Annotated in this window: 52 protein-coding genes, 1 pseudogene and 1 riboswitch; of the genes and pseudogenes, 29 read left to right on the top strand and 24 right to left on the bottom strand. The window is 71.7% G+C overall.

The genetic code is table 11. The annotated features are described in order from the left end of the window. The first annotated feature begins 128 nt into the window (after positions 1-128). From ABZ172_RS09555 to ABZ172_RS09535, 5 genes are all read left to right on the top strand, one after another. Positions 129-815, top strand: a complete 687-nt coding sequence (locus ABZ172_RS09555; protein WP_356881943.1) for a spermidine synthase — start codon at positions 129-131, stop codon at positions 813-815. Between the two features lie 232 nt (positions 816-1,047). Continuing rightward, positions 1,048-1,785 (top strand): response regulator transcription factor, encoded by a 738-nt coding sequence (locus ABZ172_RS09550; protein WP_014154105.1) that lies wholly within the window; start codon positions 1,048-1,050, stop codon positions 1,783-1,785. Next, positions 1,782-2,858 carry an ATP-binding protein gene (locus ABZ172_RS09545; RefSeq protein ID WP_356881941.1) on the top strand — a complete coding sequence of 359 codons (1,077 nt, stop codon included), beginning with the start codon at positions 1,782-1,784 and terminating at the stop codon, positions 2,856-2,858. Before ABZ172_RS09550 ends, ABZ172_RS09545 begins: the two co-directional genes overlap by 4 nt. Positions 2,859-3,118: 260 nt before the next feature. Beyond that, positions 3,119-6,913: a multifunctional oxoglutarate decarboxylase/oxoglutarate dehydrogenase thiamine pyrophosphate-binding subunit/dihydrolipoyllysine-residue succinyltransferase subunit gene (locus ABZ172_RS09540; protein WP_356881939.1), complete on the top strand. Its 3,795-nt coding sequence runs from the start codon at positions 3,119-3,121 to the stop codon at positions 6,911-6,913. Between the two features lie 90 nt (positions 6,914-7,003). Next, the gene (locus ABZ172_RS09535) at positions 7,004-7,183 is read left to right on the top strand and encodes a DUF6104 family protein (RefSeq protein ID WP_014048295.1); all 180 of its coding nucleotides are present in this window, start codon (positions 7,004-7,006) and stop codon (positions 7,181-7,183) included. A 40-nt stretch (positions 7,184-7,223) separates the two neighbouring features. Here the strand turns inward: ABZ172_RS09535 and ABZ172_RS09530 are convergent, their stop codons facing one another. Beyond that, the gene (locus ABZ172_RS09530) at positions 7,224-8,069 is read right to left on the bottom strand and encodes a hypothetical protein (RefSeq protein ID WP_356881936.1); all 846 of its coding nucleotides are present in this window, start codon (positions 8,067-8,069) and stop codon (positions 7,224-7,226) included. Positions 8,070-8,238: 169 nt separating this feature from the next. Between ABZ172_RS09530 and ABZ172_RS09525 the strand changes: the two genes are divergently transcribed. Both ABZ172_RS09525 and ABZ172_RS09520 read left to right on the top strand, forming a co-directional pair. After that, a complete protein-coding gene (locus ABZ172_RS09525) occupies positions 8,239-9,096 on the top strand; it encodes a hypothetical protein (protein ID WP_356881933.1) in 858 nt (285 codons plus the stop codon). A gap of 1 nt (position 9,097) precedes the next feature. Further along, positions 9,098-10,075 carry a helix-turn-helix transcriptional regulator gene (locus tag ABZ172_RS09520; RefSeq protein ID WP_356881931.1) on the top strand — a complete coding sequence of 326 codons (978 nt, stop codon included), beginning with the start codon at positions 9,098-9,100 and terminating at the stop codon, positions 10,073-10,075. A 48-nt stretch (positions 10,076-10,123) separates the two neighbouring features. Here the strand turns inward: ABZ172_RS09520 and ABZ172_RS09515 are convergent, their stop codons facing one another. Together ABZ172_RS09515 and ABZ172_RS09510 are read right to left on the bottom strand one after the other, a co-directional pair. Continuing rightward, positions 10,124-11,089 carry a zinc-binding dehydrogenase gene (locus ABZ172_RS09515; protein ID WP_356881929.1) on the bottom strand — a complete coding sequence of 322 codons (966 nt, stop codon included), beginning with the start codon at positions 11,087-11,089 and terminating at the stop codon, positions 10,124-10,126. A gap of 112 nt (positions 11,090-11,201) precedes the next feature. After that, entirely contained in the window at positions 11,202-12,437 is a 1,236-nt protein-coding gene (locus ABZ172_RS09510) for an NADP-dependent malic enzyme (protein WP_356881926.1), read from the bottom strand. A gap of 538 nt (positions 12,438-12,975) precedes the next feature. Between ABZ172_RS09510 and ABZ172_RS09505 the strand changes: the two genes are divergently transcribed. The 4 genes from ABZ172_RS09505 to ABZ172_RS09490 all read left to right on the top strand — a co-directional run bounded on the left by ABZ172_RS09505 (position 12,976) and on the right by ABZ172_RS09490 (position 16,535). Continuing rightward, on the top strand, positions 12,976-13,935 hold the full coding sequence (locus tag ABZ172_RS09505; RefSeq protein WP_356881924.1) for an ABC transporter substrate-binding protein: 960 nt from the start codon (positions 12,976-12,978) through the stop codon (positions 13,933-13,935). A 99-nt stretch (positions 13,936-14,034) separates the two neighbouring features. After that, positions 14,035-14,931: an amino acid ABC transporter permease gene (locus ABZ172_RS09500; RefSeq protein WP_356882161.1), complete on the top strand. Its 897-nt coding sequence runs from the start codon at positions 14,035-14,037 to the stop codon at positions 14,929-14,931. Continuing rightward, positions 14,928-15,689 (top strand): amino acid ABC transporter ATP-binding protein, encoded by a 762-nt coding sequence (locus ABZ172_RS09495; RefSeq protein WP_356881922.1) that lies wholly within the window; start codon positions 14,928-14,930, stop codon positions 15,687-15,689. The genes ABZ172_RS09500 and ABZ172_RS09495 overlap by 4 nt, the downstream gene beginning before the upstream one ends. A 216-nt stretch (positions 15,690-15,905) precedes the next feature. Next, positions 15,906-16,535 carry a CGNR zinc finger domain-containing protein gene (locus ABZ172_RS09490; protein WP_356881920.1) on the top strand — a complete coding sequence of 210 codons (630 nt, stop codon included), beginning with the start codon at positions 15,906-15,908 and terminating at the stop codon, positions 16,533-16,535. Here the strand turns inward: ABZ172_RS09490 and sodX are convergent. Beyond that, a complete protein-coding gene (sodX, locus tag ABZ172_RS09485; RefSeq protein WP_356881918.1) occupies positions 16,439-16,876 on the bottom strand; it encodes a nickel-type superoxide dismutase maturation protease in 438 nt (145 codons plus the stop codon). The genes ABZ172_RS09490 and sodX overlap by 97 nt on opposite strands. A 180-nt stretch (positions 16,877-17,056) precedes the next feature. Between sodX and sodN the strand changes: the two genes are divergently transcribed. Next, positions 17,057-17,452, top strand: a complete 396-nt coding sequence (sodN, locus tag ABZ172_RS09480; RefSeq protein ID WP_014154121.1) for a superoxide dismutase, Ni — start codon at positions 17,057-17,059, stop codon at positions 17,450-17,452. Positions 17,453-17,678: 226 nt separating this feature from the next. On the opposite strand, the gene ABZ172_RS09475 is transcribed toward sodN, so the two are convergent. The 4 genes from ABZ172_RS09475 to ABZ172_RS09460 form a co-directional block, all read right to left on the bottom strand. Further along, the gene (locus tag ABZ172_RS09475; RefSeq protein WP_356881915.1) at positions 17,679-18,560 is read right to left on the bottom strand and encodes an SDR family oxidoreductase; all 882 of its coding nucleotides are present in this window, start codon (positions 18,558-18,560) and stop codon (positions 17,679-17,681) included. Further along, a complete protein-coding gene (locus tag ABZ172_RS09470; protein ID WP_356881913.1) occupies positions 18,557-18,916 on the bottom strand; it encodes a DUF952 domain-containing protein in 360 nt (119 codons plus the stop codon). The genes ABZ172_RS09475 and ABZ172_RS09470 overlap by 4 nt, the downstream gene beginning before the upstream one ends. A 9-nt stretch (positions 18,917-18,925) precedes the next feature. Then, complete coding sequence (locus tag ABZ172_RS09465) at positions 18,926-19,918, bottom strand: NAD-dependent epimerase/dehydratase family protein (RefSeq protein WP_356882159.1); 993 nt, start codon at positions 19,916-19,918, stop codon at positions 18,926-18,928. A gap of 85 nt (positions 19,919-20,003) precedes the next feature. Continuing rightward, on the bottom strand, positions 20,004-20,957 hold the full coding sequence (locus ABZ172_RS09460; RefSeq protein ID WP_356881911.1) for a LysR family transcriptional regulator: 954 nt from the start codon (positions 20,955-20,957) through the stop codon (positions 20,004-20,006). Between the two features lie 275 nt (positions 20,958-21,232). Here ABZ172_RS09460 and snpA point away from each other — a divergent pair, with 275 nt between their 5' ends. After that, complete coding sequence (gene snpA, locus ABZ172_RS09455) at positions 21,233-21,910, top strand: snapalysin (protein ID WP_356881909.1); 678 nt, start codon at positions 21,233-21,235, stop codon at positions 21,908-21,910. A 158-nt stretch (positions 21,911-22,068) separates the two neighbouring features. On the opposite strand, the gene ABZ172_RS09450 is transcribed toward snpA, so the two are convergent. From ABZ172_RS09450 to ABZ172_RS09435, 4 genes are all read right to left on the bottom strand, one after another. Further along, on the bottom strand, positions 22,069-22,737 hold the full coding sequence (locus ABZ172_RS09450; protein ID WP_356881907.1) for a DUF6304 family protein: 669 nt from the start codon (positions 22,735-22,737) through the stop codon (positions 22,069-22,071). A gap of 159 nt (positions 22,738-22,896) precedes the next feature. After that, positions 22,897-23,940, bottom strand: coding sequence for a family 2 encapsulin nanocompartment cargo protein polyprenyl transferase (locus ABZ172_RS09445; protein ID WP_356881905.1), 1,044 nt, complete (start codon positions 23,938-23,940; stop codon positions 22,897-22,899). 97 nt (positions 23,941-24,037) lie between these two features. After that, positions 24,038-25,441: a family 2B encapsulin nanocompartment shell protein gene (locus tag ABZ172_RS09440; RefSeq protein ID WP_356881903.1), complete on the bottom strand. Its 1,404-nt coding sequence runs from the start codon at positions 25,439-25,441 to the stop codon at positions 24,038-24,040. 321 nt (positions 25,442-25,762) lie between these two features. After that, positions 25,763-27,190: an FAD-linked oxidase C-terminal domain-containing protein gene (locus tag ABZ172_RS09435; protein ID WP_356881901.1), complete on the bottom strand. Its 1,428-nt coding sequence runs from the start codon at positions 27,188-27,190 to the stop codon at positions 25,763-25,765. 324 nt (positions 27,191-27,514) lie between these two features. Here ABZ172_RS09435 and ABZ172_RS09430 point away from each other — a divergent pair, with 324 nt between their 5' ends. Together ABZ172_RS09430 and ABZ172_RS09425 are read left to right on the top strand one after the other, a co-directional pair. Next, entirely contained in the window at positions 27,515-28,105 is a 591-nt protein-coding gene (locus ABZ172_RS09430; protein WP_356881899.1) for an N-acetylmuramoyl-L-alanine amidase, read from the top strand. A 65-nt stretch (positions 28,106-28,170) separates the two neighbouring features. After that, the gene (locus tag ABZ172_RS09425) at positions 28,171-29,103 is read left to right on the top strand and encodes a pyridoxal-phosphate dependent enzyme (protein WP_356881897.1); all 933 of its coding nucleotides are present in this window, start codon (positions 28,171-28,173) and stop codon (positions 29,101-29,103) included. Here ABZ172_RS09425 and ABZ172_RS09420 read toward each other — a convergent pair. Continuing rightward, positions 29,073-30,680: a Na+/H+ antiporter gene (locus ABZ172_RS09420; RefSeq protein WP_356881895.1), complete on the bottom strand. Its 1,608-nt coding sequence runs from the start codon at positions 30,678-30,680 to the stop codon at positions 29,073-29,075. The genes ABZ172_RS09425 and ABZ172_RS09420 overlap by 31 nt on opposite strands. A 35-nt stretch (positions 30,681-30,715) precedes the next feature. On the opposite strand from ABZ172_RS09420, the gene ABZ172_RS09415 reads away from it, so the two are divergent. From ABZ172_RS09415 to ABZ172_RS09405, 3 genes are all read left to right on the top strand, one after another. Continuing rightward, the gene (locus ABZ172_RS09415) at positions 30,716-30,976 is read left to right on the top strand and encodes a UBP-type zinc finger domain-containing protein (RefSeq protein WP_356881893.1); all 261 of its coding nucleotides are present in this window, start codon (positions 30,716-30,718) and stop codon (positions 30,974-30,976) included. A 230-nt stretch (positions 30,977-31,206) separates the two neighbouring features. Beyond that, positions 31,207-31,620, top strand: coding sequence for an anti-sigma regulatory factor (locus ABZ172_RS09410; RefSeq protein WP_014154139.1), 414 nt, complete (start codon positions 31,207-31,209; stop codon positions 31,618-31,620). 23 nt (positions 31,621-31,643) lie between these two features. After that, on the top strand, positions 31,644-32,579 hold the full coding sequence (locus tag ABZ172_RS09405) for an RNA polymerase sigma factor SigF (protein WP_356881891.1): 936 nt from the start codon (positions 31,644-31,646) through the stop codon (positions 32,577-32,579). 24 nt (positions 32,580-32,603) lie between these two features. Here ABZ172_RS09405 and ABZ172_RS09400 read toward each other — a convergent pair whose 3' ends face one another. Next, entirely contained in the window at positions 32,604-33,056 is a 453-nt protein-coding gene (locus tag ABZ172_RS09400) for a hypothetical protein (protein WP_356881889.1), read from the bottom strand. Positions 33,057-33,196: 140 nt separating this feature from the next. Between ABZ172_RS09400 and ABZ172_RS09395 the strand changes: the two genes are divergently transcribed. Then, positions 33,197-34,165: a diacylglycerol kinase family protein gene (locus tag ABZ172_RS09395; protein ID WP_356881887.1), complete on the top strand. Its 969-nt coding sequence runs from the start codon at positions 33,197-33,199 to the stop codon at positions 34,163-34,165. A 319-nt stretch (positions 34,166-34,484) separates the two neighbouring features. Next, the gene (locus ABZ172_RS09390) at positions 34,485-34,742 is read left to right on the top strand and encodes a WhiB family transcriptional regulator (protein WP_003953983.1); all 258 of its coding nucleotides are present in this window, start codon (positions 34,485-34,487) and stop codon (positions 34,740-34,742) included. A gap of 174 nt (positions 34,743-34,916) precedes the next feature. On the opposite strand, the gene ABZ172_RS09385 is transcribed toward ABZ172_RS09390, so the two are convergent. Next, positions 34,917-36,383: a PAS domain-containing sensor histidine kinase gene (locus tag ABZ172_RS09385; RefSeq protein ID WP_356882157.1), complete on the bottom strand. Its 1,467-nt coding sequence runs from the start codon at positions 36,381-36,383 to the stop codon at positions 34,917-34,919. Between the two features lie 528 nt (positions 36,384-36,911). Here ABZ172_RS09385 and nagB point away from each other — a divergent pair. Next, positions 36,912-37,697, top strand: a complete 786-nt coding sequence (gene nagB / locus ABZ172_RS09380) for a glucosamine-6-phosphate deaminase (RefSeq protein ID WP_356881885.1) — start codon at positions 36,912-36,914, stop codon at positions 37,695-37,697. Between the two features lie 73 nt (positions 37,698-37,770). Here the strand turns inward: nagB and ABZ172_RS09375 are convergent, their stop codons facing one another. The 4 genes from ABZ172_RS09375 to ABZ172_RS09360 form a co-directional block, all read right to left on the bottom strand. Further along, a complete protein-coding gene (locus ABZ172_RS09375; protein WP_356881883.1) occupies positions 37,771-39,294 on the bottom strand; it encodes a glycoside hydrolase family 3 protein in 1,524 nt (507 codons plus the stop codon). A 9-nt stretch (positions 39,295-39,303) separates the two neighbouring features. After that, positions 39,304-40,176, bottom strand: coding sequence for a carbohydrate ABC transporter permease (locus tag ABZ172_RS09370; RefSeq protein WP_356881881.1), 873 nt, complete (start codon positions 40,174-40,176; stop codon positions 39,304-39,306). Further along, positions 40,173-41,189 carry a sugar ABC transporter permease gene (locus tag ABZ172_RS09365; RefSeq protein WP_356881879.1) on the bottom strand — a complete coding sequence of 339 codons (1,017 nt, stop codon included), beginning with the start codon at positions 41,187-41,189 and terminating at the stop codon, positions 40,173-40,175. The genes ABZ172_RS09370 and ABZ172_RS09365 overlap by 4 nt, the downstream gene beginning before the upstream one ends. Before the next feature lie 126 nt (positions 41,190-41,315). Further along, positions 41,316-42,614 carry a sugar ABC transporter substrate-binding protein gene (locus ABZ172_RS09360; protein ID WP_356881876.1) on the bottom strand — a complete coding sequence of 433 codons (1,299 nt, stop codon included), beginning with the start codon at positions 42,612-42,614 and terminating at the stop codon, positions 41,316-41,318. A 286-nt stretch (positions 42,615-42,900) separates the two neighbouring features. Between ABZ172_RS09360 and ABZ172_RS09355 the strand changes: the two genes are divergently transcribed. The 6 genes from ABZ172_RS09355 to ABZ172_RS09330 all read left to right on the top strand — a co-directional run bounded on the left by ABZ172_RS09355 (position 42,901) and on the right by ABZ172_RS09330 (position 50,146). Next, positions 42,901-43,665, top strand: coding sequence for a GntR family transcriptional regulator (locus ABZ172_RS09355; RefSeq protein WP_356882155.1), 765 nt, complete (start codon positions 42,901-42,903; stop codon positions 43,663-43,665). Between the two features lie 194 nt (positions 43,666-43,859). Further along, complete coding sequence (locus ABZ172_RS09350; RefSeq protein ID WP_356881874.1) at positions 43,860-44,123, top strand: DUF3311 domain-containing protein; 264 nt, start codon at positions 43,860-43,862, stop codon at positions 44,121-44,123. After that, the gene (gene mctP, locus ABZ172_RS09345; protein ID WP_356881872.1) at positions 44,120-45,754 is read left to right on the top strand and encodes a monocarboxylate uptake permease MctP; all 1,635 of its coding nucleotides are present in this window, start codon (positions 44,120-44,122) and stop codon (positions 45,752-45,754) included. Before ABZ172_RS09350 ends, mctP begins: the two co-directional genes overlap by 4 nt. Positions 45,755-45,922: 168 nt before the next feature. Next, positions 45,923-46,423 (top strand): N-acetyltransferase, encoded by a 501-nt coding sequence (locus ABZ172_RS09340; protein ID WP_356881870.1) that lies wholly within the window; start codon positions 45,923-45,925, stop codon positions 46,421-46,423. Positions 46,424-46,500: 77 nt separating this feature from the next. After that, positions 46,501-46,576, top strand: a riboswitch (cobalamin riboswitch). Positions 46,577-46,736: 160 nt separating this feature from the next. Further along, the gene (locus tag ABZ172_RS09335; RefSeq protein WP_356881868.1) at positions 46,737-49,133 is read left to right on the top strand and encodes a ribonucleoside-diphosphate reductase subunit alpha; all 2,397 of its coding nucleotides are present in this window, start codon (positions 46,737-46,739) and stop codon (positions 49,131-49,133) included. After that, the gene (locus ABZ172_RS09330) at positions 49,130-50,146 is read left to right on the top strand and encodes a ribonucleotide-diphosphate reductase subunit beta (RefSeq protein WP_356881866.1); all 1,017 of its coding nucleotides are present in this window, start codon (positions 49,130-49,132) and stop codon (positions 50,144-50,146) included. The genes ABZ172_RS09335 and ABZ172_RS09330 overlap by 4 nt, the downstream gene beginning before the upstream one ends. Here the strand turns inward: ABZ172_RS09330 and ABZ172_RS09325 are convergent. Further along, positions 50,143-50,355 (bottom strand): hypothetical protein, encoded by a 213-nt coding sequence (locus ABZ172_RS09325; RefSeq protein WP_356881864.1) that lies wholly within the window; start codon positions 50,353-50,355, stop codon positions 50,143-50,145. The genes ABZ172_RS09330 and ABZ172_RS09325 overlap by 4 nt on opposite strands. 81 nt (positions 50,356-50,436) lie before the next feature. On the opposite strand from ABZ172_RS09325, the gene ABZ172_RS09320 reads away from it, so the two are divergent. Next, the gene (locus ABZ172_RS09320; protein WP_356881862.1) at positions 50,437-51,411 is read left to right on the top strand and encodes a helix-turn-helix domain-containing protein; all 975 of its coding nucleotides are present in this window, start codon (positions 50,437-50,439) and stop codon (positions 51,409-51,411) included. A gap of 29 nt (positions 51,412-51,440) precedes the next feature. On the opposite strand, the gene ABZ172_RS09315 is transcribed toward ABZ172_RS09320, so the two are convergent. The 4 genes from ABZ172_RS09315 to ABZ172_RS09300 all read right to left on the bottom strand — a co-directional run bounded on the left by ABZ172_RS09315 (position 51,441) and on the right by ABZ172_RS09300 (position 55,442). After that, entirely contained in the window at positions 51,441-52,178 is a 738-nt protein-coding gene (locus tag ABZ172_RS09315) for a D-Ala-D-Ala carboxypeptidase family metallohydrolase (RefSeq protein ID WP_356881860.1), read from the bottom strand. Between the two features lie 182 nt (positions 52,179-52,360). After that, positions 52,361-52,999 carry a peptide deformylase gene (def, locus tag ABZ172_RS09310; RefSeq protein ID WP_356881858.1) on the bottom strand — a complete coding sequence of 213 codons (639 nt, stop codon included), beginning with the start codon at positions 52,997-52,999 and terminating at the stop codon, positions 52,361-52,363. Positions 53,000-53,080: 81 nt separating this feature from the next. Beyond that, on the bottom strand, positions 53,081-54,073 hold the full coding sequence (locus ABZ172_RS09305; protein WP_356881856.1) for a hypothetical protein: 993 nt from the start codon (positions 54,071-54,073) through the stop codon (positions 53,081-53,083). A 91-nt stretch (positions 54,074-54,164) separates the two neighbouring features. Beyond that, on the bottom strand, positions 54,165-55,442 hold the full coding sequence (locus ABZ172_RS09300) for an HD domain-containing protein (protein WP_356882153.1): 1,278 nt from the start codon (positions 55,440-55,442) through the stop codon (positions 54,165-54,167). Between ABZ172_RS09300 and ABZ172_RS09295 the strand changes: the two are divergent. Further along, a pseudogene (locus tag ABZ172_RS09295) lies at positions 55,410-55,504 on the top strand (serine protease); the annotation flags it as partial. The gene ABZ172_RS09300 and the pseudogene ABZ172_RS09295 sit on opposite strands and share 33 nt — an antisense overlap.

Genomic DNA, 55,504 nt, shown 5'->3' with positions numbered 1-55,504 from the left:
GGCGGGGCGGCCCGGGGAGTGACGCCGGGGAAACCGCTGGCGGGCCGGGGGCCCGGCGGGGAAAAATGAGGCGGCCCGAAGGAAGACCGAGACGCGCCCGCCGCCCGCCGGAGACCGGAGACCCGCCCATGCCGCCCGCCGCTGACACTCCCCGCCCCGTCGTCGTCGACCGGCGCGAGGGGCCCTTCGGTGAAGTCGTCCTGCGCGAGCGCGGCGCCGACTTCGAGATCATCGCCAACGGATGCTTCCTGATGGACACGTCCGACGGACGGTCCGAGCGGCTGCTGATCGACGCGGCGCTCGGCGCCCTGCCCGCCGGCCGTCCGGATCTCTCGGTGCTGATCGGCGGGCTGGGCGTCGGTTTCTCGCTGGTCCGGGCGGCCGAGGAGCCGCGCTGGAGCCGGATCGCGGTCGTCGAGCGCGAACAGGCCGTCGTGGACTGGCACTTCGGGGGACCGCTCGGCCGGATCTCGGGAGCGGCACTCACCGATCCGCGGACCGAGATCCTCCGTACGGACCTCGTCGCCCACCTGAGCACGACCACGGAGCGTTACGACGCCCTGTGCCTGGACATCGACAACGGCCCCGACTGGACCGTCACCGAGGACAACGGAAGCCTCTACTCCCCCACCGGTCTCGCGGCCTGCCGGGCCCGCCTGAAGCCCGGCGGAGTGCTCGCCGTATGGTCCGCGCAGCCGTCCGAGCACTTCGCCGAAGCCTTGCGGAATGCCGGATTCCACGCAGTAAGGACCGAAGAAGTAGCCGTTGCCCGAGGTGTGCCGGACGTGGTCCATCTCGCACTCAGGGAGGACTGAACCACTCCCCGGCGCACCCGGCCCGGCTGCCGCACCGACCGTACGCCCCAAGTCCGCCGGTACGTATCCTTTCCGTGGGTAACACCTTCACGACGGACAACACCCTGCGTAGCCGGGAGACCCTCTCTGCCCTTACGCTGCTGACCGTCACAAGGGATCACCCACGACATCCACAAGCGATAACCGTGCCTCCGGGGGAATGGCCTCCGCGAGAACGGGCAGGGGCGGGGCGATGGAACAGACACACACCACCCACAACGGCGTCGCGGCCACCCCGGGGGCACAGCGCCGGGTGCTGGTGGTAGAGGACGACGCCACGATCGTCGACGCCATTTCCGCCCGGCTGCGGGCCGAGGGCTTCCTGGTGCAGACCGCGCTCGACGGTCCGGCGGCCGTGGACGCGGCGGAGGCCTGGCAGCCCGACCTCATGGTGCTCGACATCATGCTTCCCGGCTTCGACGGCCTGGAGGTCTGCCGCCGCGTGCAGGCGCAGCGTCCCGTTCCGGTCCTCATGCTCACCGCGCGCGACGACGAGACGGACATGCTGGTCGGGCTCGGCGTCGGCGCCGACGACTACATGACCAAGCCGTTCTCCATGCGGGAACTGGCGGCGCGGGTGCACGTCCTGCTGCGCCGGGTCGAGCGGGCCGCCCTGGCCGCGGTGACGCCGCGCAGCGGCATCCTGCGCCTCGGCGAGCTGGAGATCGACCACGCGCAGCGCCGCGTCCGGGTGCGCGCGGACGACGTCCACCTCACCCCGACCGAGTTCGACCTGCTGGTCTGCCTGGCCAACACCCCGCGCGCGGTGCTCTCCAGGGAGCAGCTGCTGGCCGAGGTCTGGGACTGGGCCGACGCTTCCGGGACCCGTACGGTCGACAGCCACATCAAGGCGCTGCGCCGGAAGATCGGCGCCGAGCGGATCCGTACCGTGCACGGCGTCGGCTACGCCCTGGAGACCCCCGCGCCATGACGCGGCCCGGCTCCGGACTGCGGCCCTTCTCCATCAAGGCCAAGCTGGGCACGCTCGTGGTGGTCTCCGTGTTCATCACGACCGGGCTCCTCATCGTCGCCCTGCGGACCAGGACCGAGTTCCGGTTCATCACGGTCTTCTCGGTGATCGCCACCCTGCTGATCACCCAGTTCGTGGCGCACGGGCTGACCGCGCCGCTGGACGAAATGCGCGCCGTCGCACGGTCGATCTCGCACGGCGACTACACACGCCGCGTGAGCGGCGCCGGACGGCGTGACGAGCTCGGCGACCTGGCGCAGACGATCAACCGCATGGCGGACGACCTGGAGGCGGAGGACCGGCACCGCAAGGAGCTGGTGGCCAACGTCTCCCATGAGCTGCGCACACCGATCGCGGCGCTCAGAGCCGTCCTGGAGAACGTGGTGGACGGGGTGTCCGCCGCGGATCCGGAGACCATGCGCACCGCGCTCAAGCAGACCGAGCGCCTGGGCCGGCTCGTGGAGACCCTGCTGGACCTCTCCCGGCTGGACAACGGCGTCCTGGCGATCAAGGCGCGGCGCTTCGAGGTCTGGCCGTACCTGTCGGGCGTGCTGAAGGAGGCGAACCTCGCCTCCTCGCAGCGCCGGCTCCCCTCCGGTTCGGGCAACCACTCCCGTACGGACGTCCATCTGCACCTCGACGTGTCGCCGCCGGAGCTGACCGCGCACGCGGACGCGGAACGCCTGCACCAGGTGGTCGCCAACCTCATCGACAACGCGGTGAAGCACAGCCCGCCGCACGGCCGGGTCACGGTGCTGGCACGGCGCGGGGAGCACCCCGAGTCGCTGGAGCTGGAGGTCATCGACGAGGGCCCCGGCATCCCCGAGGCGGAGCGCCACCGCGTCTTCGAGCGCTTCAACCGCGGTCAGGTGCCGTCCCCGCACGGGCCGGGCAGCGACGGCGGCACGGGGCTGGGCCTCGCGATCGCCCGCTGGGCGGTGGATCTGCACGGTGGCCGTATCGGGGTGGCCGAATCCGCCCGCGGATGCCGCATCCAGGTCACCCTTCCGGGGGACGTAAGAACGCGGGCTTGACTCTGCGTTCGAGCCGAGGGGAACGCGTTTCCTCTTCCTCTCGGGGAAGAGATACGGTCCAGGGGGCCGTAGCACCGGTCCCGCGTACCCGAAGGGCAGTGGAACCCTGCTTGTTTCCCGCCATTTCATGCGCCGAAACCCGGCTTCCGATGTGATGTGCACGACGAAGACGGGCCCGGCCTGCACGTTACGGCTCGGGAGGCGTAGCCTTGATTTCCGCTGTCCATCACCTTGTGAAGCGGAAGAGGGCGGTTGCCGCCGTGTCGTCTCAGTCCCCCAGTAACTCGAGCATCTCGACCGATCAAGAAGCGAGCTCCGGGTCCAACCCGGCCGCCGCTTTCGGTCCCAATGAGTGGCTCGTCGACGAGATCTACCAGCAGTACCTCCAGGATCCCAACTCGGTCGACCGTGCCTGGTGGGACTTCTTCGCCGACTACAAGCCGGGTGCGTCCGGCACGGCGGACAAGTCCGTTCCCGCAGCCGCGGGAGCGGTGACCCCGGCCCCGGCCGCCACCGCCGCGAGCACCGTGAACAACAGCGCTCCGGCCCAGGCTCCGGCAGCGCCCCCCGCCGCACCGGCCGCGCCCGCGAAGGCCGCTCCGGCGGCTCCGGCCGCCCCCGCGAAGGCCGCGCCCGCCAAGGCGGCGCCGGCACCCGCGAAGGCGGAGGCACCGGCCGAGGCCCCCGGCGGCCCGGAGTTCGTGACGCTGCGCGGCCCCTCCGCCGCCGTGGCGAAGAACATGAACGCCTCCCTGGAGCTGCCGACGGCCACGTCGGTCCGCGCCGTTCCGGTGAAGCTGCTGTTCGACAACCGCATCGTCATCAACAACCACCTCAAGCGGGCCCGCGGCGGGAAGATCTCCTTCACCCACCTCATCGGGTACGCGATGGTGCAGGCCCTCAAGGCCATGCCGTCGATGAACCACTCCTTCGCGGTGAAGGACGGCAAGCCGACCCTGGTCAAGCCGGAGCACGTCAACCTCGGCCTGGCCATCGACCTGGTGAAGCCGAACGGCGACCGCCAGCTCGTCGTCGCGGCCATCAAGAAGGCCGAGACCCTCAACTTCTTCGAGTTCTGGCAGGCCTACGAGGACATCGTCCGGCGTGCCCGCGTCGGCAAGCTCGGCATGGACGACTTCTCCGGGGTCACCGCCTCGCTGACGAACCCCGGTGGCATCGGCACCGTCCACTCGGTGCCCCGCCTGATGCCCGGACAGGGCCTCATCATGGGTGTCGGCGCGATGGACTACCCGGCGGAGTTCCAGGGCACCTCGCAGGACACCCTGAACAAGCTGGGCATCTCGAAGGTCATGACCCTGACCTCGACCTACGACCACCGGGTCATCCAGGGTGCCGCGTCCGGCGAGTTCCTCCGGGTCCTGGCCCAGCTGCTGCTCGGCGAGAACGACTTCTACGACGAGATCTTCAAGGCGCTGCGCATCCCCTACGAGCCGGTCCGCTGGCTCAAGGACATCGACGCCTCGCACGACGACGACGTCACCAAGGCCGCGCGGGTCTTCGAGCTGATCCACTCCTACCGGGTCCGGGGCCACGTCATGGCCGACACCGACCCGCTGGAGTACCGCCAGCGCAAGCACCCCGACCTGGACATCACCGAGCACGGCCTCACCCTGTGGGACCTGGAGCGCGACTTCGCGGTCGGCGGGTTCGCCGGCAAGACGATGATGAAGCTCCGCGACATCCTCGGCGTCCTGCGTGAGTCGTACTGCCGCACCACCGGCATCGAGTTCATGCACATCCAGGAGCCGAAGGAGCGCAAGTGGCTCCAGGACCGGGTGGAGCGTCCGCGCCCGGCCCCGGAGCGCGAGGAGCAGCTGCGGATCCTGCGCCGCCTCAACGCCGCCGAGGCGTTCGAGACGTTCCTGCAGACCAAGTACGTCGGCCAGAAGCGGTTCTCGCTGGAGGGCGGCGAGTCCGTCATCCCGCTGCTCGACGCGGTCATCGACTCCGCCGCCGAGGCCCGCCTCGACGAGGTCGTCATCGGCATGGCCCACCGCGGCCGGCTGAACGTCCTGGCGAACATCGTGGGCAAGTCCTACGCCCAGATCTTCCGGGAGTTCGAGGGCAACCTCGATCCGCGGTCGATGCACGGCTCCGGCGACGTCAAGTACCACCTGGGCGCCGAGGGCACCTTCACCGGTCTGGACGGCGAGCAGATCAAGGTCTCGCTGGCCGCCAACCCCTCGCACCTGGAGGCGGTCGACCCGGTCCTCGAAGGCATCGCGCGCGCCAAGCAGGACATCATCAACAAGGGCGGCACGGACTTCACGGTGCTGCCCGTCGCCCTCCACGGCGACGCGGCCTTCGCGGGCCAGGGCGTCGTCGCCGAGACGCTCAACATGTCGCAGCTGCGCGGCTACCGCACCGGCGGCACCGTGCATGTGGTGATCAACAACCAGGTCGGCTTCACCGCCGCCCCGGAGTCCTCGCGCTCCTCGATGTACGCCACGGACGTGGCGCGCATGATCGAGGCGCCGATCATCCACGTCAACGGCGACGACCCGGAGGCCGTGGTCCGCGTCGCGCGGCTCGCCTTCGAGTACCGGCAGACGTTCAACAAGGACGTCGTGATCGACCTCATCTGCTACCGCCGCCGCGGTCACAACGAGGGCGACAACCCGGAGTTCACCAACCCGCAGATGTACACCCTGATCGACAAGAAGCGCTCGGTGCGCAAGCTCTACACCGAGTCGCTCATCGGTCGCGGCGACATCACGCTGGAAGAGGCCGAGCAGGCCCTCCAGGACTTCCAGGGCCAGCTGGAGAAGGTCTTCGCGGAGGTCCGTGAGGCCACCTCGGCGCCGTCCCAGCCGCATGTCCCGGACGTCCAGGCGGAGTTCCCGGTCTCGGTGGGCACCGCGGTGTCCTCGGAGGTCGTGAAGCTGATCGCCGAGTCGCAGGTCAACATCCCCGACGGCATCACGGTGCACCCGCGTCTGCTCCCGCAGATGCAGCGCCGCGCGGCCTCCGTGGAGAACGGCACGATCGACTGGGGCATGGGCGAGACCCTGGCCATCGGTTCGCTGCTGATGGAGGGCACCCCGGTCCGGCTCGCCGGCCAGGACACCCGCCGCGGCACGTTCGGCCAGCGCCACGCCGTCCTCGTCGACCAGAAGACCGGCGAGGACTACACCCCGCTGCTCTACCTCTCCGACGACCAGGCCCGTTACAACGTCTACGACTCGCTGCTCAGCGAGTACGCGGCGATGGGCTTCGAGTACGGCTACTCCCTGGCCCGCCCGGAGTCCCTGGTCATCTGGGAGGCGCAGTTCGGCGACTTCGTCAACGGCGCGCAGACCGTCGTGGACGAGTTCATCTCCTCCGCCGAGCAGAAGTGGGGCCAGACGTCCGGCGTCACCCTGCTGCTCCCGCACGGCTACGAGGGCCAGGGTCCGGACCACTCGTCCGCCCGCCCGGAGCGCTTCCTGCAGATGTGCGCGCAGGACAACATGACGGTCGCCATGCCGACCCTCCCGTCGAACTACTTCCACCTTCTGCGCTGGCAGGTGCACAACCCGCACCACAAGCCGCTGATCGTCTTCACCCCGAAGTCGATGCTGCGTCTGAAGGCGGCGGCCTCGAAGGCCGAGGAGTTCACCTCGGGCGGCTTCCGTCCGGTCATCGGCGACGACACGGTGAGCGCCGAGGCGGTCCGCAAGGTCGTCTTCGTGTCCGGGAAGCTCTACTACGACCTGGACGCCGAACGCGAGAAGCGCGGCGACACGGAGACGGCGATCATCCGGCTGGAGCGCCTGTACCCGCTGCCGGGTGCGGAGATCCAGGCCGAGATCGCCAAGTACCCGAACGCCGAGAAGTACCTCTGGGCCCAGGAGGAGCCGGCGAACCAGGGTGCGTGGCCGTTCATCGCGCTCAACCTGATCGACCACCTGGACCTGGCCGTCGGCTCGGACGTGCCGCACGGTGAGCGCCTGCGCCGCATCTCGCGTCCGCACGGCTCGTCCCCGGCGGTCGGCTCGGCCAAGCGTCACCAGGCCGAGCAGACCCAGCTGGTCAACGAGGTGTTCGAGGCCTGATCAGCGGCGGTACGCCACCTCGGGGCCCGGTTCCGCGAGCAACTCGCGGGGCCGGGCTCCGGCGTTCTCCGGCCTCGTTATTCTGGTCGTATGTACTTCACGGACCGTGGCATCGAGGAGCTGGAGAAGCGGCGCGGCGAGGAGGAGGTCACCTTCGAGTGGCTCGCCGAGCAGCTCCGTACGTTCGTCGACCTCAACCCCGACTTCGAGGTCCCCGTCGAGCGCCTCGCGACGTGGCTGGCCCGGCTGGACGACGACGAGGACGAGTAGGACGGATCCCCGTGGGTCACCGTCCCGATCCTCGGAGGACTCACCCGCCGGTCCCCCGGACGCGGTCGTAGGCGAGTCCCCGCAGTCCGTGCACGAGCAGCAGCAGGCCCGCGGTGATCCAGCCGCCGCTGCGCCTGCGGGCGCCCCACAGGGTCAGCGGCAGGCCCGCGGCGACCTGTGCGGTGGCCACCGCGCGGGCCTTCGGTCCGCGCACCCAGGGGCCGAGGCCGCCGCTCTCCGCGGCGTCGAGTCCCCCGCGCACCGTTTCCCGCAGGCCGCCCCGCTCGATCTGCACGGCCTGCGGGAGGGCACCCGCCACCGCGCGGAGCCGGTCGGCGGGTTCGCCGGGGACGAGTCCGGCCGGCAGGACCGCTCCGGTGCGGCGGAGCACGGCGAGCAGGCCGCGCAGCCGGGTGCCCGCGTCGGCCTCCGGGTCCCCTCGGGTGAGTCCTTCGAGGATCTGGACGTCGAGGACCGGGTCGAGGCCCAGCCGGGCGGCGAACGTCCGCAGGGCCTCGTCCTCGCCCGCCGGGGTGCCGTCGGCCAGCCAGACGTATCCGACCGGGCGCCGGAACCCGGCGGCGAGCGAGAAGCCCGCGCGGTCGCCGTCCCACCAGAGGGCGAGGACCGGCCGGCCGGAGCCGACCGCGAGCGCGGTGGCCCAGCCGCCGACGACCCGGTCCACGGGTTCCGCGCCGCCGTCGGACCGGCTGCCCGCGGCCGGGGGTCCGTCCGTGCGCCAGGGCTTCCCCTCGGGCACGAGGACGCTCCAGCCGTCCCCGGCGGGCGCGAGCGTCATGCGCTCCTGAAGGAGGCGGGCCACGGGCCGTACGGTCTCGGGGTCGGCCCGGCACAGCAGCAGGGCGCCCTCGGGTGTCGCGGTCATGGCCTCCACGCTAGGGCAATTCGCCCGTACATGGACGATTCGCAGCACCGAGCCTCCCCCTCGACATGCATCCGCCCGACTCCCCCTTGACTTCCCCCATCCGCGATATATCGTGTTACTCAGAAGACGCGATATGTTGCGTCCTGCCAGCCAGTGGGAGGTCAGAGCCATGCCCCAGTCGACGTGGACCGTCGCCGAGCCGCAGAGGCTCTCGTTCGACGAACCGGTGACGGCGCTCAGCGTGCGCACCGTGGACGGCGCGATCAACGTCGTCGGCACGGACGGACCGGCCGCGCGGCTGGAGGTCTCCGCGATCGAGGGGCCGCCGCTGATCGTGACCCTGGAGGACGGCACCCTCACCGTCGCGTACGAGGACCTGCCGTGGGGCAGCCTGCGCAGCTGGCTGGACCGCAGGAGCGCGCGCAGGAGCGCCACGATCTCGCTCGCCGTGCCGGCCGGTGCGGCGGTGGAGGTCGGCGCGGTCGGCGCGGAGACGGTCGTCTCGGGCATCCGGGGACGCACCGCGCTGCGCGGTGTCACCGGCGACAGCACCCTGGTGGGTCTGACCGGTGCGATCCGGGCCGAGACGGTGTCCGGCGGCCTGGAGGCCCAGAGCGTCACCGGCGAGCTCCGCTTCCAGTCCGTGTCCGGCGATCTGACGGTCGTGGAGGGCGCGGGCACCTCGGTGCGGGCGGAGTCGGTGACCGGCAGCATGGTGCTCGACCTGGGTGCCTCGTCGAAGCCGACGGACATCAGACTGACCTCGGTCTCCGGCGAGATCGCCATCCGCCTGCCGCACCCCGCGGACGCCGAGGTGGAGGCGAACACCACGAGCGGCACGGTCTCCAACGCCTTCGAGGACCTGCGGGTGGGGGGCCAGTGGGGTGCGAAGAAGATCACCGGCACGCTCGGCGCCGGCACCGGCAGGCTGCGGGCGAGCACCGTCTCGGGGTCGATCGCCCTGCTGCGCAGGCCCGCGGCCCAGGACCACGCGCAGGACGCCGAGCCGATCGGAAAGGTGCTCTGACATGGCTCCCGTATTCGCTCACGGCCGTCTGCGCCTGTATCTCCTCAAGCTGCTGGACGAGGCCCCCCGGCACGGCTACGAGGTCATCCGGCTCCTGGAGGAGCGCTTCCAGGGGCTGTACGCCCCCTCGGCGGGCACCGTGTATCCGCGCCTGGCGAAGCTGGAGGCCGAGGGCCTGGTCACCCATGCCACCGAGGGCGGCCGCAAGGTCTACTCCATCACCGGGGCCGGCCGGGCCGAGCTGGCCGGCCGGGGCGGCGAACTGGCCGATCTGGAGCTGGAGATCCGCGAGTCCGTCTCCGAGCTGGCCGCCGAGATCCGCGACGACGTGCGGGGCGCGGCGGGTCAGTTGCGCAGCGAGATGCGCGCGGCGGCCTCCGAGTCCCGGCAGTCCTCCGGCGACGGGGGGAGCGGCTGGGACCCCGGCTTCGGCGAGAAGGAGGCCTGGCGCGCGGCGAAGGAGGAGCTGCGCAAGGCGAAGCAGGAGTGGAAGGAGCAGGCCCGCAGGGCGAAGGACGAGTCCCGCAAGGCCCGCGAGGACGCCGAGCGGGCCCGCCGTCAGGCCCGGGAGGCCCACGAGCGGGCGCAGGAGCAGGTGCAGAACGCCGCGCGCCAGGTCCAGGAGCACTTCGCGCGGGGCGACTGGCCGGCGGGGGTGCGGGACGGGCTGGCCGAGATCACCGGTCAGCTCGGCGGCTTCGCCAGGACGGGCGTCTGGCCCTCGTACAGCCGTCCGGCGCCCGAGGAGCCGGTCGTCGAGTGGGCCGCCGACACCACGGCCACGGGCGACCCGGCCCGCGACCTGGACCGTCTGCTGGACCGCTTCCGCGACGACATCCGTGACGCGGCCCGGGACCGGGGGGTGACCGCGTCCCAGCTCTCCGAGGCCCGCGGCCATCTGGCGGGCGCGGCGACGCGTATCGACGCACTGCTGCGGAGGGCGGCGGACGGGGCGAAGGGCACCGGGGACGCGTCCTGACCGCGGTGGCGGGCCCGCCGCGGTCGGGGCGTCCCTCCCGTCGGGTCCTCAGGAGGTGGTGAGGACGATCTTCCCGAACAGGTCACCGGAGGCCAGACGTTCGAAGCCCTCGCGGGCGCGGTCGAGCGGCAGCGTCTCGTCGATGACGGGCCGCACCCCGGTGGCCGCGCAGAAGGAGAGCAGGTCCTCCAGCTCGTCCCGGGAGCCCATGGTGGAGCCGACGATCTTGAGTTCCAGGAAGAAGATCCGGGTCAGTTCGGCGTGCGAGGGCCGGTCGCCGCTGGTGGCGCCCGAGATGACGAGAGTCCCTCCGGGCCGCAGCGACTTGACGGAGTGGGACCAGGTCGCCGCTCCGACGGTCTCGATGACGGCGTCGACGCGCTTCGGGAGCCGGGCGCCGGGCTCGTAGGCCTCGACGGCTCCCAGTTCGACGGCCCGCTTCCGCTTGGCCTCGTCGCGGCTGGTGGCGAACATCCGGAGTCCGGCGGCCTTGCCGAGGACGATCGCGGCGGTGGCGACACCGCCGCCCGCGCCCTGCACGAGGACGGAGTCGCCCGGCCGGACACCGGCGTTCGTGAACAGCATCCGGTACGCCGTCAGCCAGGCGGTGGGCAGGCAGGCGGCCTGCTCGAAGGTGAGTTCCTTCGGCTTGGGCAGGACGTTCCAGCTCGGGACGGTGACCTGTTCGGCGAAGGTGCCCTGGTAGCGCTCGGTGAGGATGGAGCGCGGCTCGTCCGGGCCGACGCCGTGCCCGGTCTGGCCGATGACGGAGTGCAGGACCACCTCGTTGCCGTCCTGGTCGATGCCTGCGGCGTCGCAGCCGAGGATCATGGGCAGCTTGTCCTCGGCGAGGCCGACCCCCCGCAGGGACCAGAGGTCGTGGTGGTTCAGCGACGCGGCCCGGACCCGGACGGTGGTCCAGCCGGACCGCGTCTCCGGGGCGGGGCGTTCGCCCAGTTCGAGGCCGTCGAGGGGGCGGTCACGGTCGATGCGTGCTGCGTAGGCGGCGAACATGGCCCCGACGATAGGCCGTGACGCGCCGTGAGGTAACCGTCCGCCGGTGTGACGCGCGCCCCAGCCGCCGGCGGTCACCGGCGGCCGGGGCGCGTGGCGGGCCCGTCCGGCGTCAGCGCCGTGCGACGCCCTCGGCACGGGCGGCCGCCGCCACCGCGGCGGTGACCGCGGGGGCGACCCGCTCGTCGAAGGGCGACGGGATCACGTAGTCCGCGGCCAGTTCGTCACCGACGACGTCCGCCAGGGCGTTCGCCGCGGCGATCTTCATGCCCTCGGTGATCCGGGAGGCCCGCACCTGCAGCGCGCCGGCGAAGATCCCGGGGAACGCCAGCACGTTGTTGATCTGGTTCGGGTAGTCCGACCGTCCGGTGGCCACCACGGCGGCGTGCCGGTGCGCGACGTCGGGGTGGACCTCGGGGTTCGGGTTGGCCATGGCGAACACGAAGGCGCCGGGCGCCATCGAGGCGACCGCCGGCTCGGCGACCGTGCCGCCGGAGACGCCGATGAAGACGTCGGCACCGGCCAGGGCCGTCTCCAGCGAACCGGTGATGCCGGCCCGGTTGGTGAGCTCCGCCAGCTCGCGCTTGACCTCCGTGAGGTCGTCGCGGTCGCCGCTGACGATGCCCTTGCGGTCGGCGACGGCGACGTCGCCGATGCCGGCCTCCAGGAGGAACTTCGCGATGGCCACACCCGCCGCGCCCGCGCCGGAGATCACGGCGCGCAGGTCGCCGAGCGTCCGGCCGGACAGCTTCGCCGCGTTGCGCAGGGCCGCGAGGGTCACCACGGCGGTGCCGTGCTGGTCGTCGTGGAAGACCGGGATGTCGAGACGTTCCTGGAGCTTGCGCTCGATCTCGAAGCACCGGGGCGCCGAGATGTCCTCCAGGTTCACCCCGCCGAAGGAGGGCGCGAGACGGACGACGGTCTCGACGATCTCGTCCGCGTCGGTCGTGGCCAGCGCGATCGGCACCGCGTCGACCCCGCCGAACTGCTTGAAGAGGATCGCCTTGCCCTCCATCACGGGGAGGGACGCCTCGGGGCCGATGTCCCCGAGGCCGAGGACGGCGGTGCCGTCCGTGACCACGGCCACGACCTGCGACTTCCAGGTGTAGTCGTGGACGAGCTCGGGCTTCTCGGCGATGGCGCTGCACACCTTGGCCACGCCGGGTGTGTACGCGAGGGACAGGTCGTCCTTGTCGCGGATCGGGACGGTGGCCTGCACGGCCATCTTCCCGCCGCGGTGCAGGGCGAAAGCCGGATCGAAGGGCTCGTCCGCACCGCTGGGTCCTGCCGCACCGGCCGTACCGTGCGTCGTGCTGTCGCTGCGAGGATTGACGATCTCCGCTGCCATTGTGTTGACCCCTTAAGTCTTCATCATGTGAGGGTGGCCACTCCTGGTTGAGGAGGGGTGGGCGGGCACCGCGTACGTTCCCGGCGCCGGGCGGTCGGACCGCCGCGGTCGGGGGACACCCACGCGCGGGCGCGCCGCACACGCGCCCTGAGCCCCGGATGAGGGGTGTAAAGGTCTTTCTTACCGGACGGACCGGGCCTCTTACGAGTCGGTATCGGCAGTCGGTACCGACTCGGTGAGATGACTCATAGCCGAATATCTGGACAAGTCCACTAAGGGCTACGAAGACGGTCCGTAGGGCGAGACGCACCGGAGATTCTCCGGAAGGGTGCGCTCTTTCCAGCAGATGGTCCGGTCTTGCCGTACCGGCCCGTTGAGGTACGGGGGTCTCCCGTTACCCGATTTTGACATGCCCGGCCCCCTGATCGGGTGCGTCCGAATGGCAAGATGCCCTAATCACACAAGGTGGCGTCACTCGAAGGTGCGTGCGCACCCACCTGACACAGCAGCGTTCCCTCACCGCCGGAGGATTTCGATCATGACCGCAAGCACCCTCTGTCGTTCGACCGCGAAGTCCCGGATTGCCGCGGTCTGCGCAGTCGCGGTCGCCGGCACCCTGCTGCTGACCGCCTGCGGCGACCAGACCGAGAGCGGTTCGAAGAAGGCCGGGGACGGCACGTCCGGGAACAGCGCCCCGCTCTTCGACAAGCTCCCGGAGAAGTACCAGAAGTCCGGTGTCATCAAGGTCGGCACGAACGCCGAGTACGCGCCGATGGAGTCCGTCGAGAACGGCACGATCGTCGGTGTCGACCCGGACCTCGCCGCGGCGCTCGGCAAGCAGCTGGGCGTGAAGTTCGAATTCACCTCGGGGTCCTTCGACGGCCTGATCACCGCCCTGAACACCGGCCGCCACGACATCGCCATGTCGTCCATCACGGACAACAAGCAGCGTCAGGAAGGTCTGGACGACAGCGGGAAGAAGCTGGGCAAGGGCGTCGACTTCGTCGACTACTTCCTCGCCGGCACCGCCGTCTACACCAAGAAGGGCAACCCCGAGGGCATCAAGTCCATCGAGGACCTGTGCGGCAAGGGCGCGGCGGTCCAGCGCGGCACCACGTACGAGAAGGCCCTGCAGAAGCAGTCGAAGGCCTGCACCGACGGCGGTAAGAAGGCCGTGGACATCCAGTCCTTCGAGAACGACACCGAGGCCCAGACCCGGGTGAAGTCGGGCGGCGCCGTGGCCGGCGTCAACGACTACCCGGTCGCGCTGGACCTGGCCCGCAAGGCCAACGGCGGCAAGGACTTCGAGGTCGTCGGCGAGCAGGTCGACGCCGGTCCGTTCGGCATCGCCGTGAACAAGGACAACACCGAGCTGCGTGACGCCCTCAAGGAGGCCGTGGACGCGATCATCGCCGACGGCTCCTACCAGAAGGTGCTCGACAAGTGGGGTGCCGGCACCGGCGCGATCGACAAGGCCACCGTCAACGGCGGCAAGTGACCGGCGCGGTTCTGAAGGGCAGTCACCGTGACTGACAAGTTCGACAAGGCGCCCGGCGGCCCATCGGTCGCCGACGCACCCGCCTCCCCGACCACCACCGTGGCACCGGAGATCATCAAGGCCATCCCCGTCCGGCACGTCGGCCGCTGGGTCAGCGGCGTGGTGGTGCTCGGGCTGCTGGCGTCCCTCGTCTACGCCTTCTCCCAGGGCAACATCCAGTGGCAGGCGGTCCAGGACAAGCTGTTCGACGACACCGTGCTGGCGGGGGCCGGCCGGACGCTGATGATCAGCGTGCTCGCCATGGCCCTCGGTGTGGTCCTGGGTGTGGTGCTCGCCGTCATGCGGCTCTCCAGGAACCCGGTGACCAGCTGGGTGGCCTGGCTGTACATCTGGTTCTTCCGGGGCACCCCGGTCTACGTACAGCTGCTGCTCTGGTTCAACCTGGCCCTGATCTTCCCGGTCCTCAACATCCCGCTCATCTACAAGGACGAGATGACCGACGTGATGACGCCGTTCATGTGCGCCCTGCTGGGGCTGGCCCTCAACGAGGCGGCGTACATGGCGGAGATCGTCCGGGCGGGCATCCAGTCGGTGGACGAGGGCCAGACCGAGGCCTCGCACGCCCTCGGCATGACCCAGGCGAAGACGATGCGCCGCGTGGTGCTCCCGCAGGCCCTGCGGGTGATCATCCCGCCGACCGGCAACGAGTTCATCAACATGCTGAAGACCTCGTCGCTGGTCTATGCGGTGACCTACAACGAGCTGCTGCGCTCCACGTCGCAGATCGGCTCGACCAGCTACGCGGTGATGGAGATGCTCTTCGTCGCCTCCATCTGGTACATCGTGATGACCAGCGTGTTCAGCGTGGGTCAGTACTACCTGGAGCGGCGCTACGCCCGGGGCACCCTGCGCAGCCTGCCGCTCACCCCGTTGCAGCGGGTCAGGGTGGCGCTCACCTCCTTCAGCAACCGTCCGTCGGGAGGTGTCTCCGCATGAACGCCATGGTGAAGGCCGAGGGCGTCCACAAGTCCTTCGGCCCCGCGCACATCCTCAAGGGGATCGACCTGGAGGTCGCCCCGCGTGAGGTGTTCTGCCTGATCGGCCCGTCCGGTTCCGGCAAGTCGACGTTCCTGCGGTGCATCAACCACCTGGAGCAGATCAACGCCGGACGGCTGTACGTCGACGGTGACCTGGTCGGCTACCGGCAGAGGGGCGACAAGCTCTACGAGCTGAAGGACAGCGAGGTCGCCCTCCAGCGCCGCGACATCGGCATGGTCTTCCAGCGCTTCAACCTGTTCCCGCACATGACGGCCGTGGAGAACGTCATGGAGGCGCCGGTGCAGGTCAAGGGCGAGGCCAGGGCCGTCGCCCGGGCCCGCGCCGAGCGGCTGCTGGACCGGGTGGGCCTGTCCGACAAGGCGGGCAACTACCCGTCCCAGCTCTCCGGCGGACAGCAGCAGCGGGTGGCCATCGCCCGCGCCCTGGCCATGGAGCCGAAGCTGATGCTCTTCGACGAGCCCACCTCGGCCCTGGACCCCGAGCTGGTCGGCGACGTCCTGGACGTCATGCGCGGCCTCGCCGAGGACGGCATGACGATGATCGTGGTCACCCACGAGATGGGCTTCGCCCGGGAGGTCGGTGACGCGCTGGTCTTCATGGACGACGGCGTCGTGGTCGAGTCGGGCCATCCGCGGGACGTCCTGACGAACCCGCAGCACGACCGGACGAAGTCGTTCCTGTCGAAGGTGCTGTAGGCCACCGGACACGACGAGGAGGGCGGTACGGGCTCGGGCTCCGTACCGCCCTCCTCGCCGTCGCGGCCGGCTCCACGGCCTCGCAGCTCCCGCCGTCGCGCGGGACCCCCTGCCCGGACCTCCGCCTCGTCACCTCTGCGGGTAATGCCCATATGCGCCCTCTACCCATTACACTGGGCGGCGTATCCACCACGCCCGACGCCGTAAGGACTACACGTGGAACTGGCTTATTACTCGGATTACGCGGTGCGGCTGGTCAACACCGAGGAGCCGGTCCGCGGCAAGGACTCCCTGACCACGGTCGAGTCCGTCCGTGACCTGTTCGGCGCCAACGCCCAGGCGGCCCGTCGCGCGACCGACGGGGACGTGACCCGCTTCCGGTCCGTACGGGCCCGGCTGCGCGCGGTCTTCGAGGCGGCGGACGAGGGCGACGAGACCCTCGCGGTCGATCTGCTCAATTCCCTGCTGCTGGAGTTCCCGGTGAGCCCGCAGATCTCCGGCCACGACATCCGGGACGAGGACGGCACACCGGACTGGCACATGCATCTCGCCGACCACCCGTCGAACGCGACCGCGGGCTTTGCCGCGATCGCGGCGATGGGCCTCGCCTTCCACCTCACCTCGCACGGCGTGGAACGGCTCGGCCTGTGCGAGGCCGAACCCTGCCGCAACGCCTATCTCGACACCTCGACCAACCGCTCCCGGCGCTACTGCTCGGACCGCTGCGCGACCCGGGCGAACGTGGCCGCCTACCGGGCCCGCAAACGCCTGGAGGCCGACCGCGCGGGTGAGACCCGGCGCACCGCCGACACCGCCCAGCCCAGCAGCCCCCGCACCGACCGCTGATCCTTCCGCAGCGGCCGGTAGCGGGCCCGCACCCGGGCCAGCACGAGCTCCTCGGGCACCGTGCCGTAGTCCGTGCTGTCCCCGCCCGCGAACGAGTTGTCGCCGAGCACCCACCAGCCGCCGGTACGCCGCTCGGCGGCCCGCTTCACGACCAGCAGGTCCTGCTGGAGCGGGTGACGCAGGATCACCACGTCACCCGGTCGCACCGGCGCACCGCGCTGCACGAGCAGCAGGTCCCCGTGGTAGAGCGTCGGCACCATCGACGGGCCCGTCACCTCCACCAGCTGCAACGGCCTGCGCGCCGTCCGCCCGCTCCACGGCTCCTCTGCCGGTTCCGGCATCTGTGGCACCTCCCGGTCCATCCTCCGGTACACGGCTACGCGCACCGCTCCGTATTTTCGGCCACCGGTCCCGTCCGGACCCCGGACTTTTGACCTAAGCCGCAGGGGGCACCCGCAAAAAGAGGCTTCCCACGGAGTAATGTCCCACCTGAGAAGACGATCACGAGGAAGGACAGCTCCATGCTTTCCCGCCTGTTTGCCCCCAAGGTGAAGGTCAGCGCCCACTGCGACCTGCCCTGCGGCGTGTACGACCCGGCCCAGGCCCGCATCGAGGCGGAGTCCGTCAAGGCCGTCCAGGAGAAGTACCAGGCCAACGAGGACGCGGACTTCCGCACGCGCGCCGTTCTGATCAAGGAACAGCGTGCCGAGCTCGCGAAGCACCACGTCTCGGTGCTCTGGAGCGACTACTTCAAGCCCCCGCACTTCGAGAAGTACCCGGAGCTGCACCAGCTGGTCAACGACACCCTGAAGGCGCTCTCCGCGGCCAAGGGCTCGAACGACCCGGCCACGGGCCAGAAGGCTCTGGACCTGATCGCCCAGATCGACACGATCTTCTGGGAGACCAAGAAGGCCTGATCTCCGGTTAGGCAGTCTGACCTGCGGTTTCGCCGGTCAGACAGCCCACCGTTCCGCACCCGGCCCGTCGGGCGCCGCACCCGGCGCTCACGCACGGACCGGGTGCGGTCCTCTGTCCGGCCGCGGATGCGCGCCGACCGGGACCGTACGCCGGGCTTGCCGGTCCTCGGCGCCTCGCGTCGGTCAGGTCCCGCCGGTGCCTCGGACCTGACCGTGCCGGGTCCGGTCAGGTCTCCGGCAGGAGGTGGCGGTAGCTGTCCGGGTGCTCCCGGAGGTAGTCGGCCAGGTTCGCGGCGGGCCGACCCGTGAGGGTGGGGACGGCGTCCGAGACCACCGCCATCTCACCGGCCGCGATGGCCTCGTACGACGTGACCCAGCCGGTCACCTCCCAGTCCTCCGCCCCGTGGCGGGCGCGGGAGGCGTAGGCCTCCTGCTCGGTCTCGGGGACGTAGCGGATCGTGCGGCCGGTGTGCCGGCTCAGCTCCTCGGCCGCTTCGGCCAGGGTGAACGCCTCCGGGCCCGTGAGGTCGTACGTCGCACCGTCGTGGTCCGTGCCCGCGTCGAGCAGGACGGCGGTCGCCGCGTCCGCGATGTCCTCGTGGGAGACGGCCGAGACCCGCCCCTCCCCGGCGGGGCCGCGCAGCACGCCGTCGGGCCCCGTCATGGCCGGGATGCCCGCGAGGTACCAGCTGTCCCGCAGGAACGTGTGGCGCACGCCGGACGCCCGCAGGTGCTCCTCGGTGTGCCAGTGGTCGCGGGCGAAGGTGAACGTCGCGTCCGCTGCCGCGCCGAGGAACGACACGTACACGATGCGTTCGACACCCGCGGCGAGGGCCGCGTCGACCGCGGTGGTGTGCTCCGCCACCCGGCCGGGGCTCTCGTGGGCGGAGACGAGGAACAGGGTGTGCGCGCCGTCGAGGGCGCGGCGCATGGCATCGGCGTCGCCGTACGCCGCCGGGGGTGCGGCGACCGCGCCGGGCAGGCGGGGCAGCCGGGAGGGGTCCCGGCCGAGGAGGCGCACGGGGGCGCCGGCCCCGGTGAGCCGCGCGGCCACCCGGCCGCCGACCGCGCCGCTCGCCCCGGTCACCGCGACGAGGGGGCCGGTCACCGGGCTCCGCCTCCGTCCGTGGCGCGAGCGGTCCGCTGCGTCCAGGGGCGCACCTCCACGACCGCGCTCACCGGCAGGGGCCCGTAGAGGTGCGGGAACTCCTCGCCGCCGGGCTCCACCGCCTCGTACCGGACGGGCGCCGTGAGCCGGCCGGTGTCGATGACGAGGACCACCAGGCCCTCGGTGCCGGACCCGTACACCGCCTTCGCCACAGCGGGGAGCTGGTGAGGGAGCGAGCAGTGGATGAACCCCTCCTCGCGCAGGGTGCGGCCCCGGGTGGACCACTCGTACGTCCCCGCCGTGCGGGCGGCCTCCCACAGGGGCTCTTCGGTGAGGTGCAGCAACTGTTCGGTCATCGGGCCACGTTAAGGGCTGCCGGGCGCCCCGAGGAGCTTCGCCTCGGTCCGCGCGTCGAGACCGACGGCCGGCCGGTCCGGCCGCTGCGGGACCGTGCCGCCCAGCTCGCGCATCCAGGCCCAGGTGTCGGCGACCGTGTCGGCGACCGGTCGGCAGCGCAGCCCGGCCGCGTGTGCCTTGGTGACGTCACCCCGGTGCAGGGTGTCGTGGAGTTCGCCGGCGGGCAGCCACACCGGCAGGTCCGTCCACGGCTCGACGCCCGCGGCGAGGAGCGTCTCCGGTTCGATCCACCGGAGCCGGGCGCGGGACCCGGTGACCCGGACGCAGGCGTCCAGGAGTTCCCCCATGGTCGCGTGTCCCGGGCGGCTCACGGTGTTGTACGCCCCCGACAGGCCGTCGGCCGCCGCGTCCAGCAGCCAGTCCGCCAGGTCACGGGCGTCGATGTACTGGATGCCCGCGTCCGGCGGCCCCGGGGCGACGACGGGTCCGCCCCGTGCGGTCCTGCCCAGCCACCACGGCAGACGGCCGATGTTCTCACCGGGGCCGAGGATCAGCCCGGGCCGGGCCAGCAGCGCCCGGTCGCCGAAGGCGTCGAGCGCGGCGAGCTCCCCGCCGCGCTTGGCCAGGGGGTAGGGGACGTCGGGGCCGGCGTCGGCGGAGGCGCCGGCCACCGGCGGGCCGTCCTCCGCCAGTCCGGCCGGGGCGGGGTGGGCGTACACGGACCTGCTGGAGACGTAGCTGAAGTGCCCTGCTCTGTCCGCCAGCAGCCGGGCCGCGTCCCGCACGGCCGAGGGGGCGCCGCTCCAGGTGTCGACCACCAGGTCCCAGGTGCCGTCGGCCAGGGCGCGGAGGCCGGCCCCGCCCGTCGTCCGGTCGCCGGTCAGCGTCCGCACGCCGGCCGGTGCCGGGTGGTGTCCTCGGTGGAAGACCGTGACCTCCCACCCGCGTGCGCGCGCCGCGTCGGTGACGGCGCGTCCGACGAATTCCGTACCGCCCAGCATCAGGAGCCTCATCCCGCGATCGTGCCCGCCGGGACGTGCGGGGACAACGGTTCCTCGCTCTCGGCGGAACGGGGGACTCTCCCGCTCAGCCCGTGTGCGCGAGGGGGCTGTGGTGGCGCAGCAGCCACCGGTGGTACTCCTCGGCGCGGCGTGCTGCGTCGCGGTAGGCCCCTTCCAGCTCCTCGTACACCGCGTCGGTGCCGGCGCCCGGCCGCGAGACCAGCAGGAGCCGCACCGCCAGCGGGTCGCCGCGCAGCGGGCGGATGACCATGTCGTCGCGCGGGCCCGAGGTCGGCTGGCAGGGGGCGACCGCCTCGCCGAGCACGACCAGCGAGGCCGCGGTGAGGTAGTCCCCGTGCAGGACGGGCGGGTCGATGCCCGCGGCGCCCAGGACCCGCCGGACCCCGTCCCATTCGCCGTCCACCGAGGGGTCGACCATCCACCGGTCGCCGGCCAGGTCGTCGAGGTCCACCACCGGCCGTCCCGCCGCGGGGTGGTCCCGGGCCAGGGAGATGAACTGCGGTTCCCGCTCGACGAGTACCCGCTGGACGAGCCCGTCCGGGACCGCGAGCGGGAAGCCCTCGACCTCGTGCACGAAGGCGACGTCGAGCCGTCCGGCCGCCACCTCCCCCAGCAGGGCCCGGGCGGAGACGTCCACCCGGAGCGAGATGTCGGTGCCGGGCAGCCTCACCCGCAGGCCGCGGAGCCAGCCGCCGATGACCCGGCTCGCGGTGGAACCGATGCGCAGGCGCGGACCGCCGGCCCGGGCGGCCTCGGCCTCCGCCATCGCGGCGCCGACCAGCGCCGTCATGCCGTCCACCAGGGGGCGGGCGCGGCTGAGTACGGCGCGTCCCAGCAGGGTCGGCCGGCAACCCGTCCTGCCCCGGCGGAACAGCTCGGCGCCCATGCTCCGTTCGATCCGCTGGAGCTGGGTCGTCAGGGAGGGCTGGCTGACGCCGAGCCGCCGTGCCGCCTGGTGCAGGCTGCCCGTGTCGGCGATGGCGCAGAGCGCCCTGAGGTGTCTCACCTCCAGCTCCATGACGGCGAGGGTATGGCTGTTCGCATGTCGAGCACCAGATGCCCCAACCGTCACCAACCGGGCCGAACAGGGGTGTCGGGGCGGCCGGTGCTGTGCTGATTCTGTGCGCTTCCCGCCGGTCGTCCGTGCAGGCGGACCGGGTGATAGGGCGGCGCTATCACCGGTTGACATCATCCGCCGCGGGCCCGGCTGCCCCGACACTCTCTCCGTACCCCCCACCCGTTCCTCGTCCGGCTCCCGGGCGGGGTTCTTCGGACAGGTAGGAGACACCCCCCATGCGACACTCCAGGACAGCTCTGATGTCGGCTCTGGCAGGTCTCGGACTCGGCGTCGCCGCCGCGCTGGGCACCACCCCCGCGGTCGCCGCCGCTCCCGCCCCCGCGTCCCCGGCCGGGGTGACCGCCGCTCAGGCCGGCTACGCCGCGTACGCCGGTTCGAGCGAGAACGCCAAGGCGAACAAGGCGTTCTTCGACGCCGTCATGAAGTCGGTCGCCGAGAAGCGGGCCGCGAACCCGGGCGCCGCGGCGGTCACCGTCGTCTACAGCACCACCAACGCCCCCAGCTTCCGCAGCCAGATAGCCAGCAGCACCAGCATCTGGAACAGCTCGGTCAGCAACGTCAAGCTGCAGGAGGGCTCGAACGCCGACTTCGACTACTACGAGGGCAACGACTCCCGGGGTTCGTACGCGAGCACGAACGGCCACGGCAGCGGCTACATCTTCCTGGACTACGCGCAGAACCAGCAGTACAACTCGACCCGGGTCACCGCCCACGAGACCGGGCACGTGCTCGGGCTGCCCGACCACTACACCGGCCCGTGCAGCGAGCTCATGTCCGGTGGCGGCCCCGGCACGTCCTGCACGAACGCCTACCCGAACGCCACCGAGCGCTCGCAGGTGAACAGCCTCTGGCAGAACGGCTTCGCGGCCGCCCTCGCCCGCGCCACCTCCTGACGCGATCCCGACACGACGGCGGCACGCCGCCCGGGGGCCGTTCCGCACCGGCGGAGCGGCCCCCGGGCCGTGCGGCGGGGGCCGCCGTGCCGGCTCAAGCCGGTGAGAGCGGGGCCGTGACCGGCTCAGGCCCGTGACAACGGGGGGCCGTGGCCCGCTCAGGCCGGTGCGAGCGGGAAGGCGCCCCGGTGGCCGGTGCCGGCGCCGTGCGCCGGACGGGGCTCGAACTCCCGGCAGCTCCATATCTCCTGGACGGATCCGGTGCGCCGGTCCCAGAGGCCGGCGACCTCGTCACCGCCCGCCGCGTCGCGGTAGGCGTCCTTCGCGCCGCGGAAGCAGGCGAGCCCGCCGGACAGACCGCGGACCGGGGCCGGGAAGTAGTCCGAGAAGGCGCAGGCGATGCACGTCTGCAGGTGGATGTCCGGTGGAAGGACCCGCTGGACCGTGGCCAGCGCGGCGGCGAAGTCCCCCTCGGCGCGGTTCGACTCGTACACCGCGCCGTCCAGATGGAGGGCCAGGCAGAGGTCCGGGTCCGCCCGGCGCAGGGACAGCAGGCAGCTGAGCGTGGCCTGGCGGACCGTACCGGCGACCAGGACCGGGAGCGGGAGGTCCCACTCCAGTACGCAGCCGTCGAGCACGCCGTCCACCAGGTCGAACGGCCCGTCCGGGTCCGGTGCGTCCGCCACCGGCGCCAGACCGTCGAAGCTCTCGCCCTCGAAGTCCGTGCCCCGGACCCGGATGCGGAGCTGCTGTCCGTCCGTGGTGAGAATGACGGCCTCTGAACCATGGCGGTCCCGGTACCAGCCTGCCCACGACTCATCTGTCATGAGCAGGGACTGTAGCCCGGCCCCGGCACCCGTCCGGCGGCACCCTCCCCTTCCGCCGCGCCGGCCCCGGAGCCCCGCTCCCCGGGCCCGGGACGGCCCGCCGGCGGGCCGGTGGAGCCGGTCCCGGACGCCTGTCGCGGGCGCTCCCGCTCATGCGGTTCAGTGGGTCCTGCGGGTGACGAACTCGGCGAGGGCGAGCAGGTCCCCGGTGTCGGACGGATCGGGAACCGCGCGCGACAGGTGGTGGACGGCCCGGGCCATCCGGTCCGCGGCGGTGGCCTGGGCCCAGTCGCGGCCGCCCGCGCGTTCGACCGCGTCGGCGGCGCCCCGCACCTCCTCCGGTGTGTTCATGGCGCCCCGGTACAGGGCGGCCAGTTCGGCGGCGGCCGGGGTGCCCGAGGTGAGCGCGGCGACCACCGGCAGGGACTTCTTGTGGGCGGTCAGGTCGGCCCCGACCGGTTTGCCCGTGCGGGCGATGTCCCCCCAGATGCCGATCAGGTCGTCGATGAGCTGGAAGGCGAGCCCCGCCTCCCTCCCGAAGCCGTCCATGGCGCGCACGGCCCGCTCGTCCGCACCGGCGTAGAGCGCGCCCAGGGCGCACGCGCAGCCGAGCAGGGCACCGGTCTTGGCCATGGCCATGGTGAGGGTCTCGTCCAGCGTGACGTCCTCGGGCCCGCGGTCCTCCAGGCCGCAGTCGGCCTGCTGTCCCGCGCAGAGCTCGATGACGCAGGTGGAGAGCCGCAACGCGGCCTGCGGGGACGCCGGGTGCGGGTCGTCCGCCAGGAGGCGCAGCGCGAGGGAGAACATGGCGTCCCCCGTGATGACGGCGTCCGGCACGCCGAACACCGCCCAGGCCGTGGGCCGGTGCCGCCGGGTGGTGTCCTCGTCGATGACGTCGTCGTGGAGCAGGGTGAAGTTGTGCGCGAGCTCGACGGCGACGGCCGCCCGCATCGCGGCCTCCGGGTCCCCTCCCAGCGCCCGCGCGGCGGCCAGGACGAGCGCGGGCCTGATGGCCTTGCCGGCCTGCCCCGACGCGGGCGTCCCGTCGGCGTTCTGCCAGCCGAAGTGGTAGAGGGCGACCCTGCGGATCCCCCCGGGCAGCGTCTCCACGGCGGCCCGGAGGTGCGGGTCGACGGCGTCACGGGTGCGCTCCAGGAGCGCGACGGCCTTGTGCTCCTCCATCGCGGCGTCCGTACTGGTCATGGTCACGGTGATTCCTTCCGGGTGCCACGGGCACCTTGGTCGCGGCCTCGGCCTGCCGGGGGCCCGGGCGGTGCACCGGGCCCGGGCCCCGGGGGCGTCACCGCCAGCGGCTCACCTCCACGTTCTCCAGGACCCCGAGGGCGTCGGGCACGAGGACGGCGGCGGAGTAGTACGCCGTCACGAGGTACGAGATGATCGCCTGCTCGTCGATGCCCATGAAGCGGACCGAGAGGCTCGGCTCGATCTCGTCCGGGATGCCGCTCTGCTGGAGCCCGATGACCCCCTGGTCCTCCTCACCGGTCCGCATGCAGATGATCGAGGTGGTGCGGGCGTCGGTGACCGGGATCTTGTTGCAGGGGAAGATCGGCACCCCGCGCCAGGCGGGCACGTGGTGCCCGCCGACCTCGACGCTCTCCGGCACCAGGCCGCGCTTGTTGCACTCGCGCCCGAAGGCCGCGATGGCCCGCGGGTGGGCGAGGAAGAGGTTCGATCCGCGCCGCCGCGACAGGAGTTCGTCCATGTCGTCGGGGCCGGGCGCGCCGTCGTGGGGCTGGATCCGCTGTCCGTAGTCGCAGTTGTTGAGGAGGCCGAACTCCCGGTTGTTGACGAGCTCGTGCTCCTGGCGCTCCCGCAGCGCCTCGACCGTGAGCCGCAGCTGCTGCTCGGTCTGGTTCATCGGCTGGTTGTAGAGGTCGGCGACCCTGCTGTGGACCTTCAGCACGGTCTGGGCGACGCTCAGTTCGTACTCACGGGGCGCCGACTCGTAGTCGACGAAGGTGTGCGGGACGACGCTCTCGCCCACGTGCCCGGCCGAGAGGTCGATCTCCGCCTCGCCGTAGGGGTTGGTCCGCTGGTGCGGAATGGCGAGGAGCCCGGCGAGGTGGTCGCGGAGCGAGTCGGCCCGCGCGGCGAGGTTGAGCACGTCCGAGCGGCGCAGGGTCAGCAGGGTGCAGGCGGTCACCGCGCGGGCGGTGTACTCCCAGGTCGCGTCGCCGTCCACCAGGACGTGGTCGCCGAAGTAGGCGCCGTCGGCGAGGACTCCGAGCACCGTCTCGTCGCCGTACGGGCCGGTGCCGATCTTCTCGACCCTGCCGTGGGCCAGCAGATGGACGCGGTCGGCGGCCTCGCCGGACGAGGCGAGCACCTCGCCGGCCTCGACGTCGCGCTGCTCGCACCGGCGCGCCAGCTCCGACAGGACCTCTTCGTCCGCGAAGTCGCGCAGCGCGGGGAGCTCTCCGAGCTCGGCGGGGATGACCGCGACCCGGTCGCCCGTCTGGACGAAGGTCACCCTGCCGTCCCCGACCGAGTGGCTCAGCCTGCGGTTCACCCGGTACGTGCCGCCCTGCACCTGCACCCAGGGGAGCATGCGCAGCAGCCACCGCGAGCTGATCTCCTGCATCTGCGGGGCGGACTTGGTCGTCGTCGCGAGGTTCCGCGCAGCCGCTGTGCCGAGACTCTGCTGCGGCGGCTGCGTGTCGCGAACCTCTTCACCAACGGACATCCGACATCCTCTCGATCATGGTCTGACCTGCGAGAAGAAGACTTGCAGCCGGAGGACACCGCGCGCTATTACACAAAAGAGTGTGACTATTCGGGCCCGTGCGGGGCATGTCGGCACACCCCGGGGCCCGGGGCAGGGCCGGGAGCAGCGGCTCCGGACGGATGAACGAACGAGCCGGCGCCCCCGGGGCTCACGACGGTGCGGCGGGGGTCCTCCCCCGCGCCGGCCGGGTCCCGCGGCCGGCGTCCGGCCGGCGGGCCGCCGCAGACCGGCGCAGACCGGCGCGGGCCGCCGCGGACCGGCGCAGACCGCCGCGGCCGCTCAGGGGACGAGCGGCGCTCCCGACACGACGACCTTGCCCGGGTTGAGGATGCCGTACGGATCGAGGGCGGCCTTGACCGCCCGCTGCATGGCGAGGTTGACGGGACCGAGCTCGCGGTCCATGCCGCCCATCTTCAGCAGGCCCACGCCGTGTTCTCCGGTGACCGTGCCGCCGAGCGCGATGGCCGCGTCGAGGATGTCCTCGAAGGCGAGCTGGGCGCGGGCCCTGGCCGCGTCGTCGCCCGGCTCGGTGATGATCAGCGGGTGGAGGTTCCCGTCGCCGGCGTGGGCGATGTTGGCGATGAGGACCTCGTGCTCGGCGGCGATCTCCTCGACGCGGGCCAGCATCCGCGGCACCTGGGAGCGCGGCACGACGACGTCCTCGGTGAGGACCGGCCCCAGCCGTTCCAGCGCGGGGTAGGCGAGCCGCCTGGCCTGGAAGAGGGCGTCCGCCTCCGCCTGGTCGGTGGAGACCTCGGCCCACACCGCGCCGGCCTCCGCGAAACAGGCCCGTACGGTCTCGGCCTCGGCGTCGCCCGCGGCCCCCGGGGTGTCCACCCGGCCGAGCAGGATCGCGTGCGCGTCCGCCGCGAGGCCCATGTTCTTCCAGTCGTCGACGGCCTTCAGGCAGTGCCGGTCGAGGAGTTCGAGCGCGGAGGGCACGACCCCCGCCGCCGTCACCCGGCTCACCGCGTCGCCGGCCGCGACGACCGAGTCGAAGAAGCCCGCCACCGTGCGCTCCGGGGGCCGGGCGCCGCGCAGCTTCACGGTGATCTCGGTGATCACGCCGAGGGTGCCCTCGGAGCCGACGAGCAGGCCGCACAGGTCGTACCCGGCGACCCCCTTCGCGGTCCGCCGGCCCACCCGCACGACCTCGCCGAGGCCGTTGACGGCCTCAAGCCCGAGCACGTAGTCGCGGGTCACGCCGTACTTGACGCAGCACATGCCGCCCGCGTTGGTGGCCGCGTTGCCGCCGATGGTGGACCAGGGCGAGCTCGCCGGGTCCGGCGGGTACCAGAGGCCCTGTTCGGCGCAGGCGGCGCGCAGGTCGTCGTTGACGACGCCCGGCTGGACGACGGCGAGGCGCTCCACCGGGTCGATGCGCAGGATCCGGTTCATGTCCTCGAAGGAGAGGACGACCGCGCCGTCCACCGCGTTGGCCCCGCCCGACAGCCCCGTGCCCGCTCCGCGCGGGACCACCGGGATCCGGTGCTCGGCGCAGTACGCGACGACGGCCCGGACCTCCTCGGTGTCCTGCGGCCGTACGACGGCGAGGGGCAGCCCCGCCGGGGCCCACTCCGCCTCGTCGCGCGCGTACCGGCCCAGGCTGTCCGGGTCGGTGATGACCTTGGCCGCCGGGATCCCGTCGGCTGCGTTCGGCTGCTGCACGGCCGCTGACCACCTCTCTCGCCCTGGCGCGCCCCGCATCCGCCGCGGGGCCGCGCCCCTCCATGATGACGCGCCCCCGCCCGGTCGGGGGCGGGCGCCCCGGGGCGTGTCCGCACCGGTGGGACGGGGTCCGGCGGGCGGGACGGCCGCGCACCCGTACGGGCGGCCGCGCGTCCCGGCGCCGCGCGGTTCCCCGGCGCCCGGCGGGTCCGCCCAGGACTGAGCGCGCCCAGCCGGGGCACGCGCACTGTCCGGATCGGATCGCACACGGCGCGAACACCGTCCGAACAGGTTTACCGGAGCCTTGTGTTCCGGTAGAAGCGCTGTACGGACTCGCTCCCCGGCGAACAGAAGGAGTCGGCCATGTCCTCACCCATGTCCGCGAGCAACTTCCTGAAGGCACTGAAGGACGAGGGGCTCACCGTCGTCCAGGTCGGCGACTGGCGTACCCACAACCGCAACCACAAGGGGCCCTGGGGGCCGGTGCACGGCGTGATGCTGCACCACACCGTCACCAAGGGCACGGCGCGCACCGTCGAGATCTGCCGCGACGGCTACGCGGGCCTGCCGGGCCCGCTCTGCCACGGCGTGATCGCCAAGGACGGGCGGGTCCATCTGGTCGGCTACGGCCGTGCCAACCACGCCGGGCTCGGGGACGACGACGTCCTGCGGGCCGTCATCGCGGAGAAGGGCCTGCCGGCGGTCAACGAGGCCAACACCGACGGCAACCGGCACTTCTACGGCTTCGAGTGCGAGAACCTCGGCGACGGGAAGGACCCCTGGCCCGCCGTCCAGCTCGAAGCGATAGAGAAGGCCTCCGCCGCGGTCTGCCGCTTCCACGGCTGGAACGCCCCCTCGGTCATCGGGCACCGGGAGTGGCAGCCCGGCAAGGTCGATCCGCGGGGCTTCTCCATGCCGGGGATGCGCAACCGGATCCACGACCGCCTGAAGTAGGGCCGCTCGGCACCGCCCGCCCGCGCGGCACCGGTCACCCGCGCGGCACCGCCCACAATGGGGGCATGGACCACGGAGCGCTCGACCTCTCCCGGCTGCAGCCGGTGCTTCCCTCACCGCTGCAGCCGGCCGAGGACGAGCGCTTCTCCCGTCACGGGGTGACCCTGCTGCTCAAGCGCGACGACCTGATCCACCCCGAGCTGCCGGGAAACAAGTGGCGCAAGCTCGCCCCCAACCTGCGGACCGCGGCCGGCCGGACCGTGCTGACCTTCGGCGGGGCCTGGTCGAACCACCTGCGGGCCACGGCCGCCGCCGGACGCCTCCTCGGGTTCCCCACGGTCGGCGTCGTACGGGGCGAGGAGCTGGCCCACCGCCCGCTGAACCCCTCCCTCGCCCGCTGCGCGGCCGACGGCATGCGTCTGCACTTCGTGGACCGGACGACCTACCGCGCGAAGACCGCTCCCGAGGTCCTGGACGGCCTGCTGAGCCGTTTCGGGGACTGCGTGGTCGTCCCGGAGGGCGGCAGCAACGCGCTCGCCGCACAGGGCTGCACAGAGCTCGGCCGCGAACTGCGCGGCCGGACCGGCACGGTGGCCGTCGCCTGCGGCACCGGCGGCACCCTCGCCGGGCTGGCCGCCGGCCTGGACGGCCGGCAGCGTGCCCTGGGCGTCCCCGTGCTGCGCGGCGGCTTCCTGGGCGAGGCGGTGCGCGGTCTCCAGCGGGAGGCCTTCGGCGGCCCGGCCGGGCGGTGGTCCCTCGACGAGCGCTTCCACTTCGGCGGGTACGCCCGCACGCCCCCGGAGCTGCACGCCTTCGCCGACGACTTCGAGGACCGGCACGGTCTGCCCGTCGAGCGGCTCTATGTGGCCAAGCTGCTGTACGGGCTGACCGTGCTGGCCGGGGAGGGCGCGTTCCCCGCGGGGTCCACGGTCACCGCCGTCGTCACCGGCGGCCCCGAGCCCCGGGATCAACCCCCGGAGCCGTCCGACTCCCGGTAGGCGGCGGCCTCCTCCAGGTCCAGCCGGCGCAGCAGGGCGCGCAGCATCTCGTCGTCGATCCGCCGCTCGTCCCTGAGGCGTACGAACACCTCGCGCTCGGCCGCGATCATCTCCCTCGCGAGCCGTCGGTAGGTGTCGTCCGCCGACTCTCCGGTGACCGGGTTCGGCCGGCCGAGCCTCTCCCACACGGCGTTGCGGCGGCGTTCCATCACGGTGCGCAGCCGCTCGGTGAGGGGGTCGGGCAGGGCGTTGCGCGGATCTGCGAGCAGGGCGTCCAGCCGGGCGTCCGCGACCGTGGACGCCTCGCTCTGCGCCTGGGCCTCGGCCAGTGTCTCGGCCCGCTCGTCGCGCCCCGGCAGCTTCAGCACCCGCACCAGGAGGGGCAGGCTGAGCCCCTGGACGACGAGGGTCCCGATGACGGTGGTGAAGGTCAGGAACAGCACCAGGCTGCGTGCCGGGAAGTCCGCCCCGTCGTGCGTGACGACGGGGATCGAGAAGGCGATGGCCAGCGAGACGACCCCGCGCATCCCGGCCCAGCCGACGATCAGGGGGGACGTCGGGGGCAGCGGGCCCTCGCGCTCCCTGATGCGCCGGGAGAGCCACAGCGGGAGATAGCTGGCCGGGTACACCCACAGGAAGCGCACCACCACCACGGCGACGAACACGAGGACCGCGTACTGGACCGCCTCCAGCACGCTGTAGGTGCCCAGCTCCCTGAGGACGAAGGGCAGCTGCAGGCCGATCAGCGCGAAGACCGCGGACTCCAGGACGAACGCGACCATCTTCCAGACCGCCGCCTCCTGGAGCCGGGTCGCGAAGTCGACCTGCCAGGAGCGGTGCCCCAGGTAGAGCGCGACGACGACCACGGCGAGCACACCGGAGGCGTGCACGCGCTCCGCCGCCGCGTACGCCACGAAGGGGATCAGCAGCGACAGTGTGTTCTGGAGCAGCGCCTCCCTCAGATGGGTGCGCAGCCAGTGCAGCGGCACCATCAGCAGCAGCCCCACGCCGACGCCGCCGACGGAGGCCAGCAGGAACTCCCCGATCCCCTCGCCCCAGCCCATGCCCTCGCCGACCGCGGCGGCGAGCACCACCTTGAAGGCGGTGATCGCGGTGGCGTCGTTCACCAGGGACTCGCCCTGGAGGATCGTGGTGACCCGGGCGGGCAGGCCCACCCGGCGGGCGATCGCCGCGGCGGTGACGGCGTCCGGCGGGGCGATCACGGCGCCGAGCACCAGCGCGGCGGTGAGCGGCAGGTCCGGCACGAGGAGGTAGGCCAGCCATCCCACCGCGAACGTCGCGAAGAGCACGTACCCCACGGAGAGCAGGGCGACGGGCCGCAGATTGGCCCGCAGGTCCAGGTACGAGCTGTCGACCGCCGCGGTGTACAGCAGGGGCGGCAGCAGCAGCGGCAGCACGACGTGCGCGTCCAGGGTGTAGCTCGGCACCCCCGGCAGGTACGAGGCCAGCAGCCCGGCGGCGACCAGCAGCAGCGGGGCGGGCACCGGTGTCCGGCGGGCGGCGCCCGCCACCGCCGCGCTTGCCGCGACGAGTGCCACCAGCGGCAATGCGTCCATCTCACAGTCCTCACATCCGACGTAACGTGGCCATCATGAGTGAGTGCCTGCATGTATCCGAACTGCCGCGCCCCGAGCCCGCCCCGCTCGACGACACCTGTCCCGAGTGCCTGGCGGCCGGCACCCATCCCGTGCAGCTGCGGCTCTGCCTGGTCTGCGGACACGTCGGCTGCTGCGACTCCTCGCCGCTGAAGCACGCCTCGGCGCACTTCGCGGCGACCGGTCATCCGGTGATGCGCAGTTTCGAATGCTCCGAGAGCTGGCGCTGGTGCTTCGTGGACGGTTCGATCGTCTGAGGCCTGGGTACGTCAAACCGGCGCCGGTTCTTCGCAATTGACCGCCGCAGACCACTAGCCACTGTGTGTGCTCATGTGCCTACCATGAGTGATCAGGAAGTGGTGGTCTCGGCGACACGGCATCATGGGTCGCGACAGCGTCGCCGAACCACTGGACCGACGACGGACCGCACGGCCCCGGGCATCCGTCCCGGAGCCTCGAACGAGTTTGTGCCACCTTGGAGGTGAGGGTGTCCCAGATCGCAGGCGAGCCCGGGAACCAGGACTTCGTAGAGGTCCGGCTGCCCGCTGCGGGTGCCTACCTGTCGGTGCTGCGTACGGCCACGGCCGGCCTCGCAGCGCGCTTGGACTTCACTCTCGACGAGATCGAGGATCTTCGCATCGCGGTCGACGAGGCCTGCGCGATCCTGCTTCAGCAGGCCGTGCCGGGCTCCGTCCTCAGCTGCGTGTTCCGGCTCGTCGGCGATTCCCTCGAGGTGACCGTCTCGGCGCCCACGACGGACGGCCGCGCCCCCGAGCGCGACACCTTCGCCTGGACGGTGCTCTCCGCACTGGCCGGCAAGGTCGACTCCACGGTCGCCGACGACCGCACGGTCAGCATCAGCCTCTACAAACAACGCGGCGCGGGCCCCGGTCCGGCGTGAGCGACGGGAACGGGGACGGTCCTGTGCGGGACGAGACGATCCGGCCGGGGGCGGTGCGCCCGGCGGCCCTTCCGGAGCAGCAGGCCCGGCCGCACCCGGAGGGCGGGGCCGAGGACGCGGACGAGGCGCGGGGCGGTCCGGCCGCGCCCGATCAGTCACAGGCGGAGCGGGCGGGCCGGATGAGCGAGCACGGGCACCACGATCCACACGACCGCAGCGGGGCGCGGGCGCTCTTCGTCGAGCTGCGCGCCCTGCCCGACGGTTCGCCGGAGAAGGCCGAGCTCCGCAACCGGCTGGTGCGGATGCACCTGCCGCTCGTGGAGCACCTGGCCCGCCGGTTCCGCAACCGCGGCGAGCCGCTGGACGACCTGACGCAGGTCGCCACGATCGGGCTGATCAAGTCGGTGGACCGGTTCGACCCGGACCGCGGTGTCGAGTTCTCGACGTACGCGACCCCCACGGTCGTCGGCGAGATCAAGCGGCACTTCCGGGACAAGGGCTGGGCGGTGCGGGTCCCGCGGCGCCTCCAGGAGCTGCGCCTGTCGCTGACCACGGCCACCGCGGAGCTCTCCCAGCAGCACGGCCGCTCGCCCACCGTGCACGAACTGGCGGAGCGCCTGGGCATCTCCGAGGAGGAGGTCCTGGAGGGGCTGGAGTCGGCGAACGCCTACAGCACCCTCTCGCTCGACGTCCCCGACACGGACGACGAGTCGCCCGCGGTCGCGGACACGCTGGGCTCCGAGGACGAGGCGCTGGAGGGCGTCGAGTACCGGGAGTCGCTGAAGCCGCTGCTGGAGGACCTCCCGCCGCGGGAGAAGCGGATCCTGATGCTTCGCTTCTTCGGGAACATGACGCAGTCGCAGATCGCCCAGGAGGTGGGCATCTCCCAGATGCACGTCTCCCGGCTGCTGGCCCGCACCCTGGCCCAGCTCCGCGAGCGGCTGCTCGTCGAGGAGTAGCCGCGGGCGGGCCGCCGTGCCGGGTCAGGCGCCGGGGTCCGCGCGCGGCCCCCGGTCGATGCCCAGCGCCTTCGTGGTCGCCGGGTCGAGGACGAGCACGAGGCCCGTCACGGCGACCGCCGCGAGGACGATGCCCAGCGGGATCAGGGCGCCCTGGGCCCGCAGCAGGGTCCAGGCCACCGGCAGCGCCATGAGCTGGGTGATGAGCGCGGGGCCGCGGCTCCAGCTCCGCCGCCGCAGCAGACCCCGGGCGGCGAGGAGCGGGATCAGGCCGAGGGCCGCCAGGGTGAGCCCGCCCATCTCGGCCTGCTGGATGCTGTCGGGGCGCCCGAGCAGCCCGACGGCCAGCATGTAGAGGCCGCCGACGACGAGCGCGGCGCCCTCCAGCGCGTTGAGTGCGGCCAGGGCGGCGATCCGGCCCGGCTTCTCCGGCCCGGCCGACGGGGACGGGGCGGGCGTGTTCTGCTGAGTGCTCACGCCCTTCAGATTCGCATCCCGGACCGCCGGGGGCGAAGCCGGGGAGGCACGGCGGAGGGCCGGTCACACTGCGTGACCACCCGGGGACCCGGCGGATCGGGGCTTCGGGACGGCGCCGCGCGGTGGGTAGTCTGGCGTGCATGCGCGCACTTCTCGTGGTCAACCCAGCTGCCACCACTACCAGTGCGCGGACCCGCGACGTACTGATCCACGCCCTCGCCAGCGAGATGAAGATCGAGGCCGTGACCACGGAGTACCGCGGCCACGCCCGGGACCTGGGACGCCGGGCGGCGGACTCCGACGACGTGGACCTGGTGGTCGCCCTCGGGGGCGACGGCACGGTCAACGAGGTGGTCAACGGCCTGCTGCACGCCGGCCCCGACCCCGAGGGCCTGCCCAGCCTGGCCGTGGTCCCCGGCGGTTCCACGAACGTCTTCGCGCGGGCCCTGGGCATCCCCAACGACGCGGTCGAGGCGACGGGCGCCATCCTGGACGCCCTCGCGGACCGCAGCGAGCGCACGGTGGGCCTCGGTCTCGCGGCCGGCACCCCGGGCACGGCGGACGAGGCCGTCCCCGGAAGATGGTTCACCTTCTGCGCGGGGCTGGGATTCGACGCCGGGGTCATCGGCCGGGTCGAACAGAAGCGGGAGCGGGGCAAGCGGTCGACCCATGCGCTGTACGTGCGCCAGGTGCTGCGGCAGTTCATGGACGACCCGCACCGGCGCAACGGGATGATCACCCTCGACGTCCCGGGGCGGGCCCCGGTCAGCGACCTCGCGCTGTCGATAATCTGCAACACCGCACCCTGGACCTACCTGGGGAACCGCCCGATATACGCCTCCCCGAAGGCCTCCTTCGACAGCGCCCTGGACGTCCTCGGCGTGAAGCGCCTGTCCACTCCCGCGGTCACCCGGTACGCCACCCAGCTGCTCACTTCGAGCCCCGAGAAGGGTCCGCACGGCAAGCACACGGTCTCCCTGCACGACCTCACGGACTTCACCTTGCATTCAAAGGCTCCACTGCCCTTCCAGATGGACGGCGACCACCTGGGACTGCGTACGAGCGTGACGTTCACAGGCGTACGCCGTGCACTGCGTGTGATTGTGTGAGTCGAAGGGGCCAAAGTCCTTTAACTCGAACGTTTGGGCTGGCCCCCACCCCTTAGAAGTACGGCTGTGACCTAGTCGACACCGAGGAATCAAAAAAAACTTTCCAGAAGGGGTTGTATCCGCCGCCGAGGTTTGCGAATCTCTACATGGCGATCGGGACGGCCCGCAACACCGGCCTCCCTGAGAGCAAGAACCCCTTCTCACCACAACAGGACCACATCCAGCTCATCTGGGCGTCGGACCTTCGTCTGCGGGGGGATTCGTGAAAGCGTTCACATTCACAAGCACCAGCATGTAATACCAAGGAGAGGTAGCAGCCATGGACTGGCGTCACAACGCCGTTTGTCGTGAGGAAGACCCCGAGCTGTTCTTCCCCATCGGCAACACCGGTCCTGCGCTGCTGCAGATCGAGGAAGCCAAGGCCGTCTGCCGTCGCTGCCCCGTCATGGAGCAGTGCCTGCAGTGGGCGCTCGAGTCCGGTCAGGACTCCGGCGTCTGGGGTGGCCTCAGCGAGGACGAGCGCCGCGCGATGAAGCGCCGCGCCGCTCGTAACCGGGCGCGTAACGCCAGCGCCTGACCGACGCCCCCCGCACGACGAGCCTCAGCCAGGCGGCGCGTACAGAGCGTACGCACAGTCCCGCCTTCGAGTCGCAGCGCGCAGTACCCCCGAAGCGCATCGCATCGTGAGCATCACGCAGTGGGCCCGGACCGTCACCACGGTCCGGGCCCACTGCTGTGCGCCGACGGGCGGCTACCTGGTGCTCTGCACCGGGATGTCCAGCACGACCTGGGTCCCCCGCACCGGGGCCGGGACCATGTCGAACGTGCCGCCCAGTTCGCCCTCCACCAGGGTCCGCACGATCTGCAGGCCGAGGTTGCCCGCCTTGCGGTGGTCGAAGCCCTCGGGCAGTCCGCGCCCGTCGTCGGTCACGGTGATCAGCAGCCGACTCCCGGCGGACGGGCCGCCGCGCACCGCGGACACCTCCACCGCTCCCTGCTCGGCCACGGTGAACGCGTGCTCCAGGGCGTTCTGCAGCACCTCGGTGAGCACCATGGAGAGCGGAGTGGCCACTTCCGCATCGAGCACCCCGAAGCGTCCCGTGCGGCGGCAGGTGACCTTCCCGGGTGAGATCTCCGCGACCATCGCGATCACGCGGTCGGCGATCTCGTCGAACTCGACCCGCTCGTCCAGGTTCTGGGACAGCGTCTCATGCACGATGGCGATCGATCCGACCCGTCGCACGGCCTCGTCGAGCGCCTCACGGCCCCGCTCCGAGTCCATCCGCCGCGACTGGAGCCGCAACAGGGCGGCCACCGTCTGGAGGTTGTTCTTCACCCGGTGGTGGATCTCCCGGATGGTGGCGTCCTTCGTGATCAGTTCCCGTTCGCGGCGGCGCAGTTCGGTCACGTCGCGGAGCAGCACCAGCGAACCGATGCGCACGCCCTTGGGCTTGAGCGGGATCGCGCGCAGCTGGATGACCCCGCCGGCGCCCTCCACCTCGAACTCCCGCGGGGCGTAGCCGCTCGCCACCTTCACCAGGGCCTCGTCCACCGGGCCGCGGGACGGCGCGAGTTCGGCGGTCGTCGCGCCGAGGTGGTGGCCGACGAGGTCCGAGGCCAGGCCGAGCCGGTGGTAGGCGGAGAGGCCGTTGGGGCTGGCGTACTGCACGACGCCGTCGGCGTCGAGCCGGATCAGCCCGTCCCCGACGCGCGGCGAGGCGTCCATGTCGACCTGCTGGCCGGGGAACGGGAAGGATCCGGCGGCGATCATCTGGGCCAGGTCGGAGGCGGACTGGAGGTAGGTGAGCTCCAGCCGCGACGGGGTGCGGACGGTGAGGAGGTTGGTGTTGCGGGCGATGACGCCCAGGATCCGCCCCTCCCTGCGCACCGGGATCGACTCGACCCGGACGGGCACCTCCTCCCGCCACTCCGGGTCCCCCTCGCGCACGATGCGCCCCTCGTCGAGGGCCGCGTCCAGCAGCGGACGGCGTCCGCGCGGCACGAGGTGGCCGACCATGTCGTCCTGGTAGGAGGTGGGGCCGGTGTTGGGCCGCATCTGCGCCACGGAGACGTAGCGGGTCCCGTCCCGGGTGGGCACCCACAGGACGAGGTCGGCGAAGGACAGGTCGGAGAGCAGCTGCCACTCCGAGACCAGCAGGTGGAGCCATTCGAGATCGGTGTCGCTCAGGGCGGTGTGCTGGCGGACGAGGTCGTTCATGGAGGGCACATGTGCGAGCGTACCCGCGGAATCGCGGAGGTTCCGAACCGATCGGGCGGTGCGTGCGTGACACCGGGAGAGGACGGGGAGGCTCCTGAGAATGTCCGGTCCGACGGATGGACAGGGCGTAATGGTCTAGTCCACAATGCACCACGTGGGGGTACGACGGCCGAGCCGCAGCCCCCGCGCGACAGACCTCCGCCCTCCCCGCACAGGAGGGCGGACCGAGGCACCCGGCGCTCTCTGCCCTGACTGCGCCGGTGCCTCCCGTGGCCGGAGGCACCGCACACCGCCGGCCAGGCAGCTCCGGGCTGCGGTGCCGGACGGGCCGAGGGTCCCGTCCCGGCGCCGCGGCCCGCGGGTGTTTCCGGGGCCCTCCCCCGCCACGGACGTCACCGCCCGCCGACCGGATCACCACCCCGTGACCTGGACGCGCGCGGTTCACCTGCGCGCCGCGCCGTTCTGCTAGATTGGGGTCACAATTGGTCTATACCACATGACGCCACTCTCCAGATCGGCAGGCACAGCGTGGAAGTTGTCATCGTCCCGGACGCCGCGGCGGGCGGCGCGCTCGTCGCGGACGCCATCGCGGCCCTGCTGAGCCGCAAGCCCGACGCCCTGCTCGGCGTCGCCACCGGCTCGACGCCGCTGCCCGTCTACCAGGCCCTGGCCGCGAAGGTCCGGTCCGGGGCCGTGGACGCCTCGCGCGCCCGGATCTGCCAGCTCGACGAGTACGTCGGGCTGCCCCCGGGCCACCCCGAGTCCTACCGCTCGGTCGTGCTGCGCGAGGTCGTCGAGCCGCTCGGCCTGTCCGAGAAGTCGTTCATGGGCCCGGACGGGGCCGCCGAGGACGTGCAGGCGGCCTGTGACGCCTACGACCACGCGCTCACCGAGGCGGGCGGGGTCGACCTCCAGCTGCTCGGCATCGGCACCGACGGGCACATCGGCTTCAACGAGCCGTGCTCCTCGCTCGCCTCCCGCACCCGCATCAAGACGCTGACCGAGCAGACCCGGATCGACAACGCGCGCTTCTTCGACGACGACATCGAGCAGGTCCCGCGCCACGTCATCACCCAGGGCATCGGCACGATCCTGGAGTCCCGCCACCCGGTCCTGCTGGCCACCGGCGAGGGCAAGGCCGACGCGGTGGCCCGGACGGTCGAGGGCCCGGTCGCCTCGGTGGTGCCGGCCTCCGCGCTGCAGCTGCACCGGCACGCCACCGTGGTGGTGGACGAGGCGGCGGCGTCCAGGCTGAAGCTCGCGGACTACTTCCGCGCCACCTACGCGGCCAAGCCGCGGTGGCAAGCCCTGTAGGAGCACTCCCGTACGCGCGAGGGCCGGGTCACCGTGACGGTGATCCGGCCCTCGCGCGTACGGTCCCGCGGGCTCAGCCGGCCCGGCCGGTGATCGCCTCCGCGGCGGCGATCCCGCACACCCGTGCCGCACCGTGCGTGGCGATGTGCGGCGCGCCCCGGGGCGGCGCCACGGGCAGGCCCATCTCGACCACGACGGTGTCGGGGCGCGCCGCCAGCAGCGCGTCCAGCGCCTCGCTCATCCAGCCGTGCCGGTGGGCGTCGCGGACGACGGCGACGATGCGCCGCTCCCCCGCCGCGCTCAGCACCTCGGCGGCCGGTGACGCGCTCCCGGCGCCGTAGGTGCCGGTCCGTGTGCCGGGCAGCGTCCGGGACAGCTCGGCCGCGACGCCCCACGGGGTCTCGTCGCCCACCGCGATGTTGGCGACCGGGGTGAGGGCCGCGACGTACGCCGGTCCGGTCAGCGGGGCGGCGTCGCCCGTGACGGTCAGGGCCCGGCGGGCGGCGAGCAGTCCGATGCCGGCTCCGGCGCCGGGCGCGGTCCCCTCCTGCATGTCCGCGCCCGGCTCCGAGGCAGCCCCCCTGACCCCCTGCGTCCAGGACGCGAGGGCCCGTACACGTGCGGCCGCGTCGGCGAGCCGCTCCTCGGGCAGGTCCCCGGCGCGCACCGCCGCCACCAGGGCGTCGCGCAGCCGCAGCACCGTGTCCTCGTCGGCCAGACCGCCGCCGACGCAGATGGCGTCGGCGCCGGCGGCGATGGCGAGGACGGATCCGCGCTCGATGCCGTAGGTGCCGGCGATGGCGTCCATCTCCATGCCGTCGGTGACGATCAGACCGTCGTAGCCCAGCTCCCCGCGGAGCAGCCCGGTGAGGATCTGCGGGCTCAGGGTCGCCGGCCGGGCCGGGTCCAGTGCGGGAAGCAGGATATGGGCACTCATCACCGCTTTGGAACCCGCTGCCACGGCCGCCCTGAAGGGCACCAGCTCACGGGCGTGCAGCGTGTCCAGGTCCACATCGATGCGGGGCAGCGCGTGGTGCGAGTCGACCGCCGTGTCGCCGTGCCCGGGGAAGTGCTTGGTGCACGCGGCGACACCGGCGGACTGGAGCCCCTCGACGTAGGCGGCGGTGTGCCGGGCGACGAGCCCGGTGCCGGCGCCGAAGGAGCGCACGCCGATGACCGGGTTGTCCGGGTTGGAGTTGACGTCGGCGGAGGGCGCCCAGTTGAGGTTGACCCCGCACTCGGCGAGCCGGCGGCCGAGTTCGCGGGCGACGGCCCGGGTGAGGTCCACGTCGTCGACGGCGCCCAGGGCGAGGTTGCCGGGGAAGGAGGAGCCGTTGCGGACCTCCAGGCGGGTGACGTCGCCGCCCTCCTCGTCGATCGCGACGAGGACGTCGTCCCGCTCGGCCCGCAGCCGGGCCGTGAGCGCGGCGAGCTGCTCGGGCGAGTGGATGTTCCGGCCGAAGAGTCCGACGGAGGCCAGGCCCTCGCCGACCCGGCGCAGGAGCCAGTCGGGGGCGGTGGTGCCGGTGAAGCCCGGCTGGAGCACGGCGAGCGCGTCGCGGGTGACGGTGTCCGTGGTCGGTACGAGGATCGTCATGGGGGCTGCCTATCCCTTCACGGCGCCGGAGGTGAGCCCCGTGGCCATCTTTCCCTGGATGATCATGAAGAAGATGACGACCGGGATGGAGATGAGGGTGGAGGCCGCCATCAGCGCGCCGTAGTCCGTGCCGCGTTCCGTGGTGAACGTCATCAGCCACACGTTGAGCGTGTACTTGGAGTTGTCGTTGATCAGGATGTAGGCGAAGAGGTATTCGTTCCAGGCGTTGACCAGGGCGAAGATGGACGCGGCGGCGAGCCCGGGTGCCAGCAGCGGGAAGATGACCCTGCGGAAGGCCCCCATGCGGGTGCAGCCGTCCACCATCGCGGACTCCTCCAGCTCCACGGGGATGTTGATGACGAACCCGCGGATCATGATGGTCGCGAAGGGCAGCGTGGACACCAGGTAGACGACGATGAGTCCCCAGTACTCGTCGATGCCGCCCAGCGCGTTGAGCTGGAGGTAGATCGGGATCAGCATCGCGGTCGGGGGCAGCATCTGGACCAGGATCATCACCATCATCAGCGCCTTCCGCCCGAAGAAGCGGAAGCGGCCGATGGCGAGCGCCGCGAGCGTCGCGATGATCATCCCGCCGACGACGGCGGTGACCGAGACGATGAGGCTCGACTGGATCGCCGTGGCGAAGTTGTCCTGCTTCACCGCGCGCGCGAAGTTGTCGAAGGTGAGCGAGGACGGCCACAGGGTCTGGTCGTAGGACCGGATCTCGTGGTTCGGGCGCAGCGAGCTGACGATCAGCCAGTAGACCGGGAAGGCCATGAGCGCGGCCGTGACGAGTGCCAGGACGTTGTAGCCGAGGCGGTGGCGCTTGCGGTCGGGCCGCAGGACCTGGGCCGGCGGGGCGGTGGGCGTGGAGGCGCTCATTCGACCTCTCCCGTCTTGATCAGCTGGCGCAGGTAGTACACGGCGACGCCGGACAGCATCAGGACGGTGATCAGTGCGATCGCGCTGCCCTGACTGAAGGAGGTGGACTCGAACGCCTTGGAGAAGGAGTAGAGGCCGAGGGTCTCGTACTCGGGTTCGGGCTTGTTGCCGCGCAGCAGCCAGATCTGTCCGAACACGTTGAAGTCCCAGATGACCGAGAGGGTCGCGACCATCGTGAAGACCGGCTTGATGACGGGCCAGGTCACGTAGCGGTAGACGCCGTACGCGGTGGCCCCGTCGAGGGAGGCCGCCTCCTCCAGCTCCTTGGGGACCTGGGTGAGGGCCGCGTACATCGTGATCACGACGAACGGGATGGCGCCCCAGACGACCAGGAGCGTGATGATGCCGAAGCCCTGCCAGGGGTCGAGGAACCAGTTGTGGCCCAGCCACCGGTCCTCGTCGCCGGTGAGGTCGGCGAGCAGGGTGTTGATCAGGCCGTAGTCGGAGTCGGAGAGCCAGCGGAAGACCGAGGCGGCGACCATGAGCGGCATGGACCAGGCGGCGATCAGGGCCACCGTCAGGACGAGCCGCACCCAGGTGGAGACCCGCAGCATCATCAGGGCGATCAGCAGCCCGATGCCCATGGTCAGCACGACGCAGAGGGTCATGAAGACGACGGTCCGGCCGACGACCGCCCAGAACTCCGGGTCGCCGAGGATGTTCGTGAACTGCTCGAAGCCGACCCACGGGGTCTCGCCGTTGCCCCAGAGAGCCGCCCGCCCCAGGTCCTGGAAGGACATGATCACGGTCTTGACCAGCGGGTAGACGTAGACGGCGGCGATCGCCAGGATCGCCGGCAGGATCAGCAGGTAGGGGAGGAGCTCCCCCTTCGTCCTCCGCCGGGCCGGGCGGGGCCCGTCCGCCTCCTGTCCGGAGGGTGAGATCCCGGTCTTCTCCGGGACACGCGGTACGGGGACCGGTGGACCGGCGGCCTTGGTGTCGGCAGCAGTCACGTGACTGACCTTCCATCGGGATCCCGGGGATCTGCACCCGGGAATCACGGCGTTCCTACCTGAACAGAGAAGGGCGGGGGTCCGGTGCGCGCCGGACCCCCGCCTGGAGAGCCGAAGGCCCCGGGACTACTTGTTGATGAGCTCGTCGACCTTGCCGTCCGCCTTCTTGGCGGCGTCGGCCACCGAGGCGCCCTTGAGGATCTCCAGGAGCATGTTCTCCAGGACCTCCTCCTTCTCGATGGAGGTCCAGCCCGGCGCGATCGGGGTGAACCAGGCGTCCGGCACCGCGTTGGCGACGGCGGCCGTCTCCGGCTTCGACTTCAGCGGTTCGAGCTGCTTCTCGTTGTTCGGGAGGATGTTCTTGGAGGTGAGCACCTCCTGCGACTTCTCGCTGGTGAAGAGGGAGACCCACTCCTCGCCCAGGTCGGTCACCTTGGACTTGGCGGTGACCGCGAGGTCCGAACCGCCGATGAAGGACGGGAGGGCCTTGCCGTTCGGGCCGGGCATGCCGGCGGTGCCGATCTTGCCCTCGAGCTTCGGGTTGCCGTTGTTGGCGCCGTCGACGACCGAGCCGGCCTCCCAGCCGTTGCCGTAGATCAGGGCCGCCTTCTCGTTGGCCATGACGTTGGCGTGGTCCTGCTCGTCCTTGGTCTGGTCGGCCTTGTTGTACTTCTTGACCAGGTTGACGAAGTGCTCGATGCCCTTCTGTGACTCGGGCGAGGAGAGGTTGCCCTTCCACTCCTTCGCACCCTCGTCGTACTCGGCGATGGAACCGCCGTAGCCCGCGACGTAGGACATGGCCGCGTACCAGTAACGGCCCGGCAGGTAGAGGGACGAGAAGCGCTTGTCCTTCTTGGTGTACTCGGCCGAGACCTTGTCGAGCGCGGCGAGCATCTCGTCCTCGGTCTGCGGGAGGGCGTCGCTGCCGGTGCCCTTCTTGAGCATGTCCTTGTTGTAGACCGCGACCCGGGCACCCGCGTAGTAGGGCACGCAGAACTGCTTGCCCTCGAAGGTGCAGGTGTCCTTCAGGCCCTTGATCCAGGTATCCGAGTTGTCGTACTTCGCGGGGTCGATCTCCGCCAGCGCGCCGTTGAGGATGTACTGCATCGTCTCGGTGTTGCCGAGCTCGACGACGTCCGGGAACTTGTCGCCGCCGAGGGAGGTGTCGAGCTTCTTGGCCTTGTCCGCCCACTGCTGGTACTGGACGTTCACCTTGACCTTGGGGTACTTCTTGCTGAACTGCGCGTTGACGTCCTTGACCAGTTCCGGCCAGGTGCTCTGCGCGTCCACCATCAGCCAGACCGTCAGGCTCTCGGTACGGTCCTTCGGGTCCTTCGAGGCGTTGTCACTACCGTCCCCCCCGCACGCAGCGATTCCGGTCATCATCGCTGCGACGCCTACGGCCGCAATGAGCTTGCGCTTCATGCCACACCCTCCTCAGGGATACCAGCAACCCCCCGCCCACCGCGAAGACGTACGCCTGGCGCTACCTGTGGGTCTGGGACCTGGTCTTTAATGGTTTAGACCAGTACCGGGAGCTTGGCCTAGACCTTTAGGGGTGTCAAGGGTGTATAAGAAGTGCACTCGCGTCCGTTATCGGACCGACACCTGAGGGAGGGCGACGACCCGTGACGAGGCCGTGCCACCATGTGAGCCGCGACAGACGGAGGAGCCGGTGACGGCAGCAACGCAGCAGTCGGGAAGGCGGGCCATGGGTGCCGACGGGGCCAGCAGCACGAGCGAGACCGGCGCGGGTGCGCGTACGGCGCGTGTCCCGAAGTACTACCGGCTCAAGCGTCATCTCCTCGACATGACGGGCACCATGCCGCCCGGCACACCGGTGCCGCCCGAGCGCACGCTGGCCGCGGAGTTCGACACCTCGCGCACCACGGTCCGGCAGGCCCTCCAGGAACTGGTGGTCGAGGGACGGCTGGAGCGGATCCAGGGCAAGGGCACCTTCGTCGCCAAGCCCAAGGTCTCCCAGGCGCTGCAACTCACCTCCTACACCGAGGACATGCGCGCCCAGGGCCTGGAACCCGCGTCCCAGCTGCTGGACATCGGCTACGTCACGGCGGACGACACGCTCGCCGGGCTGCTGGACATCACGGCCGGCGGACGGGTGCTGCGGATCGAGCGGCTGCGGCTCGCCAGCGGTGAACCGATGGCCATCGAGACCACGCACCTGTCGGCCAAGCGCTTCCCCGCGCTGCGCCGTTCGCTGGTCAAGTACACCTCGCTCTACACCGCGCTGGCCGAGGTGTACGACGTCCGGCTGGCCGAGGCCGAGGAGACCATCGAGACCTCCCTCGCCACTCCGCGCGAGGCGGGGCTGCTCGGCACGGACGTCGGCCTCCCGATGCTCATGCTGTCCCGGCACTCGATCGACGGCGACGGCGAACCGGTGGAGTGGGTCCGCTCGGTCTACCGGGGCGACCGCTACAAGTTCGTGGCCCGTCTGAAGCGTCCCACCGACTGAGACGGCCCCGGGACCCGGTCCCGGGGCCGCACCGGCGGCCGCTCCCCCGCGCACACCGGGGGAGCGCCGCTTCCGCCGCGCACCGGCGGACCGTTGCAGTACCGCAATGCGGACGGGGGGTGACGGTGGTCGGATCTCTCGCCTAGATTTCCTGCGCATTAACCAGGTGATCAGCGAGGGGACGGAGTCGCCGCATGTCAGAGGAAACCGGTGCGAACCCACCGGCAGCACCGACCGTGACACCCACCAGGGTGGTGATCGGGCTCTGCCTGATCGCGCCCTTCGTGGCGATGCTCTGGGTCGGTTCGTACGCGAAGGTCGAACCGACCTTCATCGGCATCCCGTTCTTCTACTGGTACCAGATGCTGTGGGTGCTCATCTCGACCTCGCTCACCATGATCGCCTACAAGCTCTGGCAGCGTGACCAGCGCGCCCGCAAGGGGGGTGCCTCCGCATGAAGGACGGCGTGAACGGCGTCGCACTCGCCGTCTTCATCTTCTTCTTCGTGGCCGTCACGGTCATCGGCTTCATGGCCGCGCGCTGGCGCAAGGCCGAGAACGAGGCCAGCCTCGACGAATGGGGCCTGGGCGGACGGTCGTTCGGCACCTGGGTCACCTGGTTCCTGCTGGGCGGCGACCTCTACACGGCGTACACCTTCGTCGCGGTGCCGGCGGCGATCTACGCGGCGGGCGCGGCCGGCTTCTTCGCCGTCCCGTACACGATCCTCGTCTACCCGCTGATCTTCACCTTCCTGCCGCGCCTGTGGTCGGTCTCGCACAAGCACGGCTACGTCACCACCTCGGACTTCGTCCGCGGCCGCTTCGGCTCGAAGGGGCTCTCGCTGGCGATCGCCCTCACCGGCATCCTCGCCACGATGCCCTACATCGCGCTCCAGCTGGTCGGCATCCAGGCCGTGCTGGACGTCATGGGCGTCGGCGGCGGCGAGAACACGCACTGGTTCGTCAAGGACCTGCCGCTGCTGATCGCGTTCGCCGTGCTCGCCGCGTACACCTACTCCTCGGGGCTGCGCGCGCCCGCGCTCATCGCCTTCGTCAAGGACGGCCTGATCTACCTGGTGATCGCCGTGGCGATCATCTACATCCCGATCAAGCTCGGCGGGTTCGACGAGATCTTCTCCAAGGCGAGCGCGGCGTTCGCGGAGCCCAACCCGGCGACGGGCCAGCCGCGTGGCGCCCTGGTGCCCGGGGAGATGGGGCAGTGGGGCTACGCGACGCTGGCTCTGGGCTCGGCGCTGGCCCTCTTCATGTATCCGCACTCGATCACCGCGACGCTCTCCAGCCGCAGCCGTGAGGTGATCCGGCGCAACACCACGATCCTGCCGCTGTACTCGCTGATGCTGGGGCTGCTGGCCCTGCTCGGGTTCATGGCGATCGCCGCCGGGATCAAGGTGGACAACGGCCAGCTGGCCATCCCCCAGCTGTTCGAGACCATGTTCCCCGACTGGTTCGCGGGTGTGGCCTTCGCCGCGATCGGGATCGGCGCCCTGGTGCCGGCCGCGATCATGTCGATCGCCGCCGCGAACCTCTTCACCCGCAACATCTACAAGGACTTCATCAAGCCCGACGCGACCCCGGCGCAGGAGACCAGGATCTCCAAGCTGGTCTCGCTGCTGGTCAAGGTCGGTGCGCTCGCCTTCGTCCTCACCATGGACAAGACGGTCGCGATCAACTTCCAGCTGCTGGGCGGCATCTGGATCCTCCAGACGATGCCGGCCCTGGTGGGCGGCCTGTTCACGCGGTGGTTCCACCGCTGGGCCCTGATCGCCGGCTGGGCGGTCGGCATGCTCTACGGGACGGTGGCCGCCTACGGCGTCGCCAGCCCGACCCAGAAGCACTTCGGCGGGTCGTCCAAGGAGATCCCGGGCATCGGCGAGATCGGCTACATCGGTCTCACCGCGATCGTGCTGAACATCATCGTGGTGGTCGTGCTGACCTTCGTCCTCAACGCGCTGAAGGCCCCGGCCGGTGTGGACGAGACCTCGCCGTCCGACTACACGGCCGATGTCGGCGACCCCGGGGTCAAGGCCGACCTCCCGCCCGCCACGGCCGGCGCCCCGGGCGGTCACTGACCCCGCGGCACCGGGCGACGACGAGCCGGTGCGACGGGCCGGGGCCTCGCGCCGTCCGCCCCGGCGGGGATCTCCCCGCCGGGGCGTTCCCGTGGAGGGCCGCGGGGTTCCGGCACCGCCCCGGAAAGGGCGTGCGCCCGGCCCCGCGGCCGGGGCAGACTGTCGCGCATGGATGTCACGATCAGACCTGTGCGCGCCGAGGAGTACGAGGCCCTGGGTGAGATCACGGCCCAGGCGTACCTCGGTGACGGACTGCTGGACTTCGGCACCGGCGACCCCTATCTGGAGCAGCTCCGCGCCGTCGGGCGACGGGCCGCCGAAGCCCTGGTGCTGGCCGCGGTGGACGCAGGGGGCGAGCTGCTGGGCGGTGTCACCTACGTCGCGCCCGGCAGCCCGTGGGCGGACGTCGCCGGACCGGACGAGGCCGAGTTCCGGATGCTGGCCGTCTCCGGGACGGCGCGCGGGCGCGGTGCGGGCGAGGCGCTGGTGCGGGCCTGCGTGGACCGGGCACGCGCCGCGGGCGGCCTCTCCGGGATCGTCCTGTCGACCCAGTCGTCGATGGAGGCCGCCCACCGGATCTACCGCCGCCTGGGCTTCGTACGGACGCCGGAGCGGGACTGGAGCCCTCTGCCGGGCTTCACCCTCCTGACGTTCCGTCTCCCCTTCTGACCCGTCACGACACTACATGTGGGGGCTGCCTCAATCGGCGGCCCCCACATGTATGCTCGACCTCGCTGTCGCCGCAGGGGAATCCGGTGCGAATCCGGAACTGTCCCGCAACGGTGTGAACGGCGCGTGTGCGCGCCGCGGAGTCCGAGGACCTGCCGACAGCGCGTCCGGCTCGACCGAACCGGGCGCAGAGACGTCCGGGCCCCGCGGAGGGCCGGTGGACGCCGCGCGCACCGTGCTGCCCTCCCCCGGGCGTCCACGTGTCCGGCTGCCCCGCTCCCGCAGGCCCTGAGCCGAGCGAGGGATAGCCCCAGTGACCATCGCGCCAGCCGACCCGGTTTCAGCCGCGGAATCCGAGGACTTCACGACCGACGCGCCCGGGACCGCCCTGCTGCGGACCCTGACCGGCCTCACCGCCGATCTGCCCGACACCGATCCCGGCAGGGTCGCCGCCGCCGCGCTGCGCGGCCGCAGTGCGCGGTCGGACGAGGCGGAGCTGCGCGCGCTGGCCACCGAGGCCGCCGCCGGTCTGATCGCGGAGGACCCCGCCTATTCGCGGCTCGCCGCCCGGCTCCTCTCCCGGGCCGTCGCCGACGAGGCCGCCGGCCAGGGCGCCGTGTCCTTCTCGTCGTCGATCGCCGTCGGGCACCGCGAGGGCCTGATCGCGGACCGCACGGCCGAGTTCGTCACGCTGCACGCCGCCGCACTCGACGCGCTGGTGGACCGCGCGCTCGCCGACGGCGCCGACGACCGCTTCGGCTACTTCGGGCTGCGGACGCTGCACAGCCGGTACCTGCTGCGCCACCCGCTCACCCGCGAGGTCGTGGAGACCCCGCAGCACTTCATGCTGCGCGTGGCCGCGGGGCTCGCCGAGGACACCTCCGAGCGGGCCCTGGAGGAGGTGGCCGCGCTGTACGGCCTGATGAACCGGCTCGACTACCTGCCGTCCTCCCCCACCCTGTTCAACTCCGGTACCCGGCACCCGCAGATGTCGTCCTGCTACCTGCTGGACTCGCCGCTGGACGAGCTCGACTCGATCTACGACCGCTACCACCAGGTGGCGCGGCTCTCCAAGCACGCGGGCGGCATCGGCCTCTCCTACTCCCGCGTCCGCGCCCGGGGTTCCCTCATCCGGGGGACGAACGGGCACTCCAACGGCATCGTGCCGTTCCTGAAGACGCTCGACGCCTCGGTGGCGGCGGTCAACCAGGGAGGCCGGCGCAAGGGCGCGGCGGCGGTCTACCTGGAGACCTGGCACGCGGACATCGAGGAGTTCCTGGAGCTGCGCGACAACACCGGTGAGGACCAGCGGCGTACGCACAACCTCAACCTGGCGCACTGGATCCCGGACGAGTTCATGCGCCGCGTCGACGCGGACACCGACTGGTCGCTCTTCTCCCCGGCCGACGCCCCCGAGCTGGTGGACCTGTGGGGCGACGCGTTCGACGCGGCCTACCGGGCGGCCGAGGCGAAGGGCTTGGCCCGCAGGACGATCCCGGCCCGCGAGCTGTACGGGCGCATGATGCGGACCCTCGCGCAGACCGGCCAGGGCTGGATGACGTTCAAGGACGCGTCCAACCGCACGGCGAACCAGACCGCCGAGCCGGGCCGGGTCGTGCACTCCTCGAACCTGTGCACCGAGATCCTGGAGGTCACGGACGACGGCGAGACGGCCGTCTGCAACCTCGGGTCGGTCAACCTCGGCGCGTTCGTCGCCGGCGGCACGATCGACTGGGAGCGGCTGGACGCCGCGGTCCGCACCGCGGTGACCTTCCTCGACCGCGTCGTGGACATCAACTTCTACCCGACCGGGCAGGCGGGCCGGTCCAACGCCCGCTGGCGTCCGGTGGGCCTGGGCGCGATGGGTCTCCAGGACGTCTTCTTCCAGCTGCGGCTGCCCTTCGACTCCCCCGAGGCCCGCGCGCTGTCCACGAGGATCTCCGAGCGGATCATGCTGGCCGCGTACGAGGCCTCCTGCGACCTCGCCGAGCGGTCCGGGCCGCTGCCCGCCTGGGCCGAGACGCGTGCCGCGCGCGGGGTCCTGCACCCCGACCACTACGACACCGGGCTGCACTGGCCGGAGCGCTGGGACGCCCTGCGCGCCCGGATCGCGAGGACCGGCATGCGCAACGCGCTGCTGCTGGCCATCGCGCCGACGGCCACGATCGCCTCGATCGCCGGGGTGTACGAGTGCATCGAGCCGCAGGTCTCCAACCTCTTCAAGCGCGAGACGCTCAGCGGTGAGTTCCTCCAGGTGAACGCCTACCTGGTGGACGAGCTGAAGCGGCTCGGCGTGTGGGACGCCCGGACCCGTGAGGCGCTGCGCGAGGCGAGCGGCTCGGTGCAGGGCTTCGCCTGGATCCCCGAGGACGTGCGGGCGCTGTACCGCACGGCGTGGGAGATCCCGCAGCGCGGTCTGATCGACATGGCGGCGGCCCGTACGCCGTTCCTCGACCAGAGCCAGTCGCTGAACCTGTTCCTGGAGACGCCGACGATCGGCAAGCTCTCCTCGATGTACGCCTACGCCTGGAAGCAGGGGCTGAAGACGACGTACTACCTGCGCTCGCGTCCGGCGACCCGGATCGCCCGCGCGGCATCCGGTGCGGCCCCGGCCGCCGCCACCGTCCCCGTACAGCAGGTGCCGGGTCCCGATGCGGACGCCCTGGCCTGCTCCCTTGAGAACCCCGAGTCCTGCGAGGCCTGCCAGTGAGCGCGTCCGAGAACAAGAACCTGCTCGACCCCGGCTTCGAACTGACCCTGCGCCCCATGCGCTACCCGGACTTCTACGAGCGCTACCGGGACGCGATCAAGAACACCTGGACGGTGGAGGAGGTCGACCTGCACTCCGACGTCGCCGACCTCGCGAAGCTCTCCCCCGGGGAGCAGCACATGATCGGGCGGCTGGTCGCGTTCTTCGCGACGGGCGACTCGATCGTCTCCAACAACCTCGTGCTGACGCTGTACAAGCACATCAACTCGCCCGAGGCGCGGCTCTATCTGTCGCGCCAGCTGTTCGAGGAGGCCGTGCACGTCCAGTTCTACCTGACGCTGCTGGACACCTACCTGCCCGATCCGGAGGACCGTGCGGCGGCCTTCGACGCGGTGGAGGAGATCCCGTCGATCCGCGAGAAGGCGCAGTTCTGCTTCCGGTGGATGGACTCGGTGGAGAAGATCGAGCGGCTGGAGACGAAGGCGGACCGCCGGCGCTTCCTGCTCAACCTGATCTGCTTCGCGGCGTGCATCGAGGGGCTGTTCTTCTACGGGGCGTTCGCGTACGTCTACTGGTTCCGCTCGCGCGGTCTGCTGCACGGTCTCGCCACGGGCACCAACTGGGTCTTCCGCGACGAGACGATGCACATGAACTTCGCCTTCGAGGTCGTGGACACCGTCCGCAAGGAGGAGCCTGACCTCTTCGACGACGCGCTCCGGCAGCAGGTCACGGACATGCTCCGGGAGGCCGTCGAGGCGGAGCTGCAGTTCGGCCGCGACCTGTGCGGCGACGGCCTGCCCGGCATGAACACCGACTCGATGCGCCAGTACCTGGAGTGCGTGGCCGACCAGCGGCTGACCCGGCTCGGCTTCCCCGCGCTCTACGGTTCGCAGAACCCGTTCTCGTTCATGGAGCTCCAGGGGGTGCAGGAGCTGACGAACTTCTTCGAGCGCCGTCCCTCGGCCTACCAGGTGGCGGTGGAGGGGTCCGTGGGCTTCGACGAGGAGTTCTAGATCCTCGCCCAGGACCTGGTGTACGGGCGCCGTGGGGCCGTGACCGGCCGTGCGGCGCCCGCCGGGTGCGGGGACGACTCCCCCCTCCGCCGTCCGGCGTCCCGGAGTGCGCGGTCGATCCGGCGCTCCCGGGCGAGGCCGACGAGGGCGGGCAGCAGGACGAGGGCGAAGAGCGCGGTGACGGCCAGGTAGCTCAGGAATGTGTTCATGCCTCCACTGTCGTCCCGGCCCCGGAATTACGTCAGTGGCAGGACTGTCATGGAGCATCGAATTACTGCCACACTGACGTCATGTTGAAGAATGTCGCCGTCCTGCTCCTCGACGAGATCCATCCCTTCGAACTGGGCGTCGTGTGCGAGGTGTTCGGACTCGACCGGTCGGAGGACGGACTGCCGGTGTACGACTTCGCGGTGGTGTCCGCCGAGGGGCCGGTCCTGCGGACCCACGCCGGCTTCACCGTCACCACCCCCCACGGACTGGAGCGGCTGGAGGAGGCCGACCTCATCGCCGTGCCCGCGGGGAGCCACTTCATCGACCGGGAGTACCCCGAGGAGGCCCTCGACGCCCTGCGCCGGGCCGTGGACCGCGGCGCCCGGGTGCTGAGCGTCTGCTCCGGGGCCTTCGTCCTCGGCGCCGCGGGACTGCTGGACGGCCGCCGCTGCACCACGCACTGGCGGCACTCCGACGAACTGGCCCGCCGCTTCCCGGAGGCGCGGGTCGAGCCGGACGTGCTCTACGTGGACGAGGGCGCGGTCATCACCTCGGCGGGCACGGCGGCCGGCATCGACGCCGCCCTGCACCTGGTCCGCCAGGCGCACGGGCCCGCCGTCGCGAACGCCCTGGCCCGCCGCATGGTGGTCCCTCCGCACCGGGACGGCGGGCAGGCGCAGTACATCAAGCGCCCGCTGCCCCGCACCCCGTGCGACACGGTCGGCGAGACGCTCGCCTGGATGGAGCGCCACCTCGACGAGGAGATGACGGTGGAGCAGCTGGCCGCCCAGACCCACATGTCGCCCCGGACCTTCGCCCGCCGCTTCCAGCAGGAGACCGGCACCACCCCGTACCGCTGGCTGCTCCGGCAGCGGGTGCTGCTGGCGCAGCACCTGCTGGAGACCTCGGACGAGACGGTGGACACGATCGCCGGGCGGACCGGTTTCGGGAACGCGGCGGCGCTGCGCCACCAGTTCGTGCGGTCCCTGGGGACCACCCCGAACGCCTACCGCAGGACCTTCCGGGGGCCGACCGGCTCGGCCGAGGCGGCCTGACCGGTCGGACCCCGCGTCCCGGGGTGCCCTCAGATGCCGCAGCCGGAGGCGGACCAGAAGTGGTTCGGCCCCTGGTTCACGTGGATGTGGTCGCTGTGGCCGGGGTAGCCCGGGCCGAGGATCCCGTTGAAGCCGTGGTTGCGGGCCTGCTGGGCGATGGTGCACAGGGTGTGCGGCCCGGAGCCGAGGTCGACGGCGTCGCCGTACAGGTGCCGGCTGTTCGTCGCCCCGCCGACCGCCGCGTTGCAGGAGGTGGAGCGGAAGCCGCTGGTGACCCGGAGCGACTGGTCGCCGAGTGCGTGGCGCAGCGCCTCCAGCTTCCACATGCTGCTCAGGGCGTTGGCCTTGGCCGTCCCCGCCGCGACCGCTCCGCCCGCCCAGGTGCTGTTGCAGGTGTTGAGCTCGGGGTAGGTGAAGTGGACGGGCGTGCAGTCGTCGTCCTGGAGGGCGTAGAGCTTGGCGAACGTGGCGGGCCCGGCGACACCGTCCGCGCCGAGGCCGTAGGCGGCCTGGAAGCGCTTGACCGCGGCCGTGGTGGCCGGACCGTACGAGCCGTCGACGGCCAGCACGGAGTTGTAGCCCGGGTAGCCGGACACCCGGATCTGGAGCTGGGTGACGTCGGCGCCGGTGGCGCCCGAGGACAGGGTGCGGCTCCAGGTGTAGCAGCCGTCGGCCTGCGCGGTGCCCGCGGTGGCGACGGCCCCTCCGATACCGAAAGCCATGGCCATGACAAGGCCGAGAAGCAGGTGCGCGGTACGTCTGAGCATGGGGGGTCTCCCTGCACGGTGAGGTGAACAGACGGGCGTCCCGGTGAGCCTGTACCAGGAGTTGACTCGCGTCAACTGCCGCCCGGGAAAAGCCTGTCGGTGATCACCGGGCGACCCGGGACCCGCCGGCCCCGGGGAGGGCCCACCGGCGCCGGACCCTCCCCGCCCTCTCCCCGGGGGGATCAGTCGTTCGGGACGACCTCGTAGCGCGGGGTGCCCTCGGCCATCTGCTTCAGCGCGTCCTTGCGCTCCCGCTTCGAGAGCCGGTCGATGTACAGGTATCCGTACAGGTGGTCCGTCTCGTGCTGGAGGCAGCGCGCGAAGTACCCGCTGCCCCGGACCTTGACCGGGTTGCCCTGGGCGTCCTGGCCGCGCACGACCGCGAGGTCGGGCCGCGCCAGCGCGGCGTAGGCCGTCGGCACCGAGAGGCAGCCCTCGTTGGAGTCGTCGAGGCTGCGCTGCTCCGGGGCGAGGTCCTCCAGCACCGGGTTGCAGATCGCGCCGACGTGGCGCACCCCGTCGTCGTCCGGGCAGTCGTAGACGAAGACCTTGCGGTCCACCCCGATCTGGTTGGCGGCCAGGCCGACGCCCTCCGCCGTCCGCTGGCTGGCGAACATGTCGTCGATCAGCTGCGCGAGTTCACCGTCGAACTCCGTGACGTCCCTGCACTCCTTGTGCAGGACCGGGTTGCCGACCACCGTGATGGGGCGGGAGGTGCCGCGCTCCCGGTGCGCCGCCTCGCGCGCCTCGCAGTCCTCGGTGTCCACGAGGAATCCCTCGTCGTCGACACCGGTCCGCTCGTCCGTCTCCTGCTGCGACATGTCCGCCGTTCGCCTTCCTGCAACCCTGAGCCCGTGAGTACCCGCACCGGAATCGGTGCCCGTACAGCCTACGGGCACCGGTCAGCAGACTTCTTCCAGATCCCGCCACTCGCGGCTGTCCGGGCTGTCGGCCACCCAGCCGTCCAGCAGACCGCGCACCAGCCCGGCCGGCGCGGCTATCCCGCACTCGCGCTCCGGTACCCACAGGTCACCGTTGGTGCGGTGGCCCAGCGGCCCGGGATGGCCGGGCTCGCTGTGGTCGTGCGGGTCGAGGTGCTCGCCGTCGCCCTCGTCGCTCTCCATCCGGCTCTCCGAACAGGCGCGGCAGAGCAGCCGTACGGAGGACGACCAGTCCTCGGCGGCGAAGCCCGCGTCCGAGGCCAGCTGCTCCAGCGCGTCCCGGTCGGCCTCGGTGGCGGCCTCCAGGAGCACCACCCAGGTGGGCACCGGGGAGGGCGCCCAGAGCTCGATCTCGTCGAAGACCGGGTAGGACGGCCCGGCCGCCGTGACCCGCTCGCCGTTCGGCACGCCGTCGTGCAGGACGACCTCGCCCCAGCGGCGCCCCGAGGACGGCAGCGGGATCGACAGCACCTCCATACGGGCCGGGTCGAGCCTGCGGCCCCAGACGACCTCGGCCTCGCCCTCGGGCGAGAGCCGCACCGCGGCGCTGCCCAGCTCCATGTCCGTGGGTTCGCTGTTGGCCGCGGCGCCGAGCTGTCCGCTGCCCGGCACCTTCAGCCCGTAGGCCTGCCAGGCCCGCCGCGCCAGCGGCCAGTCCTGCAGCGCGGTGGCGGCGATCCCGACGTTCCACCAGTCCGGAGCCCCGGACTCCCGGTCGAGCAGGGCGACGGCACGCAGCCCGGCGGCCCTCGCCTGCTCCCAGTCGTGCCGGAACTTGTGCAGCAGCGCGAGATTGAACCAGGACTCGGAGAGCCAGGGCTCCAGGTCCGCCGCGCGCGTCAGCAGGGCCCCCGCGTCCTCGTACCGGCCGTCGCCGATCAGCGTGAACGCGCGGTCCGTGGCCTGCCGCCAAGAGGCGGACGGCCGATGCCGTACCTTCCCGAAGATCCTCACGATTCCCGCCTGTCCCGACTGGACACCCTCGTTTTCCGCTCTCCTTCGCATCCAACCATGCCCGGCCGGACGCTCGCTCATTACCCATGGGTTACCCCGCACGGACCCGGGTGAGACCGCCCCGTGCGAGGACTCTGCCCAGTGCCTCCACCACCAGCGGCCGGTAGTCGTGGCCGGTGCCGAGCCTGAGCTGCTCCAGCGCCCGCAGGGACCCCTCGACGCCTTCCCCGCACAGGTCGTCGTACGCGTTGGCCGCACGGACGATCTGTGCGGCGGTCTGCTGCTCACGGTACGGATCGGCCTGCTGCTCCACCACCACGGCGACCGCGGGATCCACCCCGGTCCTGCGCACCACCGCCCCTCCCAGCAGGGCGATCCGGCGCTGCTCGGCGGCCGGGAGGACCGTGGTCGCCCCGTCCGCCACCGGGTCGACGAGGGAGAGCTGCCCGATGTCGTGCATCAGCGCCGCGTACTCCAGCACGGTCAGTTCGGGGCCGGGGAGCCCCAGCTCCCGCCCCACGGCCGTCGCCAGATCGGCCACCCTGCGGGCGTGCCCGTGCGGGGTGTACCCGGCGATCTCCGTGGACCGCGCCAGCGAGGCGATGGTCTGCCGGTACGTCGTGCGGACGGCGGCGTACCGGCGGAACGACACCTGGGTGAGCAGCAGCGGGACGCACAGCACCGGCAGGGCCCACAGCCCCGCGACGGCGACCCCGAGCGCCATCACCGCGCCGGTCGCGCAGACCGCCGGACCGATGCCGCTGAGCGCGTGGAGCTCGTCGCGCAGCCGGGCGCCGTAGGGGCGGGACCTCCCCGCCGTCAGGGCCGCGAGGACCGCGTCGCACAGGGCGGTGAGGCCCAGCAGCACGAGCAGGAACAGAGCGAAGTAGGGCCCCTCGCCGAACCAGCGCTCCGACCGGCCCGCATGGTGCAGCGGCTGGAAGCACAGGGCGGCGAAGGCCACCGCCAGCACGCGGCGGGCCGCCTGGTCGGGTCCCGGGCCGCTGCCGCGCGCCATGTGCGGCACGGCGGCGAGCAGCTGCGCCGCGACGACGACGGTGACCACCTGGAGGACCCCGTGCGCGGTCTCCTGTCCCCCGCTGCGCCCCAGCAGGGCGTACGCGAGCGCGCCGGCCGCCCCCAGCGGCGCGGGCTCGCGCTCCCCGGGCAGGGCTCCCCAGCGGGCCAGCTCGCCGACGGTGACCAGGATCCCGAAGACGAGGGCGTGGCCGGGCTGCACGACGCCGTTCCACAGGGTGTGCCCGAGTGCGACGGCCGCGAGGACCAGCGCGGCGCCGCGGACCGCGAGGACGGCCGGTGCCGGGTGGGCCGGGGAGGCTGGGGCGCCGCCACCGAGGGCGGCAGCCAGCAGCGCTACCTCCTGAAGGCCACCGTCCCGTTCGTCTCCGACGCCACCTGCCAGCAGTCCTA

The sequence above is a fragment of the Streptomyces sp. NPDC006296 genome (assembly GCF_040613235.1).
In the GTDB taxonomy this organism is placed as follows: domain Bacteria; phylum Actinomycetota; class Actinomycetes; order Streptomycetales; family Streptomycetaceae; genus Streptomyces.
Note: the sequence above shows the minus strand (reverse complement) of the source record. Positions and strands in the feature narration are given on the sequence as shown.

What these genes read in the sequence shown, in the direction of transcription:
- ABZ172_RS09555 (WP_356881943.1), top strand. Translation starts at nt 129, where the DNA reads ATGCCGCCCGCCGCTGACACTCCCCGCCCCGTCGTCGTCGACCGGCGC.
- ABZ172_RS09550 (WP_014154105.1), top strand. Translation starts at nt 1,048, where the DNA reads ATGGAACAGACACACACCACCCACAACGGCGTCGCGGCCACCCCGGGG.
- ABZ172_RS09545 (WP_356881941.1), top strand. Translation starts at nt 1,782, where the DNA reads ATGACGCGGCCCGGCTCCGGACTGCGGCCCTTCTCCATCAAGGCCAAG.
- ABZ172_RS09535 (WP_014048295.1), top strand. Translation starts at nt 7,004, where the DNA reads ATGTACTTCACGGACCGTGGCATCGAGGAGCTGGAGAAGCGGCGCGGC.
- ABZ172_RS09530 (WP_356881936.1), bottom strand. Translation starts at nt 8,069, where the DNA reads ATGACCGCGACACCCGAGGGCGCCCTGCTGCTGTGCCGGGCCGACCCC.
- ABZ172_RS09525 (WP_356881933.1), top strand. Translation starts at nt 8,239, where the DNA reads ATGCCCCAGTCGACGTGGACCGTCGCCGAGCCGCAGAGGCTCTCGTTC.
- ABZ172_RS09520 (WP_356881931.1), top strand. Translation starts at nt 9,098, where the DNA reads ATGGCTCCCGTATTCGCTCACGGCCGTCTGCGCCTGTATCTCCTCAAG.
- ABZ172_RS09515 (WP_356881929.1), bottom strand. Translation starts at nt 11,089, where the DNA reads ATGTTCGCCGCCTACGCAGCACGCATCGACCGTGACCGCCCCCTCGAC.
- ABZ172_RS09510 (WP_356881926.1), bottom strand. Translation starts at nt 12,437, where the DNA reads ATGGCAGCGGAGATCGTCAATCCTCGCAGCGACAGCACGACGCACGGT.
- ABZ172_RS09505 (WP_356881924.1), top strand. Translation starts at nt 12,976, where the DNA reads ATGACCGCAAGCACCCTCTGTCGTTCGACCGCGAAGTCCCGGATTGCC.
- ABZ172_RS09495 (WP_356881922.1), top strand. Translation starts at nt 14,928, where the DNA reads ATGAACGCCATGGTGAAGGCCGAGGGCGTCCACAAGTCCTTCGGCCCC.
- sodX (WP_356881918.1), bottom strand. Translation starts at nt 16,876, where the DNA reads ATGCCGGAACCGGCAGAGGAGCCGTGGAGCGGGCGGACGGCGCGCAGG.
- sodN (WP_014154121.1), top strand. Translation starts at nt 17,057, where the DNA reads ATGCTTTCCCGCCTGTTTGCCCCCAAGGTGAAGGTCAGCGCCCACTGC.
- ABZ172_RS09470 (WP_356881913.1), bottom strand. Translation starts at nt 18,916, where the DNA reads ATGACCGAACAGTTGCTGCACCTCACCGAAGAGCCCCTGTGGGAGGCC.
- ABZ172_RS09465 (WP_356882159.1), bottom strand. Translation starts at nt 19,918, where the DNA reads ATGCTGGGCGGTACGGAATTCGTCGGACGCGCCGTCACCGACGCGGCG.
- ABZ172_RS09460 (WP_356881911.1), bottom strand. Translation starts at nt 20,957, where the DNA reads ATGGAGCTGGAGGTGAGACACCTCAGGGCGCTCTGCGCCATCGCCGAC.
- snpA (WP_356881909.1), top strand. Translation starts at nt 21,233, where the DNA reads ATGCGACACTCCAGGACAGCTCTGATGTCGGCTCTGGCAGGTCTCGGA.
- ABZ172_RS09450 (WP_356881907.1), bottom strand. Translation starts at nt 22,737, where the DNA reads ATGACAGATGAGTCGTGGGCAGGCTGGTACCGGGACCGCCATGGTTCA.
- ABZ172_RS09445 (WP_356881905.1), bottom strand. Translation starts at nt 23,940, where the DNA reads ATGACCAGTACGGACGCCGCGATGGAGGAGCACAAGGCCGTCGCGCTC.
- ABZ172_RS09440 (WP_356881903.1), bottom strand. Translation starts at nt 25,441, where the DNA reads ATGTCCGTTGGTGAAGAGGTTCGCGACACGCAGCCGCCGCAGCAGAGT.
- ABZ172_RS09435 (WP_356881901.1), bottom strand. Translation starts at nt 27,190, where the DNA reads ATGCGGGGCGCGCCAGGGCGAGAGAGGTGGTCAGCGGCCGTGCAGCAG.
- ABZ172_RS09430 (WP_356881899.1), top strand. Translation starts at nt 27,515, where the DNA reads ATGTCCTCACCCATGTCCGCGAGCAACTTCCTGAAGGCACTGAAGGAC.
- ABZ172_RS09425 (WP_356881897.1), top strand. Translation starts at nt 28,171, where the DNA reads ATGGACCACGGAGCGCTCGACCTCTCCCGGCTGCAGCCGGTGCTTCCC.
- ABZ172_RS09420 (WP_356881895.1), bottom strand. Translation starts at nt 30,680, where the DNA reads ATGGACGCATTGCCGCTGGTGGCACTCGTCGCGGCAAGCGCGGCGGTG.
- ABZ172_RS09415 (WP_356881893.1), top strand. Translation starts at nt 30,716, where the DNA reads ATGAGTGAGTGCCTGCATGTATCCGAACTGCCGCGCCCCGAGCCCGCC.
- ABZ172_RS09395 (WP_356881887.1), top strand. Translation starts at nt 33,197, where the DNA reads ATGCGCGCACTTCTCGTGGTCAACCCAGCTGCCACCACTACCAGTGCG.
- ABZ172_RS09390 (WP_003953983.1), top strand. Translation starts at nt 34,485, where the DNA reads ATGGACTGGCGTCACAACGCCGTTTGTCGTGAGGAAGACCCCGAGCTG.
- ABZ172_RS09385 (WP_356882157.1), bottom strand. Translation starts at nt 36,383, where the DNA reads ATGAACGACCTCGTCCGCCAGCACACCGCCCTGAGCGACACCGATCTC.
- ABZ172_RS09375 (WP_356881883.1), bottom strand. Translation starts at nt 39,294, where the DNA reads ATGACGATCCTCGTACCGACCACGGACACCGTCACCCGCGACGCGCTC.
- ABZ172_RS09370 (WP_356881881.1), bottom strand. Translation starts at nt 40,176, where the DNA reads ATGAGCGCCTCCACGCCCACCGCCCCGCCGGCCCAGGTCCTGCGGCCC.
- ABZ172_RS09360 (WP_356881876.1), bottom strand. Translation starts at nt 42,614, where the DNA reads ATGAAGCGCAAGCTCATTGCGGCCGTAGGCGTCGCAGCGATGATGACC.
- ABZ172_RS09355 (WP_356882155.1), top strand. Translation starts at nt 42,901, where the DNA reads ATGGGTGCCGACGGGGCCAGCAGCACGAGCGAGACCGGCGCGGGTGCG.
- ABZ172_RS09350 (WP_356881874.1), top strand. Translation starts at nt 43,860, where the DNA reads ATGTCAGAGGAAACCGGTGCGAACCCACCGGCAGCACCGACCGTGACA.
- mctP (WP_356881872.1), top strand. Translation starts at nt 44,120, where the DNA reads ATGAAGGACGGCGTGAACGGCGTCGCACTCGCCGTCTTCATCTTCTTC.
- ABZ172_RS09340 (WP_356881870.1), top strand. Translation starts at nt 45,923, where the DNA reads ATGGATGTCACGATCAGACCTGTGCGCGCCGAGGAGTACGAGGCCCTG.
- ABZ172_RS09325 (WP_356881864.1), bottom strand. Translation starts at nt 50,355, where the DNA reads ATGAACACATTCCTGAGCTACCTGGCCGTCACCGCGCTCTTCGCCCTC.
- ABZ172_RS09320 (WP_356881862.1), top strand. Translation starts at nt 50,437, where the DNA reads ATGTTGAAGAATGTCGCCGTCCTGCTCCTCGACGAGATCCATCCCTTC.
- ABZ172_RS09315 (WP_356881860.1), bottom strand. Translation starts at nt 52,178, where the DNA reads ATGCTCAGACGTACCGCGCACCTGCTTCTCGGCCTTGTCATGGCCATG.
- def (WP_356881858.1), bottom strand. Translation starts at nt 52,999, where the DNA reads ATGTCGCAGCAGGAGACGGACGAGCGGACCGGTGTCGACGACGAGGGA.